This window comes from Cognatishimia sp. F0-27 (assembly GCF_020667845.1).
Lineage (GTDB): Bacteria > Pseudomonadota > Alphaproteobacteria > Rhodobacterales > Rhodobacteraceae > JAFMPQ01.
Genome location: NZ_JAFMPQ010000027.1, coordinates 1 through 57358, shown reverse-complemented (window position 1 = coordinate 57358; position 57358 = coordinate 1). Strand labels below are relative to the sequence as shown.

Sequence of the window (57358 nt, the reverse complement as noted above, 5' to 3'; positions counted from 1 at the left end):
TGAGTATCCTCCGACCAAGCTGCTCGGCAGTGATCACACGCGGGTTTGCGTCATCGATTCAGAGCCGCCGCGCGCTGATACCGGCCTCTCCATCGCCGTGGAGGTGATCGGCGGTCTCGCGCATACGCTTTCCGATTTGCGTATCCGTCTGGAAGGTCGTGTATGGCAGGAACACAGCGCCACCCAGGAGGCGCGTGCAGGCATGCAATCTGCCCTGTCCGCCCAGATTACAGAGGTGGATGCCGGGGCGGTAGCGCCGCCGGATATCTGTCGTGTGATCTCTGACGGGCTTGCACCAGAGGACACGGTCTTGTCCGGTGTCGGAGCACATAAGCTTTGGGTCGCGCGGCACGTTCTGCCGCAAGCACCGGGTCAATTGATCGTCCCCAATGGCTTGGCCGGGATGGGGCTTGCGCTGCCCGGTGCGCTTGCCGCGGCGCGGCTCAACCCGGATGGCCACGTGCTTGCCGTATGCGGTGATGGCGATGTGATGATGAATGTTCAGGAAATGGAATCCATCACACGGCTTGGCCTTCGACTGACCGTGCTTGTCTGGGTCGATGGCGGTCTTGGATTGATTGACGCACACCAAGGGACGGGCGGCCCTGACTTTCCTTTTGGCAATCCGGTATGGGCGAGTCTGGCAACGGCTTTTGGCTGGAGCTATGCGCATGTCGAACGGTTGGACATGCTGGCGGAGGCGCTGAGCGCATCACGCAGCGCCGAAGGTGCGACGCTTCTGACAATACCGGTCGATTATCAGGCGGTCGGGCATGTTCCGAGGCGACTTTCCGAGTTTTCTCGGAACCGCGATGTCGCCTGACACGTTAGCCCTCCAAGAAAAGGAAATGAAAGGAGACACCGACATGTCCAACGCCCTGAATGTGATCCCGAGCTCTGACGAAGTTTCAACAGGCGTCCGCGACACCGCTGTCATTGCTGACGCGCTGGCTGACGTTCTGTCCGACACATACCGCCTTGTGTTCAAGACACACGCCTACCACTGGAATGTGGAAGGTCCTCTGTTCTACTCGGTGCATAACCTGACCGAGGAGCATTACGAAGACATGTTCCAGGCAGCAGACGAGCTGGCGGAGCGCATCCGCGCGCTTGGTCATCTGGCGCCCTCCTCGATGTCGGATGTGCTCAAGCGGTCGGCGATCGACGACAAGACCGGTGAACTGTCGGCTGAAGACATGATCAACGATCTTGCAAGCGACCATGAGCGTCTTGCCCATCGCCTGCATGCGGTCGTGGAGATCGTCGAAGATCGTAAGGATCCCGTTACAGAGGATCTGGCGACCGAGCGGAGCGCCTTCCATGAAAAAGCCGCGTGGATGCTGCGCGCTTTGGCGAAGTCTTCGTAAAGCCACGTCGCACAAGAAAAAAAATGCCCCCGCAGCAAGCGCTGCGGGGGCATTTTTTTGGCATCGAAAACTGAGTGCAATCAGCTGGTCTTGAGTACCGCGGAGCTTGCAAAGAACATGGCCTGGCTGACCGCGGAACGAATATGCGCTTCACTATAGGGCTTCGAAATCAGGAACGCCGGCTCCGGCCCTTCGCCTGTCAGCAAGCGTTCCGGGAACGCCGTGATGAAGATCACAGGGATATCACCCGCATCCGCGATTATGCGATTGACCGCGTCGATGCCGCTGGAGCCATCAGCCAGCTGAATGTCCGACAGGATCAGGTCCGGGCGCGCCGTCTTGAAAAGATCGATGGCTTCGCTCTCGGTTCGGGCAATCCCGGTCACCTTGTGACCCAATTCGGAGCAGATCCCTTCAAGATCAAAGGCAATGATGGCCTCATCCTCAATAACCATGATCGAGCCGGTGACGGACTTGCCCATTTCCGCATAGGCAATCGACAACAACTCCTCGACCTCCGTCGGGGATTTGTCAACGATCTGGCCGACTTCCTCGACGGTGAAATCCTCCAGAGTGTGCAAGAGCAGGACCTCTCGGGTGCCTGCGGTCAGCGACGCCAGATGCTGTTGAGCCTTGGCCCGCAAATCGGTTTCCTCACCAGCCAGTTGCGCGCCACTTGTCGACCAGATCTTGTGGAACGTGGCGAAGAGCGCAACCTTGGGGTCCACGCCACCGGCGAATTGCGACGGGTCAACGAGGATGGCTTCGAGCGTCGTGGTTGCATAGGCATCGCCGCTTTTCTGGCTGCCGGTCAGCGCGCGCGCATACCGCCTCAGATATGGCAGGCTAGACCCGATTTGGTCTGCAAGTAGGCTCTCGGTCGGCTGCGACATTTGTCGTCACTCCCATAATTTTTTGTTGATCATGGAACTAATGCCGCTCGAGCGCATTCAGTTCCCAACACAGTGTGGTTTTTAATTTGGGAAACAGTCAGCCATGAGCCGTCTCAGTCAGTCACAAGGCGTCGAGCAAGAGATCGACAAGCAGCTCAAGCGCGCCTACGAGGATATCGCCAATCAGGAGTTGCCCTCGCGCTTCACCGAATTGCTGGATCGGCTGCGGTCGCAGCAGTCCGGGAATGCGACGTCGGAGCCTGCGCATGACAAATGATCCTCGTGACGAGATCGTCGAACATCTCGGGTCGATGCGCGCTTTTGCCATGAGTCTGACGCGCAACTCCGCGCTTGCTGACGACATGGTGCAGGACGCGCTCGAAAAAGCCTGGACGAATATCGAGAAGTTCCAGCCCGGCACCAACATGCGCGCGTGGCTTTTCACGATTTTGCGCAACACCTACTATTCGCACCATCGCAAGCGTCGCCGCGAGGTGGAGGACAAGGACGGCGATATGTCCGCCGGTCTTGCCCAGAAGCCGGATCATGACGGGCGTCTACAGATGCGCGATTTCTCCCAAGCCTTCGGGACCCTTCCCGAGGAACAACGTGAAGCGCTGGTGCTCGTGGGGGCTGGCGGGTTTTCCTATGAGGAAGCCGCGGAAACCTGCGGCGTGGCCATCGGGACGATCAAGAGTCGCGTGAACCGCGGGCGCGCGCGTCTGGCCGAGCTTATGGACGTGTCCGAAGAAAGCCCCATGGAGGTGACAGAAGTTGTTACCCAGGGCATCGTGACAGTGAACCAGAGCATCGCCTGATGTCACTCAGACGGTTTGGCGGACTTCGCGTCAGGCTGATTCTGCTGATGACGCTGGCACTTCTCCCTCTCGGGATCATTGCGTCGCTGCAAACGCTGCGCGTTGTGGATGATGCCCGCACGGTCAATCGTGAAACGCTTTCGAAACTCACGATTGCTGCGGCCTCGGATCAACGCAACCTCGTGCAGCGTGCCATTGGTGCGAGTTCAGGGTTGGGTGCCATGGTGCATGGCATGGATCTGGACTCCTGTCGGCGCGCAATGCGCAATTTTATCCGGAACAGCCCGCAATACGATTACGCAGCGTTCATCTCCGTTGAAGGGTCCGCTTCCTGCAACAGCGGGGATGCTCAGGCGCTGATTGATCAAGACGCGGAGGCGATGCAGGACCGCGTGGCGCGCGGCACAGTCGATGTGTCCTTACACCAAAGTGGTGGACGGTTGGTTCTTGGCGTGCATGTGCCTGTCAGGGACCAAACCGGGATTTTGGGCTTCATGACGGTGCTGCTGCCGCAGCAGACCCATCCGGCATCAGAGGGGGAGCGTGACCTGATCCTGACTGCGGTGACGCGGTCGGGAGAGCCGTTTCTTGTTTCTGCGCCCGATGTCGAACAGGCGGTCTCCCTGCCTGCCAATCTGGGCTTCGAGGGGTTGAGCGCCCTTTCGGGCCAGACATTTGTGAGCACGGATCAATCGGGGGAGCTCAGGCTCTTCGCCGTGACCGCCTCTGTTGCAGATAGCTATCTCGTTGTCGGCAGCTGGCCGCAAGAGGCGCTCGTGGACAACGGCTCATGGCTCAATGCCGCGATGCCTGTCGTCTTTGCGCTTCTGATGTGGGCAACCGGCATGATCGTGGCGTATCTGGGCCTTAACCGTATGGTGATCAGACATCTGGCGGCACTGCGGTCCGCCATGCGGCAATTCGCCTTGGGCCAGCGCGATGGTCCCGATCTCGTGCTCGATGGCGCCCCGGATGAGTTTCAGGATGCACAACGGGCGTTCAATCGCATGACACTGATCGTCACGGAAGCCGACGCGCAACGGGTGCGGGACCTGAAGGACAAGGAGGTGTTGCTTCGCGAGGTGCACCATCGGGTCAAGAACAACCTGCAGATGATTGCGTCGATCATGAACCTGCAAGCGCGCAGCGCGGTGAGCGCGGAAACGCGGGGAGTGTTGAGCAGTCTGCAACGCCGTGTCCGCGGCCTCGCAATGCTTCATCAGTCGCTCTATGCCGAAGCTGACAGCACTCAGGTGAATGCGCGCGATCTCATCAACGCCGTCGCTTCGGACAGTGTTGCGTTCCTGTCGATGGGTGATCTGACAATCGAAAAAGACCTTGCTTCCGTGGCGCTCTATCCTGATCAGGCCGTCCCGCTGTCCATGTGGGTGGCTGAGGCGCTGACCAACGCGTTGAAATATGTCGGTCGCGATGTCGACGGAAAAGCGTTCATCTCGATGGTGCTTGATTGCGACAAAGAAGGTAACATGACCGTCAAGATCGAGAATTCGATCGGGACGCCGGTTGTCTCATCTCAGCCGGAGAAGCCAGGCGATGACACGGGGGGCGGAAAATTGGGGACGACGCTGATGCTCGCTTTTTCGCGCCAGCTTGGGGGTGAGGCGTCAACGCACGAGAGCGACACACGCTACACGCGGCTGTTGCGGTTCAAGGTTTTTGGTTTCGATCCGGATGCCAATCTCGAAATGCCCAAAGGCGACGAGACCGATGATGCCGGCTCCCGCTGATTTTGAAGTCTTCGTATCCGGGGATCGCGCATTTGCAGCTTTCGAACGGGCGGTGCTTGCGGCGAAAGTCTCCGTCACTGGAGGGTTTCGCATCTTTGATCTGCGCACGACACTGGTGTCTGACGAAGCCCGCGAGATCGGCGAGACATGGTTCGATTTGCTGGCGCATGTGGTGGACCGAGGGGTAACGATCAATTTGGCGATCAGCGATTTCGACCCTGTCTACGGTACCGAATTGCACGAACTGACGTGGTCCACCGTCAAACAGGTTGCGGCGCTCCGAGAGGCCACCGGCGCGGACCGCGACCGGGTGAATATTCGCGCAGCGCTCCATCCGGCGACGCCCGGCGCAATCCCGTGGCTGGCATTTCTGCCCGAAACGCTGCGCCGCGCATGGGCGAAAAAGCGCGCCCTGACGAAAGCAGCGCGGGCTCATGCGCCCGGGCTGAAGAGCGCCATGCCCGCCCTGCACACCGTGACCCATCATCAGAAACTGGCGGTCATCGACGACGATACCCTGTATATCGGGGGGCTCGACCTGAACGATCGCAGATTTGACACCCGTGCTCATGATCGGCCAGCCACGGAAACGTGGTCGGATGTGCAGGTCATTGTGCGCAACGACCCGGTCATTGCGGAAGCCAAGGCGCATCTGGCGTCCTTCGAGGCCGTGGTGCGCCGCCGGGAAAAGCCTCCCGTAACCCGGCAGTTGCGCCGAACCATGTCGACCAACCGCCGGTTCAAGGCGCCGTTCCTGTCGCCGCTGACCATCGTGAACGAGATTGAGCGGGCTCACCTCGATGCCATCCGGGATGCGCGGAACCTGATCTACATCGAGACCCAGTACATGCGGTCCAAACGCATCGCGAACGCGCTTGCCGAGGCGGCGCATGAAAACCCGGATGTGAGGTTGATCATGGTGTTGCCCGCGCTTCCCGATGACGCGGCTTTCGAGGACCGGTTTGACGATATCGGGCTTGAAACACGCTTCGGGCTGGCGCTTGAAAACGAAGCGCTCGCAATCATCAAGCAGGGATTTGGAGAGCGCGGAACTATTGCCGCACCGGTCCAGCCCGTCATGGCACCGGCCGACGGGAACGCGACCCATGCTGGATCCCCCATCATCTATGTCCATAACAAGGTTCTGGTGCGTGACGCGGATTTTGCCGTGGTGGGCTCCGCCAATCTCAACGGGCGATCGTTGCGCTGGGACACCGAGGCCGGCCTCGCGATCACTGATCCCGGGCGTATCGAACTTCTGCGCAACACGCTGTTTTCACATTGGTGGTGGCATGGTCCGCCAACCGGTGCGTGGTTGGATCCTGCGGCGATGCAGCCAGTCTGGCATGCGGAGATTCTGCGAAATCATCGACGCTTGCCGCAAAACCGGACCGGATTTCTCGTCCCGCACGATACAGCTGTGCATGCCGAGGAGGGCCAGCCCATCCCCTTGATCACGGAAGACATGGTCTGACGGCATAATTCATGGAACTTCGGTTGGTGGCCTGCGTTCTCTCTTCAGACAGATCGAAAGGAGATCGACATGGACAACGACCGCATCGAAGGCAACTGGACCCAGATTAAAGGCCGTATTCAGGAGGCCTATGGCGTGCTCACCGATGACGAGATCGAGCAGGCCAAGGGCAATCGTGAACAGCTCGAAGGTCTGATGCAGGAAAAGCTTGGCAAGTCGAAAGACGAGGCGCGTCAGGCACTGGACAGCGTGCTCGAAAAGCTCTGAGCCGGCTTCCCGTCAAGCCAAAGACCCCGCCTTTTGAGGCGGGGTTTTTTTGTGATCGTGGGACAGGATTGCCGCGATCCAACGTTTGAGACTTTTAGGACGTGGCCATGTGACCCGTGTCGCGCAACGCTGGCAGGACCGCCCTGCGGCTCAGGCAACGGCTTGTCGCAGTCGGGGCGCATGACGAGGCCACCATCGCAGATCCAACGCAGGAAATGTGTTCTGTTAGCGCTGCACAGCTCTGTTTGCAGCTTGAGGTGGGCGGGCGGACGCTTATAACTCCCTGTATCGCAACCCGGGAAGGGTGTGCCGGGATACCGCGCTCAAATGGGCGGATCACCGGATAAATGACCTAGGGAGGAAATGAATAATGAGCTTCATCAAGATTGTAACGGTTGCTGCCGCCACGTCGCTGAGCGTGACGGCGGTTTATGCGGACGGTCATGTTGATCGGACGGGCTGGCCGCAGAGCTTCACCGTTGGCACGGGTTCCCAGGGTGGAACCTATTTTGGCTATGGTTCCGGCTGGGCTGGGATCGTCGCTGAGGAACTCGGTGTGAGCGGCGGCGCGGAAGTGACCGGTGGTCCGATGCAGAACATGGCGTTGGTGCACACGGGCGATCTGCCTTTCGGCATGACAACCATGGGTCCGGCCGCGGAATCGATTGCCGGTGGCAACCCGATTGCGCCCGGTCTTCCGATGACCAATGCGTGCGCGATGTTCCCGATGTATCAGACGCCGTTCTCGATTACGGCGCTGTCGTCCTCGGGCATCACGTCAGTTGCCGAGATCCCCGCAGGGGCACGGATCGGGTTCGGCCCGGCCGGTTCGACCTCTGACACCTATTTCCCGCGCATGATGGAAGAGCTCGGTGTCGATTTCGAACGTCGCAACGGCGGCTGGTCGGATCTGGGCGGCCAGCTTCAGGACGGTCTTCTGGACGTCATCGCCTTCGCAGCGGGTGTTCCGGTGCCCGCAGTCAGCCAGCTCGAAGCGCAGGTTGACGTGAATATCATCGAGTTCACCGAAGAAGAGCAGGCCAAGATCACGGCAGCCTTCCCGGTGGCACCGTTTGAAATCGCAGCCGACAGCTACACGACGCTCGAAGCGCCGGCACGCTCCGTTTCGATGTGGAACTTCGCCATCGCGAATTGCGACTTGCCGGAGAGCTTCGTTTACGCGGCGGTCGACGCGGTGATGTCTGACAACGAGCGTATGGTGACGTCGCACCGCGCGGCACGCTCCACGCTGCCCGAGTTCTGGGACCGCAACACGGTCATGCCTTGGCATCCGGGTGCGGCACGCTGGTTCACCGAGAATGCAGGCGCTGAGATTTCTGCGGACATGATCCACGGCGATATGTAATCGACAGTGCAGGGCTCGGTTCGGGTCTTGCGCCATACAGAAAAATCGCCCGCGTCTCGAGAGAGGCGCGGGCTTTTCCACAAGACAGACAAGACAGTCGTCAGATAAGGTGCCTTGTAATCCCGCCCGGAGGCGCGGCGACCCAGGCTGATTGACGTCGGTCCCGCGGCTTTGCAGGATCAGCAGGAACAGGGGCCGCTGACCAAGGAGCCGGATGGGTTCGCAACCGGGTGCGGACTGGGGCAAAAAAAGCGCGATCGGCCTTTCGGATGACCGGCGCGCGGACAGACACAAAGGCAGCTGGTCCGGTTTTTGCCGTGATCGGACTGCGGTAAGGACAGCACCGCGCCCTCACGACGGGCCGGGGAAAAACAGAACCGCGATCAGGCAAGGACGCGGCAGGGCACGGCCAGGAAAGTCTTAGGGGGATATGATGAGCGACGGGAACACGGGCGCAGGCACGGGCCAGACAGACGAGATGATTCTGGCCGAAGGGGTCGACGAGGAACCGGTAGAAAGCAACCGCCGCATGTTCTCGGGGCGGGCGTATCTGGTGATCGCGACGCTTTCGACAATCTACGCGGCGTTCCACATGCTGGCATTGAATGGCGTATCGATCTCTGCCTGGACGGGGGTCGAGGTGCCGCTACTGCCTCAATTCCCGCTTGAAACGTGGAACTTCCGCATTGTGCATATTGCAGGCGCTCTCGGGCTCGGTTTCCTGCTGTTTTCTGCGCATGCTTTCCATCCCGACGAGCCGCACAAGGATACTCGGATCGTCTCGCTTCTGGCGCTGGCGCTGGTGATCCCGGCGCTGGTGGCGGGGATCACGGCGCTGGGCTTCGCGCGCACCATCGCCGCGGGGGACTTGCCACAGATGGGCGGATTGACCACATGGGCGGCCTTTCCGGGCACGGAGATCTATGCTGCCGAAGTGTGGTGGTTCGGCATCCCGCTGCTCATTGCCACGCTGGGCGCGATCGTCACGGGCTGGGTGGAACGTCGCGGGCGCGAGCTTTTCGCCGCCTCGGACATCGTTCTCGCGCTCTGTGGCGTGGTTGTGGCGCTTTATCTGGTGGCGATCTACGGCACAGCGGCCCGCAATTCGGTCGGCACACCCTTCGTGCCAATCGGCGTCGCCTTCGCCGCAACCGCCGGCGCGGCCATGATTCTCGAACTGACCCGCCGTGTGGCAGGCATGGCGCTGGTGATCATCACGGGCGTGTTCCTTGTCTACACCTTCACCGCGCATCTGCTGCCCGGGATCCTCGCGGTGCAAAACGCCTATAGCTGGCAGCGCTTCTTTGGCCATGTGTATTCCGATGCGGGGATCATCGGGCCGACCACCGCGGTAAGCTCGACCTACATCATCCTGTTCATCATTTTCGCGGCATTCCTTCAGGCCTCGAAAGTGGGCGACTACTTCGTGAACTTCGCCTTTGCCACGGCCGGTCGCGCGCGCGGCGGGCCTGCAAAGGTCGCGATCTTTGCCTCCGGTCTGATGGGCATGATCAACGGCACCTCGGCCGGCAACGTGGTGGCGACCGGCTCGCTGACAATCCCGCTGATGAAGAAGGTGGGGTATCGCAAGCAGACCGCCGGTGCCGTCGAGGCCGCGGCGTCGACCGGCGGGCAGATCATGCCGCCGATCATGGGCGCCGGCGCCTTCATCATGGCCGAGATCACCGGCATCCCGTATCAGGAAATCGCCATCGCGGCGATCATCCCGGCCATCCTCTATTTTGCGTCGATCTACTTCATGGTGGATTTCGAAGCCGCCAAGCTGAACATGCGCGGCATGCGCGAGGATGAATTGCCCAAATTCGCCGTTCTGGCGCGGCAGGCCTATCTCTTCATTCCGATCCTGATCCTGATCGTGGCGCTTTTCTTGGGGTATTCAGTGATCCGGGCGGGCACACTGGCGACGGTGGCGGCCGCGGTTGTCAGCTGGCTCACGCCGCACCGGATGGGGCTGCGCTCGATTCTCAAGGCCTTCGAGCTGGCCGGGGTCATGTCGATCCAGATCATCGCGGTCTGTGCCTGTGCGGGTATTATCGTGGGGGTCATCTCGCTCACCGGGGTCGGCGCCCGCTTCTCGGCAGTGCTGCTCGATCTGGCCGGTGTGAGCCAGCTTCTGGCCCTGTTCTTTGCCATGTGTATCGCCATTCTTCTGGGGATGGGCATGCCGACCACAGCGGCTTATGCCGTGGCGGCGTCGGTTGTGGCGCCGGGCCTGATCCAGCTTGGCATCCCCATGCTGACAGCGCATTTCTTCGTCTTCTACTTCGCCGTGGTCTCTGCGATCACGCCGCCCGTGGCGCTGGCGAGCTACGCTGCCGCGGGGATCTCGGGCTCGAACCCGATGGAGACGTCGGTTGCGTCCTTCAAGATCGGCATCGCAGCTTTCATCGTGCCGTTCATGTTCTTCTACAACAGCGCCATCCTCATGGAGGGCAGCTGGTTCGAGGTGATCCGGGCCGGGATCACGGCCACCTTCGGAGTGTTCTTGCTCAGCGCGGGCGTGCAGGGCTGGTTCATGGGCGGGCGGACGGCCTGGTTCTTGCGGGTGGCCCTTATTCTGGCGGCGCTCTTCATGATCGAAGGCGGGCTTATCACGGACCTTGTCGGCGTGGCGGCCGCTGTCGGCATCTTCCTCGTTCAGCGCATCGTCCGCCCGGATCCTGACGCCACAATCTCTGTTCGAGGCGCTGACTGATCAAACGGAAAACCCGCCCGCTTGACGCGGGCGGGGCATTCATCCCGTGGCAGCGATCAAGAAAGTCCGCTGCGTGGATGCGGTCTTGAAAAGACTATCCAAGCACCGAGCGCACCGCTTCTCCGAGCTTTGTCGCGACCTCCTGTGCCTCGGCCTCCGTCAGGCAGAAGGGCGGCGCGAAACCGAGAATATCGCCCTGTGGCATCGCCCGTGCGATCACGCCACGTTCCAGCAGAGCCGCCGCGAGCCGCGGGCCAACCTTGTCCGCCGGATCGAAGAAGACGCGATCCGCGCGGTCCTGCACAAATTCCACGGCACAGAGCAATCCTTCCCCGCGCACCTCGCCCACATGGGCGTGGTCTCCGACAGCCTGCTGCAACGCAGTCTTGAAGAACGCGCCTGTCGCCCCCGCCTTGGAAACCAGATCGAGACTGTCGATCAGGCGCAGATTGGCCACACCGGCCGCGGCACCGATCGGGTGGGCGGAATAGGTCCAGCCATGCCCGATGGGCCCGTTTTCGTCCGTGCCCTGTTCCAGAACCGACCAGACCTTGTCGCTCACGATACTGCCCGAGAGCGGCGCATAAGCCGAGGTGAGGCCCTTGGCTATCGTGATCAGGTCGGGCCGCATGCCGTAGTGATCGGAGCCGAACATGGAGCCCAGACGACCGAACCCGGTGACCACCTCATCGGCAATCAACAGGATGTCATGCCGGTCCAGAACCTCCTGAATCGCGGGCCAGTAGCCGTCTGGCGGTGGCACGAGCCCGCCCGTCCCAAGCGCCGGTTCGCCGATGAAGGCCGCAATCGTCTCAGCGCCTTCCCGCGCGATCAGCGCCTCAAGCTCTGCCACGCAATGCGCCACGAAGGCCTTTTCGCTCTGCCCAAGATCAGGGCGCCGGTAGTAATACGGCGCTTCGGTGTGCAGAACCGGCGCAAGCGGCAGGTCGAACTTGCGATGGAACAACTCCAGCCCGGTGAGCGAACCGGTCATCAACCCCGATCCGTGATAGCCGCGCCAACGCGAGATGATCTTCTTCTTTTCCGGTTGGCCGAGAATGTTGTTGTAGTACCAGATCAGCTTGATGTTGGTCTCGTTCGCGTCCGATCCCGACAGGCCAAAATACACCTTGGACATATGGTCGGGCGCGCGATCCAGAACCATCTTTGCCAGCGTGATCGACGCTTCCGTCCCGTGCCCGACATAGGCGTGATAATAGGCGAGTTCCTGCGCCTGCGCGGCAATGGCATTGGCGATTTCAGAGCGCCCGTATCCGACATTGACACAGTAGAGGCCCGCGAACGCATCCAGCAGGCGATTGCCGTCGCGATCCTGAATATGGCTCCCGGAGCCTCCGGTGATGACGCGATTGGGCATATCCCCCCGCGCGAACTCCGCAAGATGGGTGGAGGGGTGGAAGAAGTTCTCGCGATCCCACGCGTCGAGTTGGTCATTTTTCAACATGGCTCACCTATGGTTTCAGGCGGCGCGCCGCCGGTTTCAGAAGAATAGGAAGAAGCCCAGTCGCGCCAGTGATCCGGCCCCGTATGGCGGATCGAACGGTCAAGCTCCGTCCCACCCGAACAGCAGCGCGCAATGCCTTTATTGCCCGGGTTGCTTCATGGCTATCGCAGACCGCCTGCGGAGGAAAGGCGCATTTGGGCACAAACGGGCGCAACCGTGTCGGGACGATTGGCGCGCCTGTGGCCCATCCGGTGATGATTTGGCGTGGCCGGGCGCGCGGGAAACAAGGCGCACTGCGCTGCCCGGCGGGGCAGGCGGCGTGCCGTGCTGTCCTTGCCGGTCGACGGGATATCCCCTGCGTACTTTACCGCTCAATCAAGCCGCCACGGTCAGAAACGCTGCTGACGCCGTTGAGAAAGGGGGTTGTATTCCAAGAGTTTGGCCGTGAAGTGTTGGTTGACGCCAGCCTTCTCGACAAGTCGCGTTTTCGGCGATCTGGCAAACATTCGGCAAGGATGCTGCATGCCTGACCCTGTCTATATCCTCGGTTTCGGACAATCGAACATGTCCGGCATCGCAGATGTGGGTCGGGATCCGAGCCTATGGGACCAAACCGAGCCTGACCCCGCCGTCACATTCTGGAACACCGATAGCCGGTCTTGGGAACCCGCCTTTATTGATCCTGCGCATCCCGAGCAGACGGGGCTCGACAGTCAGGGGTCGATGATCTGGCACGTGGCTCTGGAAATTCATGCGCGCACCGGGCGCGAGGTCCGCATGATCGTTGACGCGTATCCCGGGCAACCCATCGACGGGCTGGGTTTCGGGCCGGGAGGGTCGACCGGCTGGGTTGCGGCGGGCGCACGGTCGGAATTCTTTGTCTCGCTTGTGGAGACGGTCAACGCCGCCGCGGTGCCGCAGATCGATCTTGCGGTTTTTGCGCAGGGCGAGAGCAATCACGATACGGCACAGGTGACCAACACCGCGATTTCCACCGCAACGGACTACCGCGCGGCGCTGGACACGCTGCTGGCACAATTGCGCGCTCAGGATTGGTTCGACACGGCGACACCGTTTTTCATGACGGAGTTGGTGCCGGACTCCGAGCTTGCGGATCGCAACGACGTGATCCTCGGGCTTGGCGCGGATGATGATCCCGCCACCGACAGCGCTTTTGCCACTCTGCCGTTCCGACCGGTTCCGAACGTGGGCGAAACGGGCGTTCACTGGTCGGTGCAGGGGCATCGCGATATGGCGGTGCGTGTCGTCGAAGCGTGGGAACGCGCAACGGTGGATCTTGGCTACAATCCGCTGGCTTTCAAGGATCTGCTTCAGATGAGTCCGGCCCCGGACAGTCCGCTGCGCGGCACGGGGGTCGACTATCTCGCCTCCGTTGGAGCGGTGCAGATCGATCTTGGCGGCGGGGTCGGCACGGGGGGATATGCCCATGGCGATGCTTTGGCCGGTGTGCTGCATGTTCGAGGGTCGCGCGGCGATGACACCATCTCCGGGAATGCCGGGTTTAACCGGATTGACGGGCGCGGCGGCAATGATCGGATCGCCGGGGAGAACGGACGCGACTGGTTGATCGGCGGCACCGGATTCGACACGCTGCAGGGCGGTGCAGAGAATGACATCCTGCAAGGGTTCGACGGGTATGATCTGCTTTTCGGGGGAAGCGGCCATGACGTGCTGCGTGGCGGGAACGGCTTTGACACGATCAGCGGTGGCGTGGGGCGCGACACGATCAGCGGGGGTTTGGCGCCGGACTATCTGACGGGCAACGCGGGTGCGGACTCGATCAATGGCGATGCCGGTTTTGACAGCCTGTTTGGGGGCGCAGGAGACGACCTGCTCTTTGGCAATTCCGGAAACGATCGCCTGTTCGGCGGCGAGGGTGACGACCGTGTCGCTGGCGGCTTCGGGTTTGATCGCCTGTCGGGCGGTTCGGGCGATGACACGCTTTTGGCTGGCAATGGGAATGACCTGCTCGAAGGCGGCGCGGGTCACGACGTTTTGCAAGGCAATGCCGGGGCAGACACGCTCACGGGAGGTGCGGGCCGAGACAGGTTGCACGGCGGTCTCGGGCGCGACACGTTTGTATTCACCGGTGGGGTAGACGTTGTTACCGACATGACGGCTGGGGTCGATACGCTGGTCATTGCGCGGGTGCTGGTCGGTCCCGACGCGACGCGCAGCGATCTGTTGGACCGGGTCGTGATGCTTGACGATGGCGCGCTGACCCTGTCCTTCGACGGGGGCGCGCGGCTGACGCTCACAGGGATAGACCAGCTTGACCCGATTTTAAGCGATGTCGTTTTGGTCTGACCGAGGAGGGCCTGATAGGCCCGCGCAGCCCGCCGGGGCCTTACGCGAGCTTCACTGCAACCGAGCCGAAACCGCGACTGGTTGGGAAACAGGCTTTTGCAGCATGGCATCGAGCAGGCGAGCCCACCCGTGTGCAAACTCCGCCTCGGCCCGCGCCGCAACATGGGTCTGCACGCCCTGAATTGACGGGGTGTGCGCAGGATCCAGCGCGCGCAAGCCGTCCGCAATCGCATCCGCAGAGCGCGAGGCGAGAAACCGCGCGCCATAATCCGCATGATCGGTGAGGCCGTCCACGGGCGCGCAGAGCACGGTGCGACCAGCGCAGAGCGCTTCGATGGCCACCAGTCCGTAGGCCTCCCAGCGCGAGGGCAGCACGACCACATCCACAGCGGCGTAGGCTTCGACCGGATCGGCTGTGAACCCCTTGAACACGATCCGCGCGTCGCCCTCTGCAAGCGCCTGCAAGGTTTCGAACTCCGCTCCGGCGCCGTAGAAATGCAGCGCCAAGGTGTCGTCTTCGACCGCGCGAAAGCCTTCGATCAGCGTGTCGAACCCTTTTTGCCGGTCCATACGGCCGATTGCGCCGATGATCTTTCCAGAATTGCCCGCCGGGGCCAGCTGCGTGAAGGCAGAAAGATCGACGCAAGACCGGATGGCAAACAGTTTGGCATCGGCGCAGAGCTCTTCTTTCCGGAACCAGCGCGCCTGCGCCTGACTGACCGCGACAACCGCGTCGAAGATCGCAAATCCTGTCTTGAGCAGCCGCAGGAAGCGGCGCGTATTCGGCACGTTGTGCTGCATGAAACCTTTGGTATAGCTGTGCTCCACATGCACCAGACGAGCGCCGGGGTTGGCGGCTCGGATCGCGAGGAGCGCCGGAAGGTTGCGCCAGCTGATTGCCAGGTGCGATACGATCACATCGGCCTTGTATCGCCGCAGGCTGACCCTGCCGCGGGCGACGGTTTCAAAGCGGTGATCAGCCAGTCGCGTAAGCGCCGGGCTGGTGGCGATGTAGTCCAGAACTCGCGTCACCCCACCGGCGGTGGTGTCATCGACCAAGTGTATAACGAGAGGCAATTCAGACATTCTTTCGGTCCCCCGCAGCGGCAATCACGTCGAGGGCCAGGCTGCCGCCTGCATAAAGCAGGCCAGCAGCCAGAAGCGTCTCGAGGGTCTTTCTGGGCTCTTCGATTAGCGGACGCGAGGATTGGAGGATGGATTTTTTGGCCAACGTCATGGCGCGCCCGGCGTCACGATCACAAATCGCCCGACGGGCAAGGTAGCGCAGCTGATAGGCGCGCGCGGCACGGCCATGTTTCGCGAAGAGCGTTGGCGCAAGCGGGGTGAGCTTGTCGATCATCTGTTGCCATGTGGCGAACTGGCGGTCGGTATTGGCCGACAGCGCGCCGCTTGAAATCCGGTATCGCGTCAGCAGACCGGGCACGCCCTCGAAGCCCCACGGCGTCGTGATTGCAATGCGCAGCCAGCATTCGATGTCTTCGGATTGCCGGAGGGTTTCGTCGAAGAACCAGTCACGCTCCGTCTCATGCGCCGGACGATAGGCAATCGCGTCAAAGACCGCGCGGCGGATCACCGGGGCGGAGCCGTTGCCGACCGGATTGCGCTTGAGGATATGCGCGGCGGTGACACCGGTCAGGCGAGGCTTCTGCGCCGTGCCAAGAAGCGCACCCTCATCGTCGATCAACGCGGACCCGGAATAGCTCACACCGACCGCGCGATTGGCATCGAGATGGGCGATATGGGTGCCCAGCTTTTCCGGAAGCCAAAGATCGTCAGCATCACAGAAGCCGATATAGCGGCCACGGGCTGCCGCAATCCCGGAATTGCGCGCACCGGCAAGACCGCGATTGCGCTGATGCACGACGCGCACACGCGGATCGGACCGGAAGGCTTCCGCCATGTCTGCGGTGCCGTCGCTGGACCCGTCATTGACGATGACGATCTCGAAATCCTCGAAGCTCTGCTTCAAGAGCGCCTCAATGGTTTCGGAAAGGGTGTCTTGGACGTTGTAGGCGGGGACGACAATCGACGCGACGGGCATGGGACGGATCCTTTATGAAATTTAGCGGGAGAACAGGTGCAGGCTGAGGCGGCGGGGCAAAACCAGAGCGGCAAGCGCACCACCGAGGGTGAGAACGCCGCGCCGGGGAGGGGCGAAGAAGCCCGCGGGGCTTGCCCGCATCCCATTCAAAGCAAAGCGCGCGGCTTGCGTGCGGTCGAGCCCCATTCGCAAGGCGCGGCGGGCGAGGTAGCGGAAGTGGATGGCTTCGTGCCGGTCTTCAGGGTGTTCCCCAAAACCCGCGGCGGTTTTCAGCGCCGCTTCGCGCCCCTGTGCCATGGCCGCGAGATCCGCCGAGAGACCGCCCGGATTGCGGCGGTAAAACGTCAGAACCTCATCGATGCCGATAACGCGCGCGCCGCCGCCGACCAGACGGATCAGCCATTCGAGGTCTTCGTTATGCACGATCCCCGCGTCGAACCCGCCGGTCTTGAGGAAGGCGGCGCGTGTGACGGCAAGGTTCGACATTGTGCAAACCGGGTTTTCGCCAAGCAGGTGACCGATGCGCAGATCCTCACCGACAATCGTTGACACCGTGCTCGCATCGTCTGGCTCTTTCTCGAAAAACGCGATTCTGCTGTAAGCGCCATCGACGGACCCCGCGCGGAATACCGTGTCGAGACGCGCTAGCTTTGCCGCACCCCAAAGATCGTCAGCATCACAAAACGCGAGGATCTCCCCGCGTGCCATCGTCATCGCACCATGGTTGCGCGCGTCGCTGGGGCCCTTGCCGGCATTGCGGACAAGCCGGATCCGGTTGTCCTGTGCGGCGATTGCGGTGATCACGTCGCGGGTGGCATCGGTCGAGCCGTCATCAACGCAGATGATTTCAAGATCCGTGACGCTTTGGGCGCGCAGGCTTTCGAGTGTCTGGGCAATCGTGGCTTCGGCATTGAAACACGGGACGACGATGGAGAAACGGGTCATCGGTCAAACCTCCTGCAGGCGTGGGGAAAGGAATGCGGCACGCAGACCCGGCCAGGAGGCCGCTACGAAGATCACCGTTGTCACGCAGGCATAGCCGATGGCGACAGTCATGAGGCCGTATGGAGCGAGCAGATAAGTGTTGGCGACGGTGGCGACCGCGAGGCCGGAGGTCACCATGAGTTCCACCTCGGGGCGGTTGTTCGCCCGGTGCCAACCGGCGGTTGCGGTCCAAAGCGTCGTCGGGATGGCGACAAGGCACAGGATTGCCACGATGCTCGAAATATCGGCCCAGTCAGGACCCAGCAGGATCGGCACATAGACCGGCGCGCATAGCGCCTGCAGGACAATCACGGGGGTGATCATGCCAAGGCCGACACAGATGCTCTGGCGCAAGGCATGTGCCTGGTTGTCGCTTTGGCTCAGTGCCGGGAAGAGCACCGTTGCAAACGCCATGGTGAACGCGTTCGAAAGGCTCAGACCGGCGTTGAAGGCCATGAAGTAGAGCCCGAGTGCTTCGCCACCGAGGATCATGCCGACAACGATCTTGTCCGCTTGCAGGCGGATCGCCTTGACCAGCTCCGTGCCCAATACCGACCGCCCGTAGACAAGGAAGGGGCGCACCGGAGCGAAGCCGGCGGTTGCATTGCGGCGCCACGGGTGAAGCCGACGCACGGCGATCAGCCAGATCGGCGCAGACAACAACCGTGGCAGCAACAGTGCAATCGCCGAGGGCCAGACAAACACGACAGCCGCGGCCATCAGGTTTGCCCCGACCACCTGCGCGCCGGCAATGGCGGCCGTCTGACGCAACTTGCCTGCGCGCATCGCAAGCGCCACCTGCACAAGACCGGCAGGCATGAAGAGATACTCGGCCCCGAGGATCAGCACCAGAAGCGCGAGCGTGCTGCTGCTTCCCGAGGCATATAGCACGCCGGCAATCCCGGCCTGGAGCGCGAAAAGAGACAGGCACCAGACCCAGAAGATCCGCGACGCGGTGGCACAGACCGCATCAAGGTCGCGGGCTTTTGCGGAGATGATGCGCTGCACAACGCCGTTCTCGGTCAGGGATTTGAGAATATCGGCCGCCGCCATGGCCGCCGCTGCGATACCGACCTCGGTCAGGTCGAGGGTGCGCGCGACCACGATGACAACAAGCAACCGCGAGGCCTTGGACGCAACTTCCGATGCGCCGTAGGACAGCAGATTGGCCGCAAAGGTCCTGATGGAGGTGTTGTAGGCCATGATACTCGGCTTTCCCGTTGCAATGCCCATGACATACGCCTGCCGGGCGCGTCTGTCGCGGGCGCCTCCGGGCGGCAAAGGGGTGCATTTGGGCCGCAACCTACCCTTTGGGATATGTCGATCTGCCTAGTTCCCATGGACCCCCCGGATATGGTCTTCTAAAACAAGGGGAACCCATCGAATGAGGCGGCACCACATCATGAGCATGACGAAAAGCGCGTTCCTGACTCTTGCGCTTTGCACCGCATGCAGCGCCTATGACCGACCGGACAATCTCGAACCGGTTGCCGAAGGGCGCGCCTATCAGGCGCAGTGGCGCGAGCCGGATGTGTCGCGCTCGGAGGCAGACTTCCTGATTTCCGCGACAATGAACGCCGAAAGCTGTTTGCCTCTTGGCGGGCATGACGGCCGTGGCAAGGGGTCTGCGATCGCCGCCGCCGCCCTGCGAGATGAGCGTCTGACGCGCAACGATCTTGTGGATGTGCGCGTGGGCGACGATGAAACCTTCAACGGCAATTACGTCATCTCCCGGGATGGCACTCTGAAACTGCCGTTTCTCTCCCCGATCCGCGCTCAGGGACGCAGCACGTCCCAGATCGAGGCTGATATCGTTGCGCAGCTTCTGTCCAAGGATTTCTATACCGAGCCACCGCGCGTTTCGGTGCGGGCAGCGGATTTCGCATCCGTCACCGTCGCCGTGTCGGGCGCGGTGTTCGAGCCGCAAGCCGTCGAGATCGGCGGCGTGTCAGGTGATCGGCTCGACACCCGCCGCCAGGAAGCGCTGGGCGCCTCCACCGAAGCGCGCAACCTGTCGGCGGCGCTGCGCGCCACAGGGGGCGTGCGCCCGGACGCCGATATTTCCGCCGTTCAGGTGCGGCGGGGCGGCACGCTTTACCGGCTGGATATGCGAGGCGTATTCGAGGGCAAGGATGACACGGACATCATGCTCCTGACCGGTGACGAGGTCTTTGTCCCCAGCCGGCAGTGTTTCCAGGACGATTTGATGCGGCCGAGCCCGATCAGCCCGCCGGGAGTCAGTCTTTATCTGTCCAACCTGACGCAACCGGCAACGAACAATGCGGCCTCCGCCATCGGCCAGACCGTGCGTGAGGTGCCCTATGGCACGCGGTACATGCAGGCGGTGATCGACGCGAACTGCGTCGGCGGGCCGCGCAGCACCAGCGCGGATCGCTCTGCGGTCCTGTTTACGCGCAACCCGGTGACGGGCGTGTCGGCGGTGATCGAGAGGGATATCGAAAACCTGTTGCGCCGGGCGGACCGGGATGACTACGATCCCTATCTGCTGCCCGGAGATGCGTTGGCCTGTTACGACAGCACCGTCACCAACATCGCCGAAATCGCCCGCGTGCTCGGGATTGTCAGCGTGGTGACGCTGCTCCGGTAGGAGCCGGTGTCACAGCAGCCGTGGCTTGGTTTCGCTCCAGACCGCCGGCAGCTTTCGCAGACTGTGCTCAAACGCGGATGTGTCGCCGGAGCGTGTGGCGTTTTCAAGCTCCTTGAGCGTTGTCTGTAGCTGAAGCGCACCAAAGATCGCCGCGCTGCCCGCGACCTTGTGGCTGCGGGCGGCCACTTCAAGATAGTCATGCGGTTCGGATGATCCCAACCACGCAAGCAGGTCGTCCACCTCCTGTGTGAAGCGTGCGACAAGCTTGGCGAAGGCCGCTTCTCCAACGGTTTGCCTCGTTTCGGCGCTATGATCGAGATTGACCAGCATGGGGTCGGCCTCCTCAAGGGCTTCGGTTCCGTATTCCGCCAGAACGCGACGCAGAGCGTCCCGTGACAGCGGCTTTGTCAGGATGCTGTTCATCCCGTCTTCGAGCAGTGCAGTCTGGTCGCTGGCCAGGGCATTTGCCGTGAGCGCCACGATCGGTGTGTTTCGGCAAGGGCCAGTTTGCGCGCGGATATGCCGGGTGGCTTCGCGCCCGTCCATAACCGGCATGTTGATATCCATGAAGATAAGATCGAACGGCTGAGATTCGGCGAGCTCCGCGCCTTCCCTGCCATGATGCGCCTCGACAACCGTGTGGCCATCGGCCTCGATCATCGCCCGCGCGACAATGCGGTTCATCTCGTTATCCTCCACGAGCAAGACCCGCAACGCCTGCGGCGTGCCAACGAGATCCGGGACGGATGCGGACAGGGCCGGTGGCGTGGCGGCCTGCACCGGAAGAGTGACGGTGAAAGTGCTGCCCGCGCCAGGAGTGCTTTGAACCGAAATCGTCCCGCGCAACGCGTGCACGAAGCGTTTGGCGATACCAAGCCCCAGCCCGGTGCCGCCGACCTCGCGGTTGCGGGCGGTCTCTCCGACGACAAAATCGTCAAACACCTGGTCCACAAGATCTTCGTCGATGCCAACGCCGGTATCGGCCACGTCAAGCCTCAACTGGTTCTGACCGTCGATCGCGTCGACCCGCGCCGTGACGCTGACCTTGCCGCGACGGGTGAATTTCACCGCGTTTCCGACGAGGTTCATCATCACGTGCTGAAGCCGGTCATGGTCGGACACGATCCAGTGCATCGGTTCGCCGTCCCACCCCCAATCGAGCGTGGTCTCGTTCTCCACCGCCATCCCGCTCTGATTGTCGATGATATCTTCCAGCAACGCCGACAGATGGACCGGTTCGCTGCGCGTGTCGAGCTTTCCGGCGTCATAGCGCGTGATGTCCAGCACATCCGAAATATGGCTCATCAGAAGTCGTCCGGAAGACTCCATGTAGCCAAGATACCGGTCCTGCTCCTTTGAAAGGCGGGTGTCGCGCAACAGGGTCAGGTTGCCGAGGAGCCCATTGAGCGGGGTGCGGATTTCGTGGCTCATGGTGGCGAGAAAATCGGTCTTGAGCTTTTCCCCGGCCAAGGCGCGGTCGCGTGCCTCCACGAGCGCTTTCTCGTTTTCGACCCGCTTGGAGATATCGCGCAGAAACGCGATGAAGATTTCTCCGTCATCGGTCTTGGCCGATTGCAGGGCCAGCTCGACCGGGAAGGTCTGGCCGGAGGCGCGTTTGCCTTCAAGCTGCACACGCCCTTTGCCCACGACGTGGCGTTCGCCGGACCGGCGCATACGTTCCATGCCCGCCTCATGCGCATCGCGCAGGTGGTCCGGCACGATGATCTCGCCAATGTCGCGGCCAATGACATCCTCGCAATGGTGGCCGAAAGTGGCTTCGGCGGCAGGGTTGAATTCGAGGATCCGCCCGCGTTCGTCGCTGACAATCACCGCATCGAGCGATGTGGAGATCACCGTGTTCATCCGGGTGGCGGTTTGGGCTTGCGCCCGCTCGCGTCCCGCAAGCGTGGCATTCAGGCGGTTGAGGTAAAGAACGCCGATGAAGAGCGCGCCAATGAGCGCCGCCAGCGTGACGGCGAGTTGCGTGAGCGTCTGGGCCACCTCGGCGCGTTGCTGGTCAGAGGACCGGGAAAACACCTCGAGCCCCGATTTCGCCAGCAGCCGGATCACGGGCCTGACATCCGAGGCCAGATCCTTCAGAGCCTGGGATTGCGTGAGGATCGTCTCTTCGCCCGCGTCAATGATGCGCGCACTCTCGTTGAGGAAGGTCCGGATCTCGGCGATCCTTTCTTCCGCATCATTATGGGCGCGCAGTTTGGCAAAGACTTCTGCGGTTTCGATGGTGCTCACGCGGCTGTAGAAGATGTCGAAGCGGCGCGTCAGTTGCACCACGTCTGTCGGGTTATCGAGCTGTCTTGCATATTCGAGGAATTCGACCTCGGCCTGTGACAGAGACCATTGCACATTGTCTGATCGCGCAGACCCGAGCTGCGTTATCTCTTCGTCGACATTGATCGCCAGGAACGCGATGGCGGCCAAAACCAAAAGCCCGGCCGTGACCAATAAGGTCAGACCGGACTTGGCTCGCATGTGAGTGGTGGCTGGCACCTCGACCTCCTCGAGACCGTGACGAAAGACGACTGTCCTGGTAGGTTATCGCACGACCTCGATGCGATCGAGTTGCCATATGCTGCGAGAGTAGGTGACCTCGGTGCGATAATCCGCGCTTTGGTCATAGGGGTAGATGATCCAGAGCGGGCCCTTGTCCCGCACCGACATTTCTTCTCCGTTGAAGCGGTAGGCCAGGATCGGGCCGCCCTCCACCGCATCGGAGACAGGTATTTCCACGGTGTAATCGTTGATGGCCGACGCCAGAAGCCGCCCACTGTCCGCGCCGACGAGATCCACGAGCGTTGCAAGCGGCACACCTTCGAAGCTGTTGACGCCGTCGGTCCAGATCGTGCTGGTCTCGACGGTGACAGTGCCGAGCGCGGCGAATCTATCGACATCGAGCACAAGCGTGTCATCCACGTTGGTGGTATCGATGTCGCCCGTCACGGTCAGGATCGGTGCGCCCGTTGGAGCCGCAATCTCCTCTGCTTGCGCAGTGATCGCGCCAAGCATCGCAAAGGCGAGACCCATGACTGTTGTGGCAAGGCGGTTCATCATTGTCGGCTCCATGTCTGATAGGGTGGTTTTACAGATTTCTACGCGTGGCGCATCCGGGCATGTGGATAGTCACCTATCCTTTCGGATAGGTTTCCGAAGGCAGACACAGGGGGCGGCTGCTTTTGCACCCACACTTGTCGCGTCGCGTCGCGGAAATCTCGTGCTGCCGACACCGATACCGCAGCGCGCCAGCCGCCATCTTTTCAAGTGTCCCGGAACACCGGCCCGTCAGAGGAGGCCGTGGCGTTCCGAGAAGCGTTTGAGCTTCAGAGCGGGGGCACGCGGATCAATGCGCGCCCCGGCCGGAAACAACCGCGCGGAAGGTGAGCAGGATGATAATGACATCCAGCAGGACCGTCCGCTTGCTTGCATAGGCGAGGTCCATGTCAACCATCTGGTCGAAGCCGATATCGGCACGACCGGAAACTTGCCACACACCTGTAATCCCCGGTTTCACCGCCAGCCGGCCATAGGCGCGTGCCGGATAGGCTGCGACTTCGGAGGGCAGGGCAGGGCGCGGGCCAACGATGGACATCTCGCCGCGCAGCACGTTCCAAACCTGGGGCAACTCATCAATCGACGCGCGGCGGATGAAGCGCCCGATCCGCGTGATGCGCGGGTCGTTGCGCGATTTGAAGCAAATGCCGTCGCGGTCGGACGTATCGAGTAATGTGGCGCGCAGGTCTTCGGCGTTCTGCACCATCGAGCGGAACTTGATCATCTGGAAGGGCACGCCATTCTTTCCGACGCGGGTTTGATGGAAGAACACCGGTCCCTTGCTCTCGACGCGGATCGCCAGTGCAGTCAGAAGGAAGAGGGGCGACAGCAGAACAAGAGCGCTTGCGGCAACACTCACATCCAGAAACCGGCGGGCCATCCTGGCCGGTGAAACTGCCTTGCGTGCAGCACGCGCCATGAACGTCGCGTTGCCGACAAGATAACGATTGGCGAGACGGGCCGGTTCATTGGCGAGCCGCCAGACCCATTCACAACGCGCCTTGCGCACGAACGCGGGGGCACGGGACACATTCCCGGCGAGAAAATCAAACAGGGCGCCGACGCCGAAAGACAGCGGCGCATCGAGCCTGTGCGCATTGCGATGCAGCCAGATTTCTTGCTGCGGCACACCAAGGGCAACCAGCACGATATCCGCGCCCGATGCGTTGATCGCCGCAATTGCCGCTTCATCGTTTTGCGCGCCTTCATAGCCGTCCCGTGTGCCCGCAATGCGCAGGCCCGGTATTTTTGTGGCAAGCGTGCGCGCCGCCTTCTCGGCAGTGCCCGGCGTTCCGCCGAACAGAAAGACCGATTTGCCTTGTGTGGCAGCTTTGGCGAGCAGCGCCGGAACAAGATCGGTTCCGTTGAGGTTGGCTGCCAGCGCCTTGCCATCCATCTTGGCGGCGAGGGCAACACCGATGCCATCGGGCAGAAGGATATCCGCGGTCCGCACCGCCATGGCGTAGGCATGGTCGCGTTGCATCACGTTGCAGCAATGCGCGTTCATGAAATGCACGCGCTGGCGCCCATTCGACAAAAGCGCGTCGATCGTCGCGTCGAAGGAGGCATCGACGATGGAGAGGTCCAGCGTGTTCAGATAGGTTGTCTTGAGCCCGATGACCGGGGCAGCATTGCGGAAGTCGATGGCAGCATGTTGCATTTCTGGGGTGTCCTGATTTCATGTTCGGTTGCTGATTTAATGAACGAAGTCAGGCTTTTGGCTCAACTGAGCAGAAGGTGAGGAATCCGGGTAAACCGGTTACGCGCGTGATGCCGACGGCTGCATCGACCTATTCGGATAGACGCGCGTCCTATCCGTTTGGTCAGCCGACATGTATGAAATTCCCCCCTGATCCTGCCTTTTCACGGGGAGAGGGGCAGACTATCGTGACGGCACACATCAAAGGCGGTGCCATGCGCATTCTGATTGCTGACGACCACGACCTTCTCAGAGACACACTCGTGCTTTTTCTCGAGAGCGAGGGCAGCATGGTGACGACAGCTGTCGGCTCCTTTGACGCGGCGCGCGAACGGATCGAGCAGGACGAGGCCTACGACCTCGTGCTTCTGGATTACAACATGCCGGGCATGAACGGTCTCGACGGGATTACACGGGCATTGGCTTTGAAGGACGGGCTACGCGTCGCCCTGATTTCGGGTGAGGCCACCAAGAAGATCGCAGAGCAGGCCCTGGAAGCCGGGGCCGCGGGGTTCGTGCCAAAGTCGCTCCCGGCCAAGTCCTTTGTCAACGCGGTCAAGTTCATGGCCATGGGGGAGCAATATGCCCCGCTGGATTTCATGACGGCAGAGGAAGAAACGGTCGCCAACCCTCTGGCGGAAAAGCTGACGGCGCGCGAAATGCAGGTGCTCGAAGGGCTGACCAAAGGGCTTTCCAATAAAGAGATCGCGCGCGAACTGGATATTCAGGAGCCGACCGTCAAGCTTCACATGAAAACGCTCTACCGCAAGGTCGGCGCGTCCAACCGGACACAGGCCGCGTTGATCGCGCGCGAGGCGGGGCTCTTCTGACCTATCCGTTCGGGTAGGCCATGCATCCCGCTGAACGCGGGTCTGTCCGTTCGCGTGCGTGATCGAAGCGCGGGCCCGCGGTAAGTCATTTGGCAAAGGAGAATGCCGATGACCGACCAAGCGACCTGGGCCATTGCCCCCGCGTATGCCGCCAAGCCCAAGCCGAAGAGGAGCCGCTTGCGCCGTGCGTTTCTTGGTGGTGGTCTCAACGATCTTGGCCGCCTGCCGCGCTACGTGGCTTTTGCCTTGCTTGGCGGCACGCTGATCTGGGCGCCGATCACCGGCTATCTCAAGACCGCGCCGGAGCGCTACAAGTCCGTCGCCTCTCTGATCCTGCCCGGGTCCGGCGCATCGGCGTCGCTTAACCTTAATGGTATTGGGCAGGCCTCCTCTTATGCCAACTCCGCGTTTTCAAGCAACGCGGTCAGCCCGACGGAAACCTACAAGCGGTTGCTCACGGCGGACCGTATCCTCGATGCGGCGGCGGGCAAGCTCGGGATGGAGCGCGCGGCTCTTGGCCGTCCGCGGATCAATCTGGTGGATCAGACCAGCCTCATTCATGTCGAGATGGTGGGCAACAGTCCCGAAGACGCGCAGAACCGCGCCGATGCCATTCTTGATGCGTTCTATGCCGAACTGGATGCGTTGCGGGCCGACGAGGTGAATACCCGGGAAGACAGTGGCTTGCAGGCGATCTCTGACTACAGGGATTCCGTGTCGGGCACGCGGTCCGATATCGCCCGCCTCCAGGCGGAGAGCGGGTTGCTGTCCGTAGAGCAATACGACGAACTGATCGATCGTCACCTGACACTTGAAACACGCGTGCATGCGCTCACCGCGGTGCTGCGCGACAAGAGCGCCCGCGTTGAACGGCTTCAGGATCAACTCGGTATTGATGCGGAAATGGCGGCGGTGACGCTCAAGCTCTTTGCGGATGGCGCCTATGTAACCATGCTTGACGAAGTGGCGGGGTTCGAAGCGGCCCTCGCCGAAGCGAGCGCACATTACGGTCCTGCCCACCCCAAGGTTCTGGATGCCCGCCAATCGCGGGACAAGGCAAAAGCGGCCGCATCGCGCTTTGCCAAAGGGATCACGGGGTTTGATGCCGCCGAGGCCGCGATGCTCGATCTTGCACCCGACGGTGTGCGGGCGGATCTGCTGTCGCAGCTTGTCGAGAAGGATGCCGACCGGGCGGGCACTGCCGAAGAGCTCGCAGCCCTCCGTCAACAGCTGGCGGCGGCGGCGGCAGATCTCGATCAGAAACGCGTTGCCGCCGCGGCACTGCAGGATCTCGAGCGCGATTTTGCGGTTGCAGAGGCGGTCTTTGCCTCGGCCATTGCCCGCACGCAGTCGGGCAAGTCGGATTTCTATGCATCCTATCCGCTGGTGCAAGTTCTCGAAAACCCTTCCTTGCCTGAAAAGCCGTCCTCACCCAACAAGAAGCTGGCCATCGCCGCGGGTGGCGCTGCGACGTTCATGATGTTGGTCGGTTTGCTCATCGGCTGGGTGCGGCTTGCACTGATCGGCCGGTTGTTGTCGAAGCCGGCACCAACGACATGACACCGCGCAACCCCGTCGAAGCGGCCGTTTTCAGGACCCTTACGCTGACCTGGCCATTCTACGCTCTTGGCGCGCTCTACGTGGTGGGACCGGTGCTGGCATGGCTTCTTGGTGCGCTTGCCCTTCTGGTCCTCTATCTTGGCCCCGCGGTGCGCGAAGACATGCGCGCAACGGGTCCGGTGCCGCTCGTGGTATGGGTCTGGATCGCGGGCATGGCGGTCATGCTGGTGGCGCTCTGGGTCGGTCACCTCGACTGGGGGCTGGGGCTCAAGAAAACGATCAAATCGTCGATCGGTTGGGCCAAGGGATGGGCCCTGCTTGCGCTCTTTCCGCTTGTCGGCGCGATCCTGCCAATCCGGCGCACCGTTCTCGTGCGCGGGCAATGTGTCATCGGATTGTGGACCTTGATCCTTGCGCCCATTCTGCTGGCCGCCCCCTATGTGGGTTTGCCGGAGCGCATCTTCACGTCGCCGCTCAAGGCGGTGGGCGGGCCGGGGCCGGAGTATTTTTCCGTTTACTTTTTCACGTGGGACCCGGCGAGCTGGACCCCAAGATGGCAGTTCTATGCGCCCTGGTCGCCCTTCGCCGCCTTGCTCGGGGTGATCATGATGCTCTTTGCGCTGGAAGATCGCTCCGTGAAATGGCGCAGCATCGGGCTTTCTGCGGGGGTTCTGATGATCCTCGCATCGAAATCGCGGATGGGGCTTGTCGGTGCTGTCGCCTGCACGATCGGACCGCGGATGATGCCTCTGCTCCTCAAGGGGTGGGCCTGGCAAACGGTCTCGGCGCTGGTTGCATCACTGGCGGTCTTCGGCAGCGCGGTGCTTGCCGCGGCAACCGATTTTGTCGCCGCGTTCAAGGGCGCGCGCGCCGACAGCACGCGCGTGCGCGCCACCTTGCAGCGCATCGCCTCAGAGCGTTGGGAAAACGAGGCATTCTGGTTTGGTCACGGCACTGTTCACCCCGGCTCTCACGCGGTGGAATACATGCCGATCGGCAGCCATCACACGTGGTTTGGCCTCTTGTTCGTAAAAGGGCTGGTCGGGATGGTGAGCCTTCTGGTGCCGTTTGTCTGGCAAACCCTGCTGACCATGGTGGATGCCGCCCGCAGTCGGCGCGGCTTTCTGCCGATGGGCATCATGATGACCTTCACGCTGCTTTCTTTTGGCGAGAATATCGAGATCGAAGCCTATTTGCTCTGGCCAGCGCTGATGATGCTCGGCATCCATGCGCGCGAGACGGCGCGCGATGCCGGCTGACCCCGGATGAGACCGGCCCCGCGCTTGTGCAGTCGGCAAGGCTGCCACGGACTGTCCTGCGTCGCATCCCCATGAGAGGAAACGAGCCCGCGCGGCGGGGTCTGACCCCGCCGGCCGGATCTGCTTGGATTACTGCGCCGCAATCTGTTTGGCGACAAGATAGGTCACCGGGACGGCCGCAACGAAACCGATCGCCGCCGCAATCAGAATAGGCGTCAACGTCACGTAGCCCGCGACGAGCGCGACCACAATTGCACTGCCAGCCAGAGTTGTCGCGATCAGCGAAAACAGCATGCTTGCCAAGCGGACCATATCCAATTCTCCTTTGTCCTACAGAGGTGAATCTATGACATTGCTTTGAGCCTTTCCTTGATCTGGATCACCGGGCAGGCCGCGTCGGTTGTGTTGATCACCGGATGACACCGCGCATCAAAAGCGCAGCCTTCCCCGCATCCACCAAGGAAATACCGTTGTCCGGTCCCGCCACTTCGCGGATATGCGCGCAGAGGGTTTGCCGCCGTTCCTTCGCGAAATCGGTTCGGTCCAGAGTGGCCCTTCCGCCTTTCGGACCTTCTCGGCGGTGACGCGCCGGAGGGCGTGGTGCAGGCCCAAAGCGGAATCCCGCAGAGGGCGAAAGCGCGCAAGGGGCCAGAGGGGCGATGTCTGCATGCTCAATGCGCGTATATCGGTGCGTCCGCATGGACTCGCATTCATCATTTCGCGGATGTAGACGGGACCGGTATGCGGCGCTGCCTGTGTTGGTTGCCGTGCGCTGATTGGGGATCGAGACTGAGACATGGAAGATACGTGGATCGACAAGTTCAAAGGGCTCAGCCGTTTGCCTGCGGATATCCGGGCGGAGCTTGAAGCCGGGAGCCAGATCGTCACGGTTCCGGCAGGAACGCAGATTTTCGCGCCGGGTCAAACCGCTGACAACCTTTGGCTTCTTCTGGACGGCACCGTGAAGGTGCAGCAAAAATCCGACACCGGGCGCGAGATCTTTCTGTACCGGGTGCATGCGGGAGAAAGCTGCGTTCTGACCACGGCGTGCATGCTTGCCTTCGAGGATTACGCGGCCGAGGGCACGTCCGAAACCGATGTGACAGCGGTGGCCATTCCGCGCGAGACGTTCGACGATCTTGTGGCGCGCTCCCGTGTATTCAGGGAATTTGTCTTTACCGCCTATTCGCGTCGCATCACCGACCTGTTTACCCTCATCGACGATATCGTGTTCCAACGAATGGATGTGCGGCTTGCGTCGCGCTTGCTCGAATTGGCCGATGACCATGATGTGGTCCATGCAACCCATGCGGTGCTTGGCACGGAGTTGGGCACTGCGCGCGAGGTCATCTCGCGCACATTGTCGGAGTTCCAGCGCCGGGGCTGGGTCGAGCAATCCCGCGGGGAGGTGAGGCTCATCGGCCGGGAGGGGCTTGAGCGGCTGGTCAAAACGGCGAACGGCTGAGGGCGTCTGGAAACGGTCGCGCACCCAGCCCAAGCCCGGTGAAAGACCGGGGTCCGCGCTTTGCGGGGTGGGCAGACGCCGTCATATCCGCGAACGCCGATAGTGTGGGTCAGTTTTGGGCGCGTGTCTTCATGCCGCGAGGATCGAAGGGCGCTGTTCTTTCGAGCGTCGAGAGCGCCTGCGCATGACCGGGGCTCCTGCTCATCTCCGGGTTCCTGTGTTGCCGTCGGGCTCCGGGCCCGGTTGGTGCCGAAGGCACTATCTCCAGCCGGGTCGTGCCACCGCAGTCAATTGCTCATGGCAGCGGGTTGAGCGGCGGCAAATGCTGTGCGACTTACACCGGTTTGTCAGGCGCGCTTGTCCTCTGAGGACAATGCGCAGCCTCAATCCCCGCGATTGTCCCGCTGTCCCGCACGCGGGGGCCATGCGGCGCGTATACTGGCGCGCGCGCTCAAAAGGCCAAATCCGTGCCGATGCGATATTCTGGGTTGGAAAATTTATTTATTAAAAACAGTGTTTTAAGATAACAATGACCACGCTCCAAGAGAAAGAAGCCGGGTTTGGTGACTAGGTCACCAAAGGTTTCGAACCCGTCATGCCATGTTGTGATCACCGATTCTCGAAGGAGAGAGAAATGATCACCAACATGGGTAAAATCGACCGCGGTCTGCGGCTCGTCATCGCAGCGGCACTGCTGTTTGTCGCTTTCGGAACCACAGCGCTCGGATCGGGTATCCTGTTCTGGCTGGCGATTGCCGTTGCCCTTGTCCTCACGCTTACGGCCCTCGTGGGCAACTGCCCGCTCTACAGCATCATCGGCCTCAAGACCTGCAAGGACTGCTGATGATCGAGACGGCTTTCACACCTTGGGCGTCGCTTTCGGGTGGCGTTCTGATTGGCATCGCATCGACCCTGCTCATGCTTTTTGCCGGGCGGATCATGGGCGCGACCGGCGTGCTCGCGGGACTGTTTCAGCCAGCGTCCGGTTCGGATTTCGCATGGCGCGCGGCGTTGCTTGCCGGGATGGTTTCCGGCCCGGCCCTCGTCTGGTTGGTATCCGGTGAGATGCCAGCGATCGAGGTCCCTGTTTCCACCCCGGCGCTTGTCATCGGCGGCCTTATCGTGGGCGTCGGTGTCACGTTCGGGTCCGGGTGCACCTCGGGCCATGGCGTCTGTGGCATGGCGCGGCTCAGCCCGCGTTCTTTTGTGGCGACGGCGGTTTTCATGGCTTCGACGCTCGCCACCGTGTTCATCATCCGTCACGTGATCGGAGGCTGAGGACCATGAAACTGCTCGTTCTGTATCTGATCGGCCTTGTATTCGGGGTGGGCATTTCCATCTCGGGGATGGCCAATCCGGCCAAGGTTCTGAACTTTTTCGACATCGCGGGCGTTTGGGATCCGTCGCTTGCCTTTGTCATGGGCGGTGCGCTCGTCACGACCTTTGTTGGCTACAAGCTTGTGTTCGGCCGATCTGCCCCGGTGTTTGAAAATCGTTTCGCCTTGCCGACGAACCGGAGCATCGACGCCAAACTGGTGGGCGGCGCGGCCTTCTTCGGCGCTGGCTGGGGCATCGCCGGTTTCTGCCCCGGTGGTGCGCTGCCCGCGCTCGGAACCGGCCGCTGGGACGTTATCCTATTCACCATTGCGATGATCGGCGGGATCTTTCTTGCCCGTTTCTCGCAATCTCTTGCCGCGCGCAGCGTCGCGCCCGCATCGTAATTCGTTTCTGGAGGAGACCCGAAACATGACACACTATCCTGTCAATCTTGAGATCAAGCCCGACGTTCAGGCATTCTTCGACGAGGCGACCAACACGATCAGCTATATCGTCAAGGATCCGACCTCGAATGCCTGTGCCATTGTCGACAGCGTTATGGATATCGACTACGCCGCCGGGCGCATCACCTATGATCACGCCGACGAGCTGATCCGCCAGATCGAGACCCAAGGGCTCAAGCTGGAATGGATCATCGAGACCCATGTGCATGCGGATCACCTGTCCGCGGCGCCCTATATCCAGCAAAAGCTGGGCGGCAAGATCGGCATCGGTTCGAAGATCATGGTCGTGCAGGACACGTTCGGGAAGGTGTTCAACGAAGGCACGGAATTCCAACGCGACGGCAGCCAGTTCGACAGGCTGTTCGAAGATGGCGATACCTACAAGATCGGCAATATGACCGCCTTTGCCATGTACACCCCCGGCCATACACCGGCCTGCATGGTGCATGTGATGGGGGATGCGGCCTTTGTCGGTGACACGCTCTTCATGCCCGATGGCGGCTCCGCCCGTGCCGATTTTCCGGGTGGGGATGCCGGCGTGCTCTATGACAGCATCCAGAAGGTGCTCGCCTTGCCGGACGAGATGCGCCTCTTCATGTGCCACGATTACGGGCCCAACGGTCGCGACATCCAGTGGGAAACCACCGTTGGTGAAGAAAAGGCCCACAACATCCATGTGGGCGGCGGCAAGACGAAAGAAGACTTCGTCAAGTTCCGCACGGAGCGGGATGCCCAGCTTGCCATGCCCAAGCTCATCATCCCGTCGCTTCAGGTCAATATGCGCGCAGGTGAAGTGCCGACCGACAAAGACGGCAACCCCATGCTCAAAGTGCCCGTGAACGGGCTGTAGGAAGCACAAAACCATGAAACGAACCCTGCTTACACTGGCTTTGCTGGCGCTCTGTGCGCCAGTGTCCGCTGAGACCCCGCAACCGGGCGGGCATTTTGTCGAGAACTGGGATGTCGATGGCGATGGCGCCGTGACGCTCGCAGATATCGAATCCCGGCGCGCGGATGTGTTCATGACCTTCGATGCGGATGAGAACGGCGTTTTGGACCGCGCGGAATACGATCTGTTCGACGAAGCGCGCGCCAATGACATGAAAGACAATGCCGGCCACGGCAAGGGCATGCGCCGCGCATCCGAAGGCATGACGTTGGCCTTCAACGATGCTGACGCCGATGGCCGCGTTTCGCGCGCGGAATTTCTGGCACGGTCCGCAGATTGGCTGGCCATGCTCGACCGGAATGGTGACGGGCATGTCACCGGCGCCGATTTCGGACGTCAAGGAAAGGGTGCGTGATGGACTTGCGCAAGATCAGCGACAAATTCACGGTCAGCCCGCAGATCGCGGCGAGCGACATCGCGGCGATCAAGGCAGCGGGCTTCCGCGCCATCATCTGCAACCGACCTGACGGGGAAGGGGCCGACCAGCCGTCCTTCGAGGAGATCGAAGCCGCGGCCAAGGCGGCGGGGCTCGACGCGCGTTACCTGCCGATCACGGCGGGAATGGTGCGCGATGACGATGTTGCGGCTTTCGGCGACACGCTGAAAGACGTGCAGCGCCCGGTTCTGGCCTATTGCCGAACGGGCACCCGCTCGGCCACGCTGTGGTCGTTTCATGAGGCCAAGAAACGCCCGATGCCGGAGATCCTCGCGGCCACAAAGGCGGCGGGCTATGACATGAACGGTGTCGCCCGGCGCATTGCCAATGGCGGCAAGACCCCGACCGATATGGGGGATGCGCATTTTCAGGTGGTGATCGTCGGTGCGGGGGCCGGTGGCATTTCGGTCGCGGCAAGCCTGAAGGCGCGCAAGCCGGGCCTGAATATCGCGCTCATCGATCCGGCCGATATCCACTATTATCAGCCCGGCTGGACGATGGTGGGTGGCGGTGTTTTCGATGCCCAGAGCACGGCCAAAACCATGGGCAGCCTGATCCCGAAGGGCGTGCATTGGATCAAATCGGCGGTCGCCGCGTTTGAGCCGGACAACAATGCCGTGATCCTCGACGGGTGCCGTGTGGTGAAATATGACCGCCTTGTGGTCTGCCCCGGGCTCAAGCTGGCCTGGGACAAGATCGAAGGTCTGGAAGAAACGCTTGGCCGCAACGGCGTCACGTCGAACTACCGCTATGACCTTGCGCCCTATACCTGGCAGCAAGTGCAGGCGCTGAAGCACGGCCGGGCGCTTTTCACGCAGCCGCCGATGCCAATCAAATGCGCCGGTGCGCCGCAAAAGGCGATGTATCTCTCCGCGGACGCATGGCTGCGCAACGGTGCACTCAAGAATATCGACATCCAGTTCATGAATGCCGGCGGCGTTCTCTTCGGAGTCAAGGATTACGTCCCGGCCCTGATGGAGTATGTGGAGAAATACGACGCGACGCTGAACTTCTTTCACAACCTGATTGCGGTCGATGGGCCCGCGAAACAGGCCACGTTCAAGGTTGCCAACCCGAATGCCGCTCCGACAGAAGTCACCGTCGAGTTCGACATGATGCATGTCTGTCCGCCACAGACCGCGCCGGATTTCATCCGGGTCTCGCCGCTGGCCGATGCGGCGGGCTGGGTCGATGTGGATCAGGCCACGCTGCGCCACAAGACCTATGACAATGTCTGGTCGCTTGGGGACGTGATGAATGCGCCGAACGCAAAAACCGCCGCTGCCGCGCGTAAACAGGCGCCCACGGTGGCCGATAATATCGTTGCCGACATCGCCGGGCGCTCCGCGGTCGCGCAATACGATGGCTACGGCTCCTGCCCGCTCACGGTGGAACGCGGCAAGATCGTGCTTGCGGAATTCGGCTATGGCGGCGCGCTCAAGCCGAGCTTCCCGTCCTTCCTGATCGATGGTACGCGGCCGAGCCGCGCGGCGTGGTTTCTCAAGGAAGCGGTGCTGCCGCCGATTTACTGGAGAGCGATGCTCAAGGGAAAGGAATGGATGGCAAAGCCCGAAAAGCTCAAGGTCGCCGCCGAATAGACCACACATCCGGTTGCGCGCTGCATTTGCAGACGCGCGCCGACCGGCGGGCGGAGCCATGAGGCTGCGTCCGCCCCGTTTCACTGGAAGACATGATGATCGAACAGCTTCGCCGATATGTTCCCGTTCTTGACTGGGGGCGATCCTATGACCGCAAGGCCTTTTCCAATGACATGATCGCGGCAGTGATCGTGACAATCATGCTCATTCCGCAATCGCTCGCCTACGCGCTTCTTGCCGGACTGCCACCCGAGGCCGGGATCTATGCCTCCATTGCGCCGATCGTGCTCTACGCGATTTTTGGAACAAGCCGGGCCTTGGCCGTCGGGCCGGTCGCGGTTGTCTCGCTCTTGACGGCGTCGGCCATAGGGCAGGTGGCCGAACAGGGCACGGCCGGCTATGCGGTCGCGGCTCTGACGCTGGCATTCCTGTCGGGTGGGTTTCTTGTCCTGATGGGGGTTTTCCGGCTCGGGTTTCTGGCGAACTTCCTCAGCCATCCCGTGATCGCTGGCTTTATTACGGCGTCGGGACTTCTCATCGCAACCAGTCAGCTCAAGCACATTCTTGGTGTGAGCGCGCATGGTCACACGCTGCCGGAAATGCTGGGCTCGATCTATGCGCATCTCGGGGATGTGAATGTCATCACCGTTGTGATCGGCGTCACGGCCACGGCGTTTCTGTTCTGGGTGCGCAAGAACCTCAAGCCGACGCTGCGACGGCTCGGAGCATCGCCGCTTCTGGCGGACATTCTGACAAAGGCCGGACCGGTTGCGGCAGTGGTCGTGACCACGCTCTCGGTATGGGCGTTCGGCCTCGATGAGAGCGGCGTAAAAATCGTCGGAGCCGTGCCGCAAAGTCTCCCGCCGCTGACCCTGCCGGGGTTGTCCCCGGACCTCGTGGGCGCGCTTCTTGTCCCGGCGATCCTGATCTCCGTCATCGGCTTCGTGGAATCCGTGTCTGTCGCGCAGACCCTCGCCGCGAAGAAGCGGCAGCGCATCGACCCCGATCAGGAGTTGATCGGTCTGGGCGCGGCCAATCTTGGCGCGGCCTTCACAGGCGGTTACCCCGTCACGGGCGGATTTGCGCGGTCAGTGGTCAATTTCGACGCCGGGGCCGAGACACCGGCAGCGGGCGCGTTTACCGCGGTCGGCCTTGCCTTCGCTGCTGTGGCGTTGACGCCGCTGGTCTATTACTTGCCCAATGCCACCCTGGCCGCAACCATCATCGTCGCCGTGCTGAGCCTTGTCGATCTGTCGATCCTCAAGAAGACCTGGGGTTACTCGCGCGCGGATTTCATCGCGGTTGCAGCGACCATCTTCCTGACCCTCGGGTTCGGGGTCGAGGTCGGTGTCGCATCCGGCGTTGCCATTTCCATCCTGTTGCATCTCTACAAGACGTCCCGCCCGCATGTGGCGGAGGTGGGGCTGGTCCCGGGCACCCAGCATTTCCGCAACATTCATCGCCATGTGGTCGAAACCGACCCTGCGGTGCTGACGCTGCGGGTGGACGAGAGCCTCTACTTCGTGAACGCGCGCTTTCTCGAAGACCTTGTCCAATCCCGCGTGACGGAGGGCTGCGCGATACGCGATGTGGTCTTGATGTTCTCGGCGGTCAACGAGGTGGATTTCTCGGCGCTCGAGAGCCTCGAAGCGATCAATCACCGGCTTCGGGACATGGGCGTCCGGCTGCATCTATCCGAGGTCAAGGGGCCGGTGATGGACCGGTTGAAACGGTCCCATTTCATCGAAGAGATGGGCGGGCGCGTGTTCCTGTCCCAATTCGACGCATGGCATAGCCTGTCTGGCCGCCCGGCTGCCGCAGAATAAGGAAGGAGGTCAAAATGCGTCCCTTCATCCCGCGTAGTCTGGAGCATATCGCGTTCGGTTTGCTGCTGTCGTGCTTCATGTCGTTCATCATCTCCGGTGTGTCGACGTTCCTTGCTATCGGCCTTGTGCCGCATTTCCTGGGGGCTTGGGTGTCATCGTGGGTGTCGTCCTGGGCAATCGCATTTCCGGCGGTGCTCTTGGTTGCGCCGTTCGTGCGCCGGGTCCTGCACAGGCTGGTGATTGCGGAGACGTCCTGACACTGGCCGTTGCCGGCTCTGTCAGGCGGATTTGTTGTCGGCTGTGATCGGCGCGGTGGTCTCTCGGATGCGCTGGGCGCTTTGATGCCACCAGCGCGTCCCGAACCGTCATTTTCTGAAAGCCGGCTCCGTGTTTGGGATGGGTCCGGTTTGATGTCCGGCGCGGTCGCGCTGTGTCCTCCGCACCCGTTGCAACGGTTCAAAAAGAAGACGGCCGCCCCGTGAACACCGGAGCGGCCATTTTTGATTGGCGGGACAGGGCAGGCGGGGCGAACAGTGACGCAGGCGCCTGCCCGGCCGAGTTGCCATCAGGGCGGCAGATGGCTCTTACCAAGCGTTGTAGGACAGGTATTTGCCCGACATCTCGACCTTGACCCGGTCGCCCTTTTCATGCGGCACGCGCGTGACGGACATGTCGAAATCGATGGCGGACATGATCCCTGTGCCGAACTTCTCTTCGATCAAGGCTTTCAGCGTGGGGCCGTAAACACCGACAATCTCGTAGAAGCGATAGATGCAAGGGTCTGTCGGCACGCTCTGTTCCCAGACCTTGGTTGGCGGCTCTTCGAGCACGCCTGCGGCCTCTTGTGGCAACCCCATCACCGACACCAGCGCTTCGGCCTTTTCCTTGGGAAATGCGTTCATGCCCATGCAGGCCGAATGGGTCCAGACCGGGGACATATCGATCTTCTCGGCAATGCCCTCCCATGTCATCCCGGCCTGCTTCTTGGCAGACAGGATCATCATGGTCACGTCTTCCTTGGTCATCATGGTTGGCACCTCATAATTGTCTTTCATTCCTTGTCCTCCTCGTGATGTGGGTATTTTTCGTTTTGCGGCGGGCTACAGGCCCAGTTCGGTCAGGCCGGGGTGATCATCCGGTCTTCTGCCCTGCGGCCAGTGAAACAGGCGATCTTCTTCGGCAATCGGGACGTCGTTGATCGAGGCGTGGCGCTCGGCCATGTAACCAAGAGCATCAAACGCCCAGTTTTCGTTTCCATGCGCGCGGAACCACTGGCCCTCCGCATCGTGCCATTCGTAGCAAAACCGCACCGCGATCCGGTTTTCGGCATGGGACCAGATCTCCTTGATCAGCCGATAGCCGTTTTCGGTTTGCCATTTGCGCGTCAGGAAAGCCTCGACCTCCGCACGCCCGTTGAGGAAGGTGCTGCGATTGCGCCAGCGTGTGTCTGGCGTGTAGGCGAGCGCAACCTTGGCGGGATCGCGGCCATTCCAGGCGTCCTCGGCCATGCGCACCTTGGTTATCGCTTCTTCGCGAGAGAAGGGCGGAAGCGGTGCACGTGGGGCAGTTATCAGGGTCATGCCGGACCTGCTCAGGTATTGACCGCCCGCAAGGGCGGCGGCGCGCTGCCTTCCGTGGCGGTTTCGGTCTCGGACACGTCGATCCGGACGGTCTCTGGCCGTTGATCGGGGACATCGCTCTGCTGTCCGGCGAGTTCCTTGGAGCGCTGGCCAAGGAATTGCACAAGGTGGTTGCGGATCGCGTAGTAGTTTGGATGTTCCACGATCTCGGTTCGGCTGCGGGGGCGCGGTATGGTGATCTCCACGGATTCCGCCACCCGCGCAAAGGGCCCGTTGGTCATGAGCAGGATGCGATCGGCGAGCAAGATCGCCTCGTCAATGTCATGCGTGATCATGAACACGGTCTGTTCCGTCCCGCTCCAGATCTTCAGCAGCTCCTCTTGGATGGTGCCACGGGTCAGGGCATCGAGCGCGCCAAAAGGCTCGTCGAGCAACAGCAGCTTTGGGTGGTTGGCAAAGGCGCGAGCAATGGACACCCTCTGTCGCATGCCGCCGGACAACTGGCTGGGCTTGCGGTAAACCACGTCACCCTCAAGCCCGACCTTTGCCAGAAAGTCCCGCGCATGCGCTTCGACCTTGTCGGCAGACCAGGACGGATAGCGCGCCTTGATCCCGAACGTCACGTTCTTGAGCGCGGACAGCCATGGCAGCAGGGAGTAGTTCTGAAAGACCACGCCGCGGTCCAAGGAGGGGCCGGAAACGGCAAATCCGTCCATCTTGACCACGCCGGAAGTCGGCTCGGCCAACCCGGCGAGGATATTCATGATGGTAGACTTGCCGCATCCGGAATGGCCGAGGATACAGACGAATTCGCCTTTCTCGATGCCGAAACTGGCATTCTCGAAGACAGTCAGGGTGCCGCCCTGACCATCCGGGTATTGCTGGGTCAGCCGCTCGATGCTGAGAAACGGTTTGGACATGAGGAACACCTTATTCTGCGTAGGCAACAGCGCGCTGGAGCACGCCGAAGACGGCATCCAGCATCATGCCGACAACGCCGATCATGAGGATTGAGAAGATGACGGAGGTCAGGTCGAGATTGTTCCACTCGTTCCAGACATAGTAGCCGATCCCTGTGCCACCGACGAGCATCTCTGCGGCGACGATCACCAGCCAGGCGATACCGATGGAGATGCGCATACCGGTCACGATTGTCGGTGCGGCGGCTGGCAGGATCACGGTGAAGGCCGTCTTGAGAGCGCCCAGCTCGTGGGTTCGGGCCACATTGACCCAGTCCTCTCGCACGCCCGCGACGCCGAAGGCGGTGTTGAGCAGCATCGGCCATATCGAACACACGAAGATGACAAAAATCGCCGAGGCCTCGCTGTCCTGAATGATGAACAACGCCAGCGGCATCCATGCCAGAGGCGAGATCGGCCGCAGAACCTGAATGAACGGGTTGAATGCCTTGTAAGCTGTCTGGCTCATGCCGATGAGAAAGCCCAACGGGATCGCGACCAGCGCCGCGAGGAAGTAGCCCGACAGAACACGATAGATCGAATAGCCGATCTGGATGCCGATGCCCTTGTCATTGGGGCCGGCGTCATAAAACGGGTTTGACAGTTCCTGCCAGGCTTTCACGATCACCTGGCTGGGCGGCGGCACGCCAGCCTTCTGGGCACCGCCGCCGGTCAGGCGTTCGTATTCCGTGAGCTCGCCGGCGGCTTTCTGTGCCGGGATGGCGGCCTCCCAGATCAGGAGGCCGACAACCAGCATGACAATCGACAAGATCGCGGCGCGCTTGTTGACTGAAAGATTGTCCAACATCGGTTACCCTTTCCCGATCGGGAAGCTGGACACATAGGCTTCCGGTTCCGCGGGATCGAATGTCTTGCCCATGATGGTGTGTGATTTGTACGTGATGTCCGGCGCGTCGTATCCGAGCTCTTCCATCACCTTCTTTGCGTCGGCTGCGAGATAGACCTGCTCGGCCACGCCACGGTAGTCCACGTCGCCCTCGATATAGCCCCAGCGCTTCATCTGGGTGAGGATCCACACGCCCATCGAGTGCCACGGGAAGGGGTCGAAGTCGATCCGGTCCGGCACACGCTGCACCTCGCCCAGACCATCGGCAAATGTGCCGGTCAGAACCTGCTCGATCACCGGGACCGGCTGGTTGAGGTAGTTCGTCGGTGCGATGGCTTCCGAAATTTCCTTCCGGTTGTCCGGGTTCGAGGCGTATTGCGTTGCGTCGATAATGGATTTCAGCAACGCGCCGTAGGTGTTCGGCAACTCGGTTGCAAAGCTCAGAGGCGCGGCAAACGCACAGCACGGATGGCCTTCCCAGATGTCCTTGGTCAGAAGGTGGATAAAGCCGATGCCTTCCCAGACGGCACGCTGATTGAACGGGTCGGGCGAGAGATAGCCGTCGAGGTTTCCTGCGCGCAGGTTGGCGACCATTTCCGGCGGCGGCACCACGCGGATCTGGATGTCCACATCCGGGTCCAGACCGAATTCCGCAACGTAGTAGCGCAGCAGGAAGTTGTGCATCGAATATTCGAACGGCACGCCGAAGGTGAAGCCCTTCCACTGTTTCGGGTCCCGCTTGTCGAGGTGCTCATTGGACAGGACTATGGCCTGACCGTTGATGTTTTCCACCGCGGGCATGATGTAGGGTTCGGCGACGGATCCGGCCCCGAGCGTCATGGCCAGCGGCATCGGCGTCAGCATGTGGCTGGCGTCGTATTCACCGGACAGGGATTTGTCGCGCGCCACGGCCCAGCCAGCGGTCTTGATGACCTGCGCGTTCAATCCGTAGCGCTCGTAGAAACCGAGCGGTTGCGCCATGATGATCGGTGTTGCGCAGGTGATCGGAACGAACCCGATGTTGAGGTCGGTCTTTTCCGGCGGTCCCAGTTCGTCGAGAATGGCGGCTTTTGCCTCGTTCAATGGAAAGACCGAGGCGAGCGCTGCCGCAACGGTGGACCCGCCGAGCATGCCCATGAAGGATCGCCGTCCGATGTCGTTGTGGCCAAACACGGACCGGACGACCGCGCTTTCAACCGCGCGTTCCAACATGTCTTCCGCGGACATGCGTGTGGGTTCGACATGGTCCTTGTCATGGCCATGGCCAGACAGACAGCTGTCGCAACCACAGTCGGCACCATGCCGCAGATCGGTCTTTTCGGAATACGGATTTCCAAGGCTCTTGATCGTCATGGGACTTCCCTCTGTCGGAGTTGTTGACCCCATGATGGAAGACAGACCGCATGGATGAAACCCGGCGCACAAAATTTGGGCGTCAAGTAAAGTGTAATATTAACAGTGATTTATGTCCTTACTGCCTCGTGCATAATTACGAAATATTATAATTTACGAAATATCGTTAGCTTCTGCCGCATTGCAGCGTTATGCTTGGGGTCGAGGTGGCGCACATGGACAAAACCGATTCTCTCTTGGCGGCTTTTCCCCAGCCGGCGTTGGTGCTGGACACCGCGCGGGATCTTGTCGTGGACTGGAACCCGGAAGCGGCCCGGCTGCTGGCCGGAAGCACCGATGCCAAGCCAAAACCCTTCTCCCGATACCTTGGAAAAGCGCTCTCTCAATTCGTGGTCTTTCTCGATGAGGTGGATCACCGGGGAACGGGCTGGACGCGCGACGTCATCCTGACCGGTCCGGGTGGCCACGGGCTCAAATGTGAATTGATGGCGCGTCCCGTGACAGGCAAGCCGGGCTGGATCATGCTGAGCCTCGCGGACCTCACCGAGCTGGAGCGCCGCGCCGAACAGGCGGCCGCGGCGGAAACCTTTCGCGCGGGCCTGATTGAATGGAAGCGCACGGAAACCTTCTTTGCGGAGCTGGAACGCCAGAACCAGCTGATTTTGAACGCGGCGGGGGAGGGCATTTACGGGGTGAACGCCGAGGGCAAAACCACCTTTGTGAACCGGGCCGCGCAAGACATGCTCGGCTGGACCATCGAGGACCTGCTCGGCAAGGACATTCATTCGATGATCCACCATCATCATCTGAACGGGGAGGTTTACCCGTCGCATGATTGTCCCATCTACCGCTCTTTCCGGTTCGAACAGGTCAATCGTATCGAGGATGAGGTGTTCTGGCGAAAGGATGGCAAGCCGATCCGCGTGGAATACGTCTCGACGCCGATCTATGATCAGCAGATCCTCGCCGGAGCAGTGGTAATCTTTCGAGATATCACCGAGCGCAAGGAAAACGAGCGCAAGCTTCGGGACGCGCTTTCGGAAGTTGCTGCTCTGCGTGACAGGCTGGAACAGGAAAACGCCTATCTGCAGGAAGCCATTTCCACGGCCCGTGCGCATCACGACATCATCGGAGTCTCTCCTGCGATCCGCCAGACGATCACCCGGATCGATCTCGTGGCGAAAACGGAAGCCACCGTGCTGATCAGCGGCGAAACCGGAACGGGTAAATCGCTGGTGGCGGCGGCGATCCACAAGGCAAGTCCAAGGGCGCGCCGTCCCTTGATCCATTTCAAATGCAGCTCGGTCTCCCCGGAGCAGGTGGAGGCGGAGCTGTTCGGGCAGGTGCGCGGCGCTCCGAACGGCGCGACCCGCGACAAGGCCGGCAAACTCGAACTGGCGCATGGCGGCACGCTGTTTCTTGACGATGTGGAAGAACTGCCTTTCGAGATTCAGGGCAAGCTGCTGGCGGCTTTGCAAACGAAGGCGGTCACCCGGATCGGTGACACACGCGAAAAGCCGCTCGACATCCGCGTGATTGCGTCCACGGCCTTGTCGGACGCGCAGGCGCGCCGCTCGACAACGCTGCGCGAAGATCTGCATCTGTTTCTCAACGTGTTTCCAATCGCCTGCGTGCCGTTGCGCGACCGGCAGGAAGACATTCCGCTCCTGGCGGTGCATCTGCTCAAGCTGGCGTGCGCCCGTCTGAACCGTCCCGAGCCTGTGCTGACCGAAGGCGTGGTGCAACAGCTGCAAGCCTACGAATGGCCGGGCAATGTGCGTGAATTGCACAATGTCATGGAGCGCGCGGCGATCGTGTCGCAAGACCGCAAACTGGTTGTCGAGATGGCGGGCGCAGCACCGGAGCAGTCCGCGAGCACCGCGTTCCGGACAGAAGCGCAAATGCAGGCCTTGGCGCGCGAAAACACGCTTGCGGCGTTGCGTGAAACGGGTGGGCGGGTCTCCGGCAGCACGGGAGCAGCGGCGTTGCTGGGGATCAAGCCAACAACGCTTTATTCCCGGCTGCGCACGATGCAGATCTCCAAAGAGGAATGGACCTGAGCATGGCGCTGACCGCACAGGGCCGTGGGCTGTCGATCACCGGCGCCAGAAAGCATCGTCGCGAGGGACCGGAAGCCGAGCATGCACCAACACTCAAACCGGACCACTCGATGGGGACAGCCCGTCGCAACACCGGGTTTTCCTGACAGAACCGGCGCCGCTTCCGCCTGATGCGTTGCCGCTAAGGCAAGATGGACGGTGCATCCTGCGTCGCCGGTGTGCTTGCCACCCAGTCGCGCACGATCTGAGCCTTTGGTTGAAGGGGGCGCTCCCTGGACCAGACGAGATAGAACCCGCGCCCGGTCTTCCACGCCCAGTCGGGGCGGGCAACCAGCATGTCTTGTTGAACGAGCGGCTCGACAACGTGATGCCAGCCAAAGGCGAACCCTTCGCCCGCCAAGGCGGCCTGAAGCACCATCGCGTAGTCGTTCAGACGCAAGCCGCTGCGCGGGGGCTGTTCGTGAATGCCGAACTGGCGGAACCATTGCGCCCAGGACGGGCGTGCCCGAATGGGTTCTTCGAGGTGAATCAGGCGCTGGCGCAACAGGTCTGAAACGGCGTGCAGGGGGGCGGCCGCCTTCATCACGCGCGGTGCGGCCACGGGGTAGATGATCTCATCCGCCAGAAAGACGCTGTCGCATCCGGGCCATTGCCCCGTGCCAAGGCGGACGGCAAGGCTGATCGGTTCGGTGTTCAGATCGGGCTCGCGGTCGCTTGATTGCAGGCGCAGGTCAATATCTGGATGGTTGCGTTGAAACCGCCCCAGCCGCGGCAGCATCCAGTAATGGTTGAACGCAGACGAGGCGCTCAGGGTGACGTGGTCGCTGTTTGCGGTCTGCCGGATCGTCGTGGCGGCGTCGTCGAGCAGTTTGAAGGCGCGGGTCACATCGGCGAAAAGCCGGTCACCCGCATGGGTCAGACTTATGCGACGATGGCTTCTCTGAAAGAGCGATACGCCAAGCGCCATCTCAAGTTGCTTGATGGAGGCGCTGACAGACGGTTGCTGAACGTTCAGTTCTTGGGCGGCCAATGTGAAGGAGCTGCGCCTTGCGGCGACTTCGAACACCATGAGGTGCCGGGGTGATGCCAGATGAGACCAAAGGTTTTGCATAATTTGAAACTATCCAAAGCATTGAATTTATCAACCGTCACAGGCCCGCATCGATCGCGCTATGCATGACAGGTGCCTGTCGGCCCGGTTGCGGAGGCGCGGCCCCGGATCGGTGGTGCGTAAGGCCGCACAGCGGGGCGCGCCCGGACGGCGCATGCGGCGCGCTCACAGGCAAACGCGGTGTCGGCAAAGAAGAGGATGAACGCCATGCCCGAGATCCAGAAGGATGAAGCAGCCACCGGCAAGCCGCTCCCATCCCATGCCAAGGTCGCCATTATCGGGGGTGGTGTTGTCGGCTGTTCGATCCTCTTCCATCTCGCCAAATTCGGCTGGAAGGACGTGGTGCTGCTAGAACGCGATGAGCTGACCTCCGGGTCAAGCTGGCACGCCGCGGGCCAGATCCACACCATCAGCTCCGACCCCAACATCTCGCGCCTGCAAAGCTATACAATCGATCTCTACAAGGAGATTGAGGAAACCTCCGGCCATTCGGTCGGCCTGCATATCACGGGCGGGTTCTATGCCGCCTCGACGAAGGAATGGTATGACTATCTCAAGCGCGAGCGGTCCAAAGCCCGCTACATGGGGTTGGATCAGGAATTCATTTCGCCGAAAGAACTGGCGGAGCGGCACCCGCTGATCGACCCTCGGCATTACCATGCCGCCCTGTGGGATGACCAGGACGGCGATCTTGATCCATCCGGTGCCACCTATGCCTTTGCCAAGGCCGCCCGCGTGCATGGCGCGCAGTATTTCACGCATTGCGGCGTCACGGCGATTGCGCAGCGCCCGGACGGGTCATGGGACCTGAGCACGCCGCGGGGCATGATCAACGCGGAACAGATCGTCAATTGCGGCGGCCTTTGGGCGCGGGAGGTGGGGCAGATGACGGGTGTGCACCTGCCTGTGCAGCCGATGGAGCATCACTACCTGATCACCGACACGATCCCGGTGATCGCGGAGCGCATGGCCGATATGGGCGAGGCCGGGCGTCTTCCGGCGGGGATAGATTACGAGGCCAATATCTACTTCCGTCAGGAGCGCCATGGCATGCTGCTCGGCACCTATGAGCCCAAATCGACGCCTTGGAAGGTTCACGGCACACCGTGGGATTTCGGTCATGAGCTGTTGCCGCCCGACCTCGATCGCATCGCGGACCGGTTGGAGATGTCTTTCGAGCGCATCCCGACAATCGGGGAGGCGGGGATCAAGGACATGATCAACGGTCCCTTCACCTTCGGTCCGGATGGAAACCCGATGATTGGCCCGGTGCCCGGGATGAAGAACTACTGGGTTGCGGTCGGGGTCATGGCCGGTTTCTGTCAAGGTGGCGGCGTCGGGCTTACCATGGCCGAATGGATGATCAACGGTGAGCCGTCAATCGATGTCTGGGCCATGGATGTGGCGCGGTTCGGCGATTTTGCGACCCCGGATTGGGGCACCATCAAATCGTCCGAAAATTACGAACGCCGCTTCGTGATGACGTTTCCGAACGAGACCTTGCCCAAGGGCCGGATGCAGAAGACCACGGCGCTCCATGATCGGCTCGTCGCCCGGGGGGCGCTGATGGGGCAGAGTTTTGGCCTTGAGCATGCGCTTTGGTTTGCCGATGACCCCCAGGATGCCCATGAAACCCCGACCTTCGAGCGCAATCGCAGCCATGACTACGTCGCGCGTGAGGTGCATGCGGTGCAGGAGGCCGTGGGCGGGATCGAGATCGCCAATTTCGCCAAGCATGAATTCAAAGGCCCCGGCGCGCGCGCCTATCTGGATCATGTGCTGGCTGGTCATCTGCCGAAACCGGGGCGCTTGACGCTGACCCCCATGCTCACGCCGAGGGGTAAACTCTACGGTGACCTGACGGTGGCCTGTCTTGCTGAAGGTCACTTCATGCTGTTTGGCTCGGGTGCGATGCAGGAAGCGCACAGGCGGTGGTTCGAAAAGGATCTGCCTGCCGATGTGGCCTATGCCAATATGTCCGACGATTGGCACGGCATCGCGTTGTCCGGGCCGAAGTCCCGCGCCCTGTTGGCGCGGCTCACCCGCGATGACGTGAGTGCCGAGGCATTCCGATTCCGTGACCTGCGCCAGACCTTTGTGGGGGGCGTGCCCGTGATCCTGAACCGGATCAGCTTCTCCGGGGAACTGGGGTATGAGATCTATTGCAAGCCGCCCTTTCTTTTGCGCCTTGCCGAAGCGATCGAGGCGGCCGGTGCGGATCTGGGCTATCGCTGGTACGGGGCGCGGGCGCTGATGTCGATGCGCCTTGAAAAGGGGTGGGGCGTCTGGACGCTGGAATACCGCCCCGATTTTGATGCCGTCGCCGCCGGGATGGACGGGTTCATCAACTGGAAGAAAGACTTTGTTGGCAAGGCAGCCACGCAAGCCATCCGCGCCGCTGGACCGAAACAGAGGCTGGTCACGCTGACCATCGCCGTGGACGGGATCGACGTGAGCGGTGACGAGGCAATCCTGAGGGACGGCGTCGCGGTGGGCTACGTATCATCCGGCGGCTATGGTCATCGTCTGGGGGTATCCATGGCCATGGGCTACGTCGCTGCCGAGCACGCGGCTCCGGGGCGCAGGCTTCAGGTCGAGATTCTGGGCGAGCTCCATGACGCGGAGGTGGTTGACGGCGCGCTCTACGATCCCACCGGCGCGAAGATGAGACAGTGACATGCAACCCGTGTCGGAGCGTGACAGCCGATCAGCCCCGATTTTGACGCAGGCGGTTCGAACCTGAAATGGCATCGTTTTCGCGTGCGCCGGCTATGATCAGGAGCGCACCGGACCAGAGCACAGCCGGAGCGTATCCCGTGTGCGTGCCCCGTTTGCACCCCCTGTGCGTGGCCTTTTCGGAGTGTCTCAGGCATGCCGTGTCGTTCGGCACACAGAGAGTGTCGCCGCGCAAAAAGACGTGCGCAGACCCGCGCGCAAGTCTAGGCTTGGAGTTGAGGCCGCCGCACCGGTCAATCAATCCCGCGCCACCTGTTTGAAAACAAGGGAACCTGTTGATGCCAAAGGGGTATGCTCCATTCAGTGATGCGGAATATGCGCGTCGGATTGCCAAAACCCGCACCGCCATGGAACGGGCCGGTGTCGATGTGCTTTTTGTCACGGATCCGTCAAACCAGGCCTGGCTGACCGGCTATGACGGCTGGTCCTTCTATGTCCATCAGGGCGTGTTGCTGGGGCAGGAGGGCGCGCCGGATTGGTGGGGCCGTTTCATGGATGCGTTCGGGGCCAAACGCACGGTCTGGATGGAAGAGGCGCATATCCACGGCTATGCGGATACCTTTGTGCAATCGACGACCCGCCACCCGATGCAGGATCTTGCCGAGCTGCTCAAGGCCCGTGGCTTCGAACGCGCGCGGATCGGCATCGAGATGGAGAACTATTACTATTCTGCGAAGGCGCACGAGGTTCTGACACGGGCGCTGCCCGAGGCGGAATTCGTAGATGCGACGGCGTTGGTGAATTGGCAACGGGCCGTCAAGTCTGATGCCGAACTGGATTTCATCCGCCGCGCGGCGCGCATCTCTGAAAAGATCGTGACAACCGCCATCGATCGGGCCGAGCCCGGCAAACGCAAAAACGAGCTTGTGGGAGACATCCTTCAGGCGAGCGCCTATGGCGTTGGAGGCGATTGGGGCGATTACCCCGCGATTGTGCCGTTGACACCGTCCGGGCTCGATGCAACCGCGCCGCATCTGACGTGGAATGGCGACGAGATGCGCACCGGGGAGGCGACATTCTTTGAACTGTCGGGTTGTTACAGGCGCTACCATGCGCCGTGCTGCAGGACTGTTCACCTTGGCACGCCACCGGCGGAGATGCTTGCCGCCTCCGAAGCGCTGAGCGCCGGGCTCGAAGCAGGGCTTGAGGCGGCCCGGGCGGGCAACCGGGCCTGCGACATCGCCAATGCGCTGACCGCCGAATTGGCGCGCGCCGGGATTGATCGCACCGGGCGCTGCGGCTACCCGATCGGTCTCAGCTATCCGCCCGACTGGGGAGAGCGGACGATCAGCCTGCGCGCGAGCGACGAGACGGTGCTTGAACCGGGCATGACCTTTCATTTCATGCCGGGCCTCTGGATGGACGATTGGGGGCTTGAAACCACCGAGACGATTCTCATCAGGGAGACTGGCGCGGCGGAAGCCCTGTGCACCGTGCCGCGGCAGCTTTTCGTTAAGGACTGATATGGATCAGCTAGAAGACACCATTTCGCTTTTGAATGAGCTTATCGCGTTTCCTACGGTCTCGTCTGACAGCAATCTCGACATGATTGCCAATCTCGCCAACTGGCTTGAGGACGCCGGAGCGCGGGTTGATCTGTTTCACAACGAAGAGGGCAGCAAGGCCAACCTCTTTGCGACCATCGGCCCGGACGCCGATGGCGGGATCGTGCTGTCTGGGCACAGCGATGTGGTTCCCGTCACGGATCAGGACTGGACGCATGATCCGTTCGACATGATCCGGCGGGATGCCAAGCTTTTCGGTCGCGGCAGCTGTGACATGAAGGGGTTCATCGCGGCGGCGGTCACAATGGCTCCCTATTATGCGCAGGTGGTGCGAAACCGGCCGGTGCATTTCGCCTTCACTTATGAAGAAGAGGTCGGCTGTGTGGGGGCGCAAGCGCTGGCCGACAGCCTGCGTGCAAAGGGGCTTTCGCCCTCTGTTGCGATCATCGGCGAGCCCACGGAGATGCGGATCATCGAGGGGCACAAGGGCTGTTGTGAATATACGACCCATTTCGAGGGGCTTGCCGGGCATGGTTCCGCGCCGGATCAGGGTGTCAACGCGGTGGAATATGCCGTGCGCTATGTCGCGCGCCTGATGGAACTGCGCGAAATCCTCAAGGCGCGTGCGCCGAAAACCAGCCGGTTTGATCCGCCCTGGACCACGATCAACACGGGCGCGTTGCATGGCGGGATCGCGCATAACGTCATCGCGGATCACGCCATCGTCGAATGGGAAATGCGCCCCGTGCAGGCAAATGATGGCGCCTTTGTGCGCGAGGATCTGCGAACCTATGTGCATGAGATCCTTTTGCCGCAGATGCAGGCGGTCTGCCCCGAGGCCCGGATCCATACGGAGGTCATCGGCGAGGTGGATGGGTTGGAACCCGTGCCGGGCAATGAAGCACGGCGCATTCTTGCGGAACTGACATGCAGCGACAGTGCCGATGTCGTCGCCTTCGGGACGGAGGCGGGCATCTTTCAAGCGCTTGGCATGGATGTGGTCGTCTGTGGCCCGGGCTCGATCTCGCAGGCCCACAAGCCTGATGAATATCTTGCAGAAGAGCAGCTTGTCCGCTGTCTTGAGATGTTGACCAGACTGGGCGGCAAGCTGGCCGCCTGAATGCGGAAGGGCTTGTGGCACGTCGGACAACCCGACGCGCACCAAGACCTGGGGTCGTTTCACCCCCCGGCGGGAAACGCGTTTTTCGGGGATGCCGTGCACAGCCGCTGTCCGTTGCCCTTGAACCCAGACAACCGCGTTGCGTCTGGTCGGATCGGCGGCATGGGCGGCGCGATAAAGCTGTGGTAATGCCAGCACGCAACGGTCAGGGAGCGTTTCATGCACAGGTCGGATCTGCCTTTCAGCCGGGATCTCGTTTTGGTCGGGGGTGGTCACACGCATGCGCTTGTGCTGCGTAAATGGGGGATGAACCCGCTACCGGGGGCGCGGGTGACGGTGATCAATCCGGGGCCGACCGCGCCATATTCCGGCATGTTGCCCGGTTTTCTGGCAGGGCACTATACCCGTGAAGCGCTGGATATCGATCTTGTGGCATTGGCACGATTTGCCGGTGCGCGGCTCATTCCTGCCGCCGCAACCGCCCTTGACCTTGATGCCGGAACCATCGCTGTCGCGGGCTATCCGGATATCGGGTTTGACGTGGCCTCGATCGATGTGGGGATCACCAGCGCAATGCCGGACATTCCCGGCTTTGCCGAGCATGGGACACCGGCCAAGCCGCTTGGCCCCTTTGCCGATGCGTGGCGCGATTACCTTGCCGGCACCGGTCCGGCGCGTGTGGTCGTGCTTGGAGGGGGCGTCGCCGGGGTAGAGATCGCCATGGCGCTGGCACATGCGCTTCAAAAGGCGGCGCGCTCTGCGCGCGTCACCGTGGTTGACCGGGGTGCAGTGCTGGAGCATTTGCCCGCGCGTTCCGCCCATAAGCTCAAGCAAGGAATGCTGTCTTTCGGTATCGAGATCCTCGAAAATGCAACCGTCACCCGGATCGCGCCGGACGGTGTTGTGCTGGCTGACGGCAGCAGTGTCGAGGCCGATTTTGTCACCGGCGCGGCGGGCGCGCGACCACACGGGTGGCTCAGCGACTCCGGGCTGGCGCTTCATGATGGCTTCATCCGTGTGGATCAGACGCTTTCCAGCTCCGATGCGCGGGTCTTCGCGGTTGGCGATTGCGCGCATATGACCCACGCCCCGCGGCCCAAAGCCGGTGTCTTTGCAGTCCGTCAGGCTCCCGTTCTGTTCCATAACCTGCGCAGCCGCCTTGCCGGGACGGGCGGCCTCAAGCCCTATCGCCCGCAGCGCGATTATCTCAAGCTGATCTCTATGGGAGACCGCGTGGCCCTTGCCGACCGCTTTGGCATGGCGCCCTCGGGGGGCTGGCTTTGGCGGTGGAAAGACCGGATCGATCAACGTTTCATGGCGCAGTTTCGCGATTTGCCGAAAGCCGCAGCGCCGGTTCTGCCCTGGCCACGTGCCAGCGGGAGCGGTGCGGCGCTGGGCCACAAGCCGCTATGCGGGGGATGCGGCAGCAAGGTCGGACGCGCCAGCCTGATCCGCGCGCTGGGTGATCCCGAAGTTGGCGATGACGCCGCAATTCTGGAAATCGGAGGCGTGCGTCAGGTCATGAGCACAGATCACCTGCGGGCAATGGTTCTGGACCCGATCACCATGACACGCGTGGCCGCGGTGCACGCGCTGGGTGATGTCTGGGCGATGGGAGCACAGCCCCAGGCGGCGACGCTATCGGTCATCCTGCCAAAACAATCGGAAACCCTCGCGGCGCGCAGCCTGTCAGAGATCACGGAAGCGGCGCGCTCCGTGTTCAAGGACGCGGGGGCGCATCTTGCCGGTGGGCACAGCACATTTGGCGCGGAATTGACGATCGGGTTCACCGTGACCGGCCTTTGCACGCGCGATCCGATCCTGTTGAGCGGTGCACAGCCCGGGGATGCGCTCGTTTTGACCAAGCCCCTCGGCACGGGGGTCATTATGGCGGCCGAAATGGCTGGAGAGGCGCAGGGCAGTTGGGTGATCGATGCCTTGTCGACGATGACGCAACCCTCGGATGCCACCTCTGCGGCCTTGTCAAACGCGCATGCCATGACGGATGTGACGGGGTTCGGTCTCGCGGGGCATTTGGAAAACATGTGCGCCGCGTCTGGTGTCGGGGCGGTCATCGACCTCAAGTCGGTTCCGTTCCTCGAAGGCGCCCGTGTTCTTGCGGCGCGCGGCGTTCGATCGTCGCTGTTCGAAGCGAACCGCGTCGTTGCTCCGCACTGGGCGTCGACGCCTGAAACGGATCTGCTGTTTGATCCGCAAACCGGCGGTGGAATGCTCGCCGCCGTGAGCGACGCGCCGGCTGCGCTGGCGGCTCTTGCGTCCCGGCAAGCCCCTGCATGGGTGATCGGCGTTGTGACCGATCGACCCGGTCAGCTGGATATCGCGTGAATTTCTGCCGCCAAGGTTTCTGCCAGCTTGTCGAGGGCGCTGTCATCGAGAGCCGCTGCATGATGGGTGGCGACGACGTTTTGCGCGCTCGACTGGCGTGATTTTACATAGGCCGGATCGTAGTGATCTGCCGCCAAAGATGCACAAAGCGAAACGCGGCGCCCCTCATCGATTAACTCATGCCATTGATCCACAAGCGCATGCCCACGATAGCGACGCAGGTTGTCGAGGGTATCTTTCAGGGCGGGTCCGTCTTCGAGAATATCCGCATAGGTTTCGGCCAGGTAATGCGCGCGGGCATCCAGCGGTGCGGTGATTTCGATCCAGGGTGCGGTCTTCATGGCGTCCCAGACCGATGGCGGGAGGATCCGGGCGCCGATGCGCGAGCTTTCCGCCTCCACCAGCACAGGGCGGGCCGGGTCGAGCCCGTGCAGGGCAGCGATGAGCGCCGTCTCGAAGGCCTTTTGCGACGGTTGCCCACCGGGCAGGTGGCCCAGCAGTGATCCGCGATGCCGCGCCAGACCTTCAAGATCCAGAACCTGCACGCCAAGCGCCGCCAAACGCGGCAGGAGCGCGGTTTTTGCCGTGCCTGTGAAGCCACCCAACTGGACCATGCGATGGTCCAGCGGGGTTTCGTACAACGCTTGTGATACGAGGCGCCGGAATGTCCGATAGCCTCCGGGAACGGTCTCCGCACGCCAACCAATTTCGCGCAGCATCCAGGCAAAGCTTCCGGATCTCTGACCGCCGCGCCAGCAATAGACCAAGGGGCGCCATCCACCGTCAAACTCCGCCAGTGCCGTCTCGACATGATGCGCGGCATTCCGAAAGACCAGGGCTGCACCGAGCTTTCTTGCCTTGAAGGGCGAGACCTGTTTGTAAAGGGTGCCCACCTCGGCGCGTTCCGCGTCGGTGAGGACGGGCAGGTTTATCGCTCCGGGAACGTGATCTTCGGCATATTCCGCGGGGCTGCGGACATCGATCACGGCGTCATACCCATGATCAAAAAACTGCTTCAGGCTTGGAGTCGGTGCTGTCATGCAGGCGGTTTAAGTGGCCGTGCCCCAAGAGGAAAGTGCGCAATCCATGGAAAGCGGGACAGAAGTCTGAAATTCGCGTGAAAACCCTCTGGACACCCTCGCATAGCTCGGATAGACCGCCGCCACCCGAACAGAAATGTTCACCCGTGCCCGGGTAGCTCAGGGGTAGAGCAGTGGATTGAAAATCCTCGTGTCGGTGGTTCGATTCCGCCCCCGGGCACCATTAAAATCAAAGACTTAGACTTTCATTCCTTCGGTGCACTCAAGTGCACGTGTAATTCGTGTGTAATCAGGTCGAACTTTTAGGCTTCAGCCTGCGGATGTTGTCTTCGTGGGTGCGGCTGACCCGCCCTTCCAGTCGATCCATCGCCGCTTCGATGTGCGACCCGCTTTGATGCGCGTAGCGCGCAACCATGGACAATGTCTTGTGACCGGAAATTCGCTGTACTGTGGGCAGGTCTACACCCGCCTGAACCAGATGCGTCACCGCCGTATGGCGAAGCGTGTGAGGCGTGATCTGATTGGGATCAAGCCCAGCGCGTTCAGCGGAACGACGAAAGGCCTTGCGGATAGTATGGACGTGGCCGGTGGCGCTTCCCGGTGAGGGAAACAACCACTCACAGCCCGGCGGCAACATATCCATGCGCCTTCCAAGATAATCGGCCAATTCGCGCGTGATCGGTTGCTCACGAGATCCAGCCTTCGCCTGCGGCACCCAGATCACTCGCTTTCCGACATCGACGTCTTCGCGACGGATCGCGAGGATTTCCGCATGACGCATCCCCGTGTGCAGCCCGACCATGACAAAGGCGTGGACGTTTTCGTTGTGGTCCGATGCTGCCGCTTTCAACAACGCGACGCACTGATCATCCGTCAGGTATACGATCCGCTGGTTATCTTCTTTGAAGCGATTGATCCTGACCGACTTGCTCTTGATCCACTTCCACTCGACGGCTTGGTTCAGCAGGTGTGAAAGTGTGGCCAATTCCCGGTTCACGGTAGCCTTTGCTGCGCCCGCGGCGCGGCGGGCCTTCTTGTAGCGTTCAACGTCAAATGACTCGATGGTACTCAACGGCTTGGCTGCGAGGAACGGAACCAAGTGCTGCCGTAGCTGACGCTCTTTGATGTCGATGTTTTTTCCGTCACTATCCCGAAGCCTCTGTACATAGCGGTCAGCGGCTTCTTCGAACCCCAGTGGCGTCTTACGCCCTGCGGGCAACTCCAAGCGCTGACGCCTTGCATCAGTTCTCGCTTGAGCGATGAAATCTTCCGCCTGCTGCCTCGTCACACCCTCGGACTCTCGTCCGATCACGCGATGAATTCGCCGACGGTCGACCATGATGTTGACCGAATAGACGCCGTCGCCGTTGCCATCCCGTCGAAAGGTGATCCCGTGCTCCGAAATGGAAGCCCCTGACTTCAGAGAACGGATCGCAGGACGTGTGAGCTTTGTGAAGCGAATAGCCATTTCAATGAACCTCTAGAAAAGAATCTCGTCGTCGATGTCTCTACTGGGTGGCGGCGTACCAACTCCGGGAAGGACGTCTGGCTTCTTCTCGCCCATCGCGACCGCAACTAGGTCCTCCCAATATTCGTCAACCCGCTCTCTGATGATGGTGTCCAAACTGACGTTGAAATCCCAATCGTTCCCCCGCCAACGACCGCGCCAGAAATGCCCATTCTCTTCGATCAGCGCCCAAATGTGTTGCTCTTCGAAGGTCAACAACTCCGGAGCGACAATTCCGAGTGATACCAAACGCTGGCTCTCGCGAACGTGCCAAAGTACATCCGCGCGTTCTCCGAAAGTATTCGGCTCATCAAAATCCGAGTTGCGCCACTTGTTGATGACCTGCGTTTGAATGTGTTCGGCCAAAGTCGCCTCAATGAATGACGACTTGGTTCGCCGCTGAGACCGAGCTGCCAACTCACACAGATAATTCAGGCGTGGATCGAGCCGAATCGATACCGTCTCGGTCCTTCCAAGCTTGGAACCTGCACCTTTGGGAGCCTTGATTGCCATGATGTCCTCGTGTCGAAACGTTCCGTCATGATCCATTTTGCACGTTACGTATTGAGTTTCAATACGCACCTTGCTTTTCTTCCCTTGTACCCACTGGCAAAACCTGTTGAGCAAGGAAACAAGCCATGAAGATTGACACTGACACGCAGCGCGTTTTCATCCACCCGGACGGACGGATGGACCGCAAAAACGCGGCCCGCTACCTTGGCTGCTCACCGAAGACGCTCGCTGATTGGGCGATGAAGGGCCAAGGACCGCAGTACGTTCTTTTGGGAGGACGCGCTTTCTACTTCCTTGAGGACTTGCAGTCCTGGATCGCAGCCGCGCCTCGTCTCGCGGGAACCGGCGGTCGGGAAATCCGGGCTAGCGACTAGGGCCGAGACGATGTCGGGAATCAAGAGCCCGGACCGCAGGCGTATCCGAATCCGACGCACCTACTCGGTGCCCGAAGTAGCGGCTCTTCTCGAAGTTCATGTTCACACAGTGCGTCGATGGCTGAAGAACGGGTTGGGTTCGATTGATGGCCAGAACCCAACCCTGATCCACGGTGTAGAGCTTCGGAGATATCTGGACGTGCGTGCCAAAGGCCGGAAGAAAAAGTGTGGCCCGGACGAGATGTACTGCCTTTCATGCCGCGCACCACGCCTGCCAATTCTGGGTTCCGTGCACATAGACGATCTCAACGAGAAAACGGTTCGTCTGGTTGGGGTGTGCTGCACATGTGGCAGGAAAATCTGCCGCGCAGGGAGCGCTTCAAGGCTGCAAGAATACACGGCGTCATTCGGGCCACTCCAGAGGCGGACCCCAAGTCTAAAGGGGAGCAGCATTCCCCTCTTGGATGGTGACTAAAAGGAGCAAGACGAAAATGGACAAGCTCAACGCGGAAAATGAACGGATCAAGCGTGACTACGCTGAGTTCCTGCGCGAAGCGGATCAAAAGTCCGAAGCCACCGTGCGCGGGGTCGAAAAGGCGATCCTGCGCTTCGAGGAGTACACTGGTTTCTGCGACTTTGGACGCTTCAATCGCGATCAGGCGAAAGGCTTCAGGGCGGAGCTGTCCTCCCCCGCCGACGAAAGCGTACGCCTCGGAAACTCGACGGTCCTGTCGACCTTGAAAGCGGTGCAACGGTTCTTCCGGTGGCTGTCAGTACAGCCGGGCTTCAAATCCAAAATCGACACCAACGCCATCGCCTACTTCAACCTCTCAGAAAAAGACATTCGCGCGGCGACATCTTCGCCGACGAAGCCCTCACCGACAATGGACCAATTAAAGCGTGCATTGGCATCGATGCCTTCGGAGACCATTTTGGAGAAGCGGGATCGTGCGGTATTTGCGCTTCTCATGATGACCGGCATCCGCGACAACGCAGCCGCCTCTTTGCTGCTAGGCCATGTGGACATCGAACGCCAGATGATCGTACAAGACCCGAAAACCGTACGCACCAAGAACAGCAAGTTGATCGAGTCGGTACTGTTGCCGCTTGGACCTGAGATTGAAGGCGTTCTGTTCTCTTGGGTCGCCTACCTTCGCGACGAACTCTGGTGGCAGCCCGACGATCCCCTTTTTCCTCAATCGCGGCAGAGGATCGATCCCCTTTTGGGACCGGTGGTAGATGGGGTCAAGCGGCAGGTCTGGTCAAACTCCCAGCCAATTCGGAAAATTTTCATGCGTGCATTTGCTGGCGCTGGCTTGCCCTACTTCACACCGCACCGGGTTCGTAACACTGTCGTTGAATACGCCTACCTCACCTGCAGGACGCCCGAGGAGTTCAAAGCGTTCAGCCAGAATCTCGGGCATGAGAGTGTTGTCACGACGCTGTCGAGCTATGGACAGATACCATTGGTCAGGCAACGGGAACTGATCCGCAACGCGGGAAAAAGCAAGGACTTGGACGGATTGCTGGAACTGCTACTGGAAAAACTGGACCGCGACAAAAAATGAAGGTTCGCCCACGGCGCAACCTTGGATAGTAGGAAATTCTCATGCTAGCGTGCGCCTCAAACGCTGGCGATTTCAAACCGGTGACCTGAGACCCGACTTCCCTCCAGCTTTGCAGAGAATCCGTCGGTTGATTTCTGACCTCATGCGGCCTTGGTTTCCAGTCTCCATTTCATT

51 protein-coding genes and 1 tRNA gene (1 of these 52 cut by a window edge) are annotated in these 57358 nt (G+C 61.4%); 33 read left to right on the top strand and 19 right to left on the bottom strand.

Features of this window, described 5'->3' with window-relative positions; genetic code table 11:
• Together J1C49_RS14775 and J1C49_RS14770 are read left to right on the top strand one after the other, a co-directional pair.
• A protein-coding gene (locus J1C49_RS14775; RefSeq protein ID WP_227446607.1) for an acetolactate synthase large subunit crosses the window boundary here: on the top strand, positions 1–823 show its final stretch. It extends 839 nt beyond the left edge of the window; 823 of the gene's 1662 nt are visible here — the last part of the coding sequence; its start codon lies off the left edge, out of view; its stop codon occupies positions 821–823.
• Positions 824–866: 43 nt separating this feature from the next.
• Positions 867–1367: a Dps family protein gene (locus J1C49_RS14770; protein ID WP_227446606.1), complete on the top strand. Its 501-nt coding sequence runs from the start codon at positions 867–869 to the stop codon at positions 1365–1367.
• An 80-nt stretch (positions 1368–1447) separates the two neighbouring features.
• On the opposite strand, the gene J1C49_RS14765 is transcribed toward J1C49_RS14770, so the two are convergent.
• Complete coding sequence (locus J1C49_RS14765) at positions 1448–2260, bottom strand: response regulator (protein WP_227446605.1); 813 nt, start codon at positions 2258–2260, stop codon at positions 1448–1450.
• Positions 2261–2363: 103 nt separating this feature from the next.
• Between J1C49_RS14765 and J1C49_RS14760 the strand changes: the two genes are divergently transcribed.
• From J1C49_RS14760 to J1C49_RS14730, 7 genes are all read left to right on the top strand, one after another.
• Positions 2364–2537, top strand: a complete 174-nt coding sequence (locus J1C49_RS14760; RefSeq protein WP_227446604.1) for a NepR family anti-sigma factor — start codon at positions 2364–2366, stop codon at positions 2535–2537.
• Positions 2527–3078 (top strand): RNA polymerase sigma factor, encoded by a 552-nt coding sequence (locus J1C49_RS14755; RefSeq protein WP_227446603.1) that lies wholly within the window; start codon positions 2527–2529, stop codon positions 3076–3078. Before J1C49_RS14760 ends, J1C49_RS14755 begins: the two co-directional genes overlap by 11 nt.
• A 47-nt stretch (positions 3079–3125) precedes the next feature.
• Positions 3126–4826 (top strand): sensor histidine kinase, encoded by a 1701-nt coding sequence (locus J1C49_RS14750; protein ID WP_227446602.1) that lies wholly within the window; start codon positions 3126–3128, stop codon positions 4824–4826.
• On the top strand, positions 4807–6300 hold the full coding sequence (locus J1C49_RS14745; protein WP_227446601.1) for a phospholipase D-like domain-containing protein: 1494 nt from the start codon (positions 4807–4809) through the stop codon (positions 6298–6300). Before J1C49_RS14750 ends, J1C49_RS14745 begins: the two co-directional genes overlap by 20 nt.
• A gap of 69 nt (positions 6301–6369) precedes the next feature.
• Positions 6370–6567 carry a CsbD family protein gene (locus tag J1C49_RS14740; RefSeq protein ID WP_227446600.1) on the top strand — a complete coding sequence of 66 codons (198 nt, stop codon included), beginning with the start codon at positions 6370–6372 and terminating at the stop codon, positions 6565–6567.
• A gap of 370 nt (positions 6568–6937) precedes the next feature.
• Positions 6938–7933: a TAXI family TRAP transporter solute-binding subunit gene (locus J1C49_RS14735; protein ID WP_227446599.1), complete on the top strand. Its 996-nt coding sequence runs from the start codon at positions 6938–6940 to the stop codon at positions 7931–7933.
• A 433-nt stretch (positions 7934–8366) separates the two neighbouring features.
• A complete protein-coding gene (locus J1C49_RS14730) occupies positions 8367–10649 on the top strand; it encodes a TRAP transporter fused permease subunit (protein WP_227446598.1) in 2283 nt (760 codons plus the stop codon).
• Positions 10650–10743: 94 nt separating this feature from the next.
• On the opposite strand, the gene J1C49_RS14725 is transcribed toward J1C49_RS14730, so the two are convergent.
• Positions 10744–12114: an aspartate aminotransferase family protein gene (locus J1C49_RS14725; RefSeq protein ID WP_227446597.1), complete on the bottom strand. Its 1371-nt coding sequence runs from the start codon at positions 12112–12114 to the stop codon at positions 10744–10746.
• Between the two features lie 522 nt (positions 12115–12636).
• Here J1C49_RS14725 and J1C49_RS14720 point away from each other — a divergent pair.
• Positions 12637–14442, top strand: coding sequence for a calcium-binding protein (locus J1C49_RS14720; RefSeq protein WP_227446596.1), 1806 nt, complete (start codon positions 12637–12639; stop codon positions 14440–14442).
• 51 nt (positions 14443–14493) lie between these two features.
• Here the strand turns inward: J1C49_RS14720 and J1C49_RS14715 are convergent, their stop codons facing one another.
• The 4 genes from J1C49_RS14715 to J1C49_RS14700 are packed head-to-tail and all read right to left on the bottom strand — an operon-like array spanning position 14494 to position 18721.
• Positions 14494–15528: a glycosyltransferase family 4 protein gene (locus J1C49_RS14715; RefSeq protein ID WP_227446595.1), complete on the bottom strand. Its 1035-nt coding sequence runs from the start codon at positions 15526–15528 to the stop codon at positions 14494–14496.
• Positions 15521–16504 (bottom strand): glycosyltransferase family 2 protein, encoded by a 984-nt coding sequence (locus tag J1C49_RS14710; protein ID WP_227446594.1) that lies wholly within the window; start codon positions 16502–16504, stop codon positions 15521–15523. Before J1C49_RS14710 ends, J1C49_RS14715 begins: the two co-directional genes overlap by 8 nt.
• 21 nt (positions 16505–16525) lie before the next feature.
• Positions 16526–17449: a glycosyltransferase gene (locus J1C49_RS14705; RefSeq protein ID WP_227446593.1), complete on the bottom strand. Its 924-nt coding sequence runs from the start codon at positions 17447–17449 to the stop codon at positions 16526–16528.
• A 3-nt stretch (positions 17450–17452) separates the two neighbouring features.
• Positions 17453–18721 carry an oligosaccharide flippase family protein gene (locus tag J1C49_RS14700; RefSeq protein ID WP_227446592.1) on the bottom strand — a complete coding sequence of 423 codons (1269 nt, stop codon included), beginning with the start codon at positions 18719–18721 and terminating at the stop codon, positions 17453–17455.
• Positions 18722–18890: 169 nt separating this feature from the next.
• On the opposite strand from J1C49_RS14700, the gene J1C49_RS14695 reads away from it, so the two are divergent.
• Positions 18891–20096, top strand: a complete 1206-nt coding sequence (locus J1C49_RS14695) for a polysaccharide biosynthesis/export family protein (RefSeq protein ID WP_370639421.1) — start codon at positions 18891–18893, stop codon at positions 20094–20096.
• A gap of 9 nt (positions 20097–20105) precedes the next feature.
• On the opposite strand, the gene J1C49_RS14690 is transcribed toward J1C49_RS14695, so the two are convergent.
• The 3 genes from J1C49_RS14690 to J1C49_RS14680 form a co-directional block, all read right to left on the bottom strand.
• The gene (locus J1C49_RS14690) at positions 20106–22604 is read right to left on the bottom strand and encodes an ATP-binding protein (RefSeq protein WP_227446591.1); all 2499 of its coding nucleotides are present in this window, start codon (positions 22602–22604) and stop codon (positions 20106–20108) included.
• A gap of 45 nt (positions 22605–22649) precedes the next feature.
• The gene (locus J1C49_RS14685) at positions 22650–23165 is read right to left on the bottom strand and encodes a molybdopterin-dependent oxidoreductase (RefSeq protein WP_227446590.1); all 516 of its coding nucleotides are present in this window, start codon (positions 23163–23165) and stop codon (positions 22650–22652) included.
• 286 nt (positions 23166–23451) lie between these two features.
• The gene (locus J1C49_RS14680) at positions 23452–24822 is read right to left on the bottom strand and encodes a WecB/TagA/CpsF family glycosyltransferase (protein WP_227446589.1); all 1371 of its coding nucleotides are present in this window, start codon (positions 24820–24822) and stop codon (positions 23452–23454) included.
• Between the two features lie 254 nt (positions 24823–25076).
• On the opposite strand from J1C49_RS14680, the gene J1C49_RS14675 reads away from it, so the two are divergent.
• The 3 genes from J1C49_RS14675 to J1C49_RS14665 all read left to right on the top strand — a co-directional run bounded on the left by J1C49_RS14675 (position 25077) and on the right by J1C49_RS14665 (position 28510).
• Complete coding sequence (locus J1C49_RS14675; protein WP_227446588.1) at positions 25077–25691, top strand: response regulator transcription factor; 615 nt, start codon at positions 25077–25079, stop codon at positions 25689–25691.
• A gap of 108 nt (positions 25692–25799) precedes the next feature.
• The gene (locus tag J1C49_RS14670; protein WP_227446587.1) at positions 25800–27251 is read left to right on the top strand and encodes a hypothetical protein; all 1452 of its coding nucleotides are present in this window, start codon (positions 25800–25802) and stop codon (positions 27249–27251) included.
• Complete coding sequence (locus J1C49_RS14665) at positions 27248–28510, top strand: O-antigen ligase domain-containing protein (protein ID WP_227446586.1); 1263 nt, start codon at positions 27248–27250, stop codon at positions 28508–28510. The genes J1C49_RS14670 and J1C49_RS14665 overlap by 4 nt, the downstream gene beginning before the upstream one ends.
• Positions 28511–28639: 129 nt before the next feature.
• On the opposite strand, the gene J1C49_RS14660 is transcribed toward J1C49_RS14665, so the two are convergent.
• On the bottom strand, positions 28640–28822 hold the full coding sequence (locus tag J1C49_RS14660) for a CTP synthetase (protein ID WP_227446585.1): 183 nt from the start codon (positions 28820–28822) through the stop codon (positions 28640–28642).
• A 484-nt stretch (positions 28823–29306) separates the two neighbouring features.
• Here J1C49_RS14660 and J1C49_RS14655 point away from each other — a divergent pair, with 484 nt between their 5' ends.
• The 9 genes from J1C49_RS14655 (at position 29307) to J1C49_RS14615 (ending at position 36822) form a co-directional block, all read left to right on the top strand.
• The gene (locus tag J1C49_RS14655; protein ID WP_227446584.1) at positions 29307–29975 is read left to right on the top strand and encodes a Crp/Fnr family transcriptional regulator; all 669 of its coding nucleotides are present in this window, start codon (positions 29307–29309) and stop codon (positions 29973–29975) included.
• Between the two features lie 634 nt (positions 29976–30609).
• Positions 30610–30819 (top strand): DUF2892 domain-containing protein, encoded by a 210-nt coding sequence (locus J1C49_RS14650; protein ID WP_227446583.1) that lies wholly within the window; start codon positions 30610–30612, stop codon positions 30817–30819.
• Entirely contained in the window at positions 30819–31253 is a 435-nt protein-coding gene (locus tag J1C49_RS14645; protein WP_227446582.1) for a YeeE/YedE family protein, read from the top strand. Before J1C49_RS14650 ends, J1C49_RS14645 begins: the two co-directional genes overlap by 1 nt.
• Before the next feature lie 5 nt (positions 31254–31258).
• Entirely contained in the window at positions 31259–31696 is a 438-nt protein-coding gene (locus J1C49_RS14640) for a DUF6691 family protein (protein ID WP_227446581.1), read from the top strand.
• A gap of 25 nt (positions 31697–31721) precedes the next feature.
• The gene (locus J1C49_RS14635; RefSeq protein WP_227446580.1) at positions 31722–32606 is read left to right on the top strand and encodes an MBL fold metallo-hydrolase; all 885 of its coding nucleotides are present in this window, start codon (positions 31722–31724) and stop codon (positions 32604–32606) included.
• A gap of 13 nt (positions 32607–32619) precedes the next feature.
• The gene (locus J1C49_RS14630) at positions 32620–33060 is read left to right on the top strand and encodes an EF-hand domain-containing protein (protein ID WP_227446579.1); all 441 of its coding nucleotides are present in this window, start codon (positions 32620–32622) and stop codon (positions 33058–33060) included.
• Positions 33060–34739, top strand: a complete 1680-nt coding sequence (locus J1C49_RS14625) for a bifunctional protein tyrosine phosphatase family protein/NAD(P)/FAD-dependent oxidoreductase (RefSeq protein WP_227446626.1) — start codon at positions 33060–33062, stop codon at positions 34737–34739. Before J1C49_RS14630 ends, J1C49_RS14625 begins: the two co-directional genes overlap by 1 nt.
• A 95-nt stretch (positions 34740–34834) precedes the next feature.
• The gene (locus J1C49_RS14620) at positions 34835–36565 is read left to right on the top strand and encodes a SulP family inorganic anion transporter (protein WP_227446578.1); all 1731 of its coding nucleotides are present in this window, start codon (positions 34835–34837) and stop codon (positions 36563–36565) included.
• 14 nt (positions 36566–36579) lie between these two features.
• A complete protein-coding gene (locus J1C49_RS14615) occupies positions 36580–36822 on the top strand; it encodes a DUF2798 domain-containing protein (protein WP_227446577.1) in 243 nt (80 codons plus the stop codon).
• Positions 36823–37149: 327 nt separating this feature from the next.
• Here the strand turns inward: J1C49_RS14615 and cynS are convergent, their stop codons facing one another.
• The 5 genes from cynS to J1C49_RS14590 are packed head-to-tail and all read right to left on the bottom strand — an operon-like array spanning position 37150 to position 41304.
• Positions 37150–37620 carry a cyanase gene (gene cynS, locus J1C49_RS14610; protein WP_227446576.1) on the bottom strand — a complete coding sequence of 157 codons (471 nt, stop codon included), beginning with the start codon at positions 37618–37620 and terminating at the stop codon, positions 37150–37152.
• A gap of 45 nt (positions 37621–37665) precedes the next feature.
• Complete coding sequence (locus tag J1C49_RS14605; protein ID WP_227446575.1) at positions 37666–38145, bottom strand: nuclear transport factor 2 family protein; 480 nt, start codon at positions 38143–38145, stop codon at positions 37666–37668.
• Between the two features lie 11 nt (positions 38146–38156).
• The gene (locus J1C49_RS14600) at positions 38157–39065 is read right to left on the bottom strand and encodes an ABC transporter ATP-binding protein (protein ID WP_227446574.1); all 909 of its coding nucleotides are present in this window, start codon (positions 39063–39065) and stop codon (positions 38157–38159) included.
• Between the two features lie 10 nt (positions 39066–39075).
• A complete protein-coding gene (ntrB, locus tag J1C49_RS14595) occupies positions 39076–39912 on the bottom strand; it encodes a nitrate ABC transporter permease (protein ID WP_227446573.1) in 837 nt (278 codons plus the stop codon).
• A 3-nt stretch (positions 39913–39915) separates the two neighbouring features.
• Positions 39916–41304, bottom strand: coding sequence for a CmpA/NrtA family ABC transporter substrate-binding protein (locus J1C49_RS14590; protein ID WP_227446572.1), 1389 nt, complete (start codon positions 41302–41304; stop codon positions 39916–39918).
• A gap of 215 nt (positions 41305–41519) precedes the next feature.
• On the opposite strand from J1C49_RS14590, the gene J1C49_RS14585 reads away from it, so the two are divergent.
• Together J1C49_RS14585 and J1C49_RS14580 are read left to right on the top strand one after the other, a co-directional pair.
• Positions 41520–43364, top strand: a complete 1845-nt coding sequence (locus tag J1C49_RS14585) for a sigma 54-interacting transcriptional regulator (RefSeq protein ID WP_227446571.1) — start codon at positions 41520–41522, stop codon at positions 43362–43364.
• 2 nt (positions 43365–43366) lie between these two features.
• On the top strand, positions 43367–43510 hold the full coding sequence (locus tag J1C49_RS14580; RefSeq protein WP_227446570.1) for a hypothetical protein: 144 nt from the start codon (positions 43367–43369) through the stop codon (positions 43508–43510).
• A 35-nt stretch (positions 43511–43545) separates the two neighbouring features.
• Here the strand turns inward: J1C49_RS14580 and J1C49_RS14575 are convergent, their stop codons facing one another.
• The gene (locus J1C49_RS14575; RefSeq protein WP_227446569.1) at positions 43546–44433 is read right to left on the bottom strand and encodes a LysR substrate-binding domain-containing protein; all 888 of its coding nucleotides are present in this window, start codon (positions 44431–44433) and stop codon (positions 43546–43548) included.
• 249 nt (positions 44434–44682) lie between these two features.
• Here J1C49_RS14575 and J1C49_RS14570 point away from each other — a divergent pair, with 249 nt between their 5' ends.
• The 4 genes from J1C49_RS14570 (at position 44683) to selD (ending at position 52182) form a co-directional block, all read left to right on the top strand.
• Positions 44683–47151 carry an FAD-dependent oxidoreductase gene (locus J1C49_RS14570; protein ID WP_227446568.1) on the top strand — a complete coding sequence of 823 codons (2469 nt, stop codon included), beginning with the start codon at positions 44683–44685 and terminating at the stop codon, positions 47149–47151.
• A gap of 338 nt (positions 47152–47489) precedes the next feature.
• Complete coding sequence (locus J1C49_RS14565; RefSeq protein WP_227446567.1) at positions 47490–48674, top strand: M24 family metallopeptidase; 1185 nt, start codon at positions 47490–47492, stop codon at positions 48672–48674.
• Between the two features lies 1 nt (position 48675).
• Positions 48676–49836 (top strand): acetylornithine deacetylase, encoded by a 1161-nt coding sequence (argE, locus tag J1C49_RS14560; protein ID WP_227446566.1) that lies wholly within the window; start codon positions 48676–48678, stop codon positions 49834–49836.
• 219 nt (positions 49837–50055) lie between these two features.
• The gene (gene selD / locus J1C49_RS14555) at positions 50056–52182 is read left to right on the top strand and encodes a selenide, water dikinase SelD (RefSeq protein WP_227446565.1); all 2127 of its coding nucleotides are present in this window, start codon (positions 50056–50058) and stop codon (positions 52180–52182) included.
• Here selD and mnmH read toward each other — a convergent pair.
• Entirely contained in the window at positions 52164–53222 is a 1059-nt protein-coding gene (gene mnmH, locus J1C49_RS14550) for a tRNA 2-selenouridine(34) synthase MnmH (protein ID WP_227446564.1), read from the bottom strand. The two genes, selD and mnmH, sit on opposite strands and share 19 nt — an antisense overlap.
• A gap of 148 nt (positions 53223–53370) precedes the next feature.
• On the opposite strand from mnmH, the gene J1C49_RS14545 reads away from it, so the two are divergent.
• Positions 53371–53445 (top strand) — tRNA-Phe (locus tag J1C49_RS14545).
• A gap of 66 nt (positions 53446–53511) precedes the next feature.
• Here J1C49_RS14545 and J1C49_RS14540 read toward each other — a convergent pair.
• Positions 53512–54690 carry a site-specific integrase gene (locus J1C49_RS14540; protein ID WP_227446563.1) on the bottom strand — a complete coding sequence of 393 codons (1179 nt, stop codon included), beginning with the start codon at positions 54688–54690 and terminating at the stop codon, positions 53512–53514.
• Between the two features lie 12 nt (positions 54691–54702).
• Entirely contained in the window at positions 54703–55242 is a 540-nt protein-coding gene (locus J1C49_RS14535; RefSeq protein WP_227446562.1) for a hypothetical protein, read from the bottom strand.
• A 125-nt stretch (positions 55243–55367) separates the two neighbouring features.
• On the opposite strand from J1C49_RS14535, the gene J1C49_RS14530 reads away from it, so the two are divergent.
• From J1C49_RS14530 to xerC, 3 genes are read left to right on the top strand one after another with little or no spacing between them, the layout of a single operon-like run.
• The gene (locus J1C49_RS14530; protein ID WP_227446561.1) at positions 55368–55616 is read left to right on the top strand and encodes an AlpA family transcriptional regulator; all 249 of its coding nucleotides are present in this window, start codon (positions 55368–55370) and stop codon (positions 55614–55616) included.
• Positions 55617–55626: 10 nt separating this feature from the next.
• Positions 55627–56091, top strand: a complete 465-nt coding sequence (locus J1C49_RS21975) for a helix-turn-helix domain-containing protein (RefSeq protein WP_370639420.1) — start codon at positions 55627–55629, stop codon at positions 56089–56091.
• A 16-nt stretch (positions 56092–56107) separates the two neighbouring features.
• Positions 56108–57184 carry a tyrosine recombinase XerC gene (gene xerC, locus J1C49_RS14525; RefSeq protein WP_227446560.1) on the top strand — a complete coding sequence of 359 codons (1077 nt, stop codon included), beginning with the start codon at positions 56108–56110 and terminating at the stop codon, positions 57182–57184.
• Positions 57185–57358 lie beyond the last annotated feature (174 nt).

Bases quoted from the DNA above. Each gene is read 5' to 3' on its own strand.
- J1C49_RS14745 (WP_227446601.1), top strand. From the start codon at position 4,807: ATGATGCCGGCTCCCGCTGATTTTGAAGTCTTCGTATCCGGGGATCGC.
- J1C49_RS14740 (WP_227446600.1), top strand. From the start codon at position 6,370: ATGGACAACGACCGCATCGAAGGCAACTGGACCCAGATTAAAGGCCGT.
- selD (WP_227446565.1), top strand. From the start codon at position 50,056: ATGCACAGGTCGGATCTGCCTTTCAGCCGGGATCTCGTTTTGGTCGGG.
- J1C49_RS14635 (WP_227446580.1), top strand. From the start codon at position 31,722: ATGACACACTATCCTGTCAATCTTGAGATCAAGCCCGACGTTCAGGCA.
- J1C49_RS14640 (WP_227446581.1), top strand. From the start codon at position 31,259: ATGAAACTGCTCGTTCTGTATCTGATCGGCCTTGTATTCGGGGTGGGC.
- J1C49_RS14565 (WP_227446567.1), top strand. From the start codon at position 47,490: ATGCCAAAGGGGTATGCTCCATTCAGTGATGCGGAATATGCGCGTCGG.
- J1C49_RS14710 (WP_227446594.1), bottom strand. From the start codon at position 16,504: ATGCCCGTCGCGTCGATTGTCGTCCCCGCCTACAACGTCCAAGACACC.
- J1C49_RS14650 (WP_227446583.1), top strand. From the start codon at position 30,610: ATGATCACCAACATGGGTAAAATCGACCGCGGTCTGCGGCTCGTCATC.
- J1C49_RS14725 (WP_227446597.1), bottom strand. From the start codon at position 12,114: ATGTTGAAAAATGACCAACTCGACGCGTGGGATCGCGAGAACTTCTTC.
- J1C49_RS14630 (WP_227446579.1), top strand. From the start codon at position 32,620: ATGAAACGAACCCTGCTTACACTGGCTTTGCTGGCGCTCTGTGCGCCA.
- xerC (WP_227446560.1), top strand. From the start codon at position 56,108: ATGGACAAGCTCAACGCGGAAAATGAACGGATCAAGCGTGACTACGCT.
- J1C49_RS14770 (WP_227446606.1), top strand. From the start codon at position 867: ATGTCCAACGCCCTGAATGTGATCCCGAGCTCTGACGAAGTTTCAACA.
- J1C49_RS14760 (WP_227446604.1), top strand. From the start codon at position 2,364: ATGAGCCGTCTCAGTCAGTCACAAGGCGTCGAGCAAGAGATCGACAAG.
- J1C49_RS14720 (WP_227446596.1), top strand. From the start codon at position 12,637: ATGCCTGACCCTGTCTATATCCTCGGTTTCGGACAATCGAACATGTCC.
- J1C49_RS14620 (WP_227446578.1), top strand. From the start codon at position 34,835: ATGATCGAACAGCTTCGCCGATATGTTCCCGTTCTTGACTGGGGGCGA.
- J1C49_RS14570 (WP_227446568.1), top strand. From the start codon at position 44,683: ATGCCCGAGATCCAGAAGGATGAAGCAGCCACCGGCAAGCCGCTCCCA.
- J1C49_RS14735 (WP_227446599.1), top strand. From the start codon at position 6,938: ATGAGCTTCATCAAGATTGTAACGGTTGCTGCCGCCACGTCGCTGAGC.
- J1C49_RS14715 (WP_227446595.1), bottom strand. From the start codon at position 15,528: ATGTCTGAATTGCCTCTCGTTATACACTTGGTCGATGACACCACCGCC.
- J1C49_RS14645 (WP_227446582.1), top strand. From the start codon at position 30,819: ATGATCGAGACGGCTTTCACACCTTGGGCGTCGCTTTCGGGTGGCGTT.
- J1C49_RS14695 (WP_370639421.1), top strand. From the start codon at position 18,891: ATGAGCATGACGAAAAGCGCGTTCCTGACTCTTGCGCTTTGCACCGCA.
- J1C49_RS21975 (WP_370639420.1), top strand. From the start codon at position 55,627: ATGTCGGGAATCAAGAGCCCGGACCGCAGGCGTATCCGAATCCGACGC.
- J1C49_RS14765 (WP_227446605.1), bottom strand. From the start codon at position 2,260: ATGTCGCAGCCGACCGAGAGCCTACTTGCAGACCAAATCGGGTCTAGC.
- J1C49_RS14605 (WP_227446575.1), bottom strand. From the start codon at position 38,145: ATGACCCTGATAACTGCCCCACGTGCACCGCTTCCGCCCTTCTCTCGC.
- mnmH (WP_227446564.1), bottom strand. From the start codon at position 53,222: ATGACAGCACCGACTCCAAGCCTGAAGCAGTTTTTTGATCATGGGTAT.
- J1C49_RS14615 (WP_227446577.1), top strand. From the start codon at position 36,580: ATGCGTCCCTTCATCCCGCGTAGTCTGGAGCATATCGCGTTCGGTTTG.
- J1C49_RS14670 (WP_227446587.1), top strand. From the start codon at position 25,800: ATGACCGACCAAGCGACCTGGGCCATTGCCCCCGCGTATGCCGCCAAG.
- J1C49_RS14675 (WP_227446588.1), top strand. From the start codon at position 25,077: ATGCGCATTCTGATTGCTGACGACCACGACCTTCTCAGAGACACACTC.
- J1C49_RS14755 (WP_227446603.1), top strand. From the start codon at position 2,527: ATGACAAATGATCCTCGTGACGAGATCGTCGAACATCTCGGGTCGATG.
- J1C49_RS14655 (WP_227446584.1), top strand. From the start codon at position 29,307: ATGGAAGATACGTGGATCGACAAGTTCAAAGGGCTCAGCCGTTTGCCT.
- ntrB (WP_227446573.1), bottom strand. From the start codon at position 39,912: ATGTTGGACAATCTTTCAGTCAACAAGCGCGCCGCGATCTTGTCGATT.
- J1C49_RS14730 (WP_227446598.1), top strand. From the start codon at position 8,367: ATGAGCGACGGGAACACGGGCGCAGGCACGGGCCAGACAGACGAGATG.
- J1C49_RS14575 (WP_227446569.1), bottom strand. From the start codon at position 44,433: ATGGTGTTCGAAGTCGCCGCAAGGCGCAGCTCCTTCACATTGGCCGCC.
- J1C49_RS14580 (WP_227446570.1), top strand. From the start codon at position 43,367: ATGGCGCTGACCGCACAGGGCCGTGGGCTGTCGATCACCGGCGCCAGA.
- J1C49_RS14600 (WP_227446574.1), bottom strand. From the start codon at position 39,065: ATGTCCAAACCGTTTCTCAGCATCGAGCGGCTGACCCAGCAATACCCG.
- J1C49_RS14750 (WP_227446602.1), top strand. From the start codon at position 3,126: ATGACGCTGGCACTTCTCCCTCTCGGGATCATTGCGTCGCTGCAAACG.
- J1C49_RS14530 (WP_227446561.1), top strand. From the start codon at position 55,368: ATGAAGATTGACACTGACACGCAGCGCGTTTTCATCCACCCGGACGGA.
- J1C49_RS14660 (WP_227446585.1), bottom strand. From the start codon at position 28,822: ATGGTCCGCTTGGCAAGCATGCTGTTTTCGCTGATCGCGACAACTCTG.
- J1C49_RS14535 (WP_227446562.1), bottom strand. From the start codon at position 55,242: ATGGCAATCAAGGCTCCCAAAGGTGCAGGTTCCAAGCTTGGAAGGACC.
- J1C49_RS14590 (WP_227446572.1), bottom strand. From the start codon at position 41,304: ATGACGATCAAGAGCCTTGGAAATCCGTATTCCGAAAAGACCGATCTG.
- J1C49_RS14680 (WP_227446589.1), bottom strand. From the start codon at position 24,822: ATGCAACATGCTGCCATCGACTTCCGCAATGCTGCCCCGGTCATCGGG.
- J1C49_RS14685 (WP_227446590.1), bottom strand. From the start codon at position 23,165: ATGATGAACCGCCTTGCCACAACAGTCATGGGTCTCGCCTTTGCGATG.
- J1C49_RS14585 (WP_227446571.1), top strand. From the start codon at position 41,520: ATGGACAAAACCGATTCTCTCTTGGCGGCTTTTCCCCAGCCGGCGTTG.
- J1C49_RS14540 (WP_227446563.1), bottom strand. From the start codon at position 54,690: ATGGCTATTCGCTTCACAAAGCTCACACGTCCTGCGATCCGTTCTCTG.
- argE (WP_227446566.1), top strand. From the start codon at position 48,676: ATGGATCAGCTAGAAGACACCATTTCGCTTTTGAATGAGCTTATCGCG.
- cynS (WP_227446576.1), bottom strand. From the start codon at position 37,620: ATGAAAGACAATTATGAGGTGCCAACCATGATGACCAAGGAAGACGTG.
- J1C49_RS14700 (WP_227446592.1), bottom strand. From the start codon at position 18,721: ATGGGCATTGCAACGGGAAAGCCGAGTATCATGGCCTACAACACCTCC.
- J1C49_RS14625 (WP_227446626.1), top strand. From the start codon at position 33,060: ATGGACTTGCGCAAGATCAGCGACAAATTCACGGTCAGCCCGCAGATC.
- J1C49_RS14665 (WP_227446586.1), top strand. From the start codon at position 27,248: ATGACACCGCGCAACCCCGTCGAAGCGGCCGTTTTCAGGACCCTTACG.
- J1C49_RS14705 (WP_227446593.1), bottom strand. From the start codon at position 17,449: ATGACCCGTTTCTCCATCGTCGTCCCGTGTTTCAATGCCGAAGCCACG.